This window comes from Myxococcus xanthus (assembly GCF_006402735.1).
GTDB lineage: Bacteria > Myxococcota > Myxococcia > Myxococcales > Myxococcaceae > Myxococcus > Myxococcus xanthus_A.
Genome location: NZ_CP017174.1, coordinates 2,198,385 through 2,254,849 on the forward strand (window position 1 = coordinate 2,198,385; position 56,465 = coordinate 2,254,849).

Annotated in this window: 48 protein-coding genes, 5 tRNA genes and 1 other RNA gene (2 of these 54 cut by a window edge); 20 read left to right on the top strand and 34 right to left on the bottom strand. The window is 69.9% G+C overall.

Features of this window, described 5'->3' with window-relative positions:
* The 10 genes from BHS09_RS09285 to mglB all read right to left on the bottom strand — a co-directional run.
* Positions 1-324 carry the 5' portion of a hypothetical protein gene (locus BHS09_RS09285; protein ID WP_174258702.1) on the bottom strand. The gene continues 240 nt to the left of window position 1, outside the view, so the window shows 324 of its 564 coding nt (coding positions 1-324); the start codon lies at positions 322-324; its stop codon lies off the left edge, out of view.
* Positions 325-411: 87 nt separating this feature from the next.
* Positions 412-858: a cyclic nucleotide-binding domain-containing protein gene (locus BHS09_RS09290; RefSeq protein WP_140789041.1), complete on the bottom strand. Its 447-nt coding sequence runs from the start codon at positions 856-858 to the stop codon at positions 412-414.
* A gap of 42 nt (positions 859-900) precedes the next feature.
* The gene (locus BHS09_RS09295; RefSeq protein ID WP_140797712.1) at positions 901-2,244 is read right to left on the bottom strand and encodes an AgmX/PglI C-terminal domain-containing protein; all 1,344 of its coding nucleotides are present in this window, start codon (positions 2,242-2,244) and stop codon (positions 901-903) included.
* 4 nt (positions 2,245-2,248) lie between these two features.
* Complete coding sequence (locus tag BHS09_RS09300) at positions 2,249-2,524, bottom strand: hypothetical protein (protein ID WP_140797713.1); 276 nt, start codon at positions 2,522-2,524, stop codon at positions 2,249-2,251.
* Between the two features lie 7 nt (positions 2,525-2,531).
* A complete protein-coding gene (locus BHS09_RS09305; protein ID WP_140797714.1) occupies positions 2,532-4,019 on the bottom strand; it encodes a tetratricopeptide repeat protein in 1,488 nt (495 codons plus the stop codon).
* Positions 4,016-7,348 carry a tetratricopeptide repeat protein gene (locus tag BHS09_RS09310; protein ID WP_174260515.1) on the bottom strand — a complete coding sequence of 1,111 codons (3,333 nt, stop codon included), beginning with the start codon at positions 7,346-7,348 and terminating at the stop codon, positions 4,016-4,018. The genes BHS09_RS09305 and BHS09_RS09310 overlap by 4 nt, the downstream gene beginning before the upstream one ends.
* On the bottom strand, positions 7,348-9,777 hold the full coding sequence (locus tag BHS09_RS09315) for a tetratricopeptide repeat protein (protein WP_140797716.1): 2,430 nt from the start codon (positions 9,775-9,777) through the stop codon (positions 7,348-7,350). Before BHS09_RS09315 ends, BHS09_RS09310 begins: the two co-directional genes overlap by 1 nt.
* Positions 9,778-9,788: 11 nt before the next feature.
* Positions 9,789-10,490 (bottom strand): dihydrolipoamide acetyltransferase, encoded by a 702-nt coding sequence (locus BHS09_RS09320; protein ID WP_140797717.1) that lies wholly within the window; start codon positions 10,488-10,490, stop codon positions 9,789-9,791.
* Positions 10,491-10,611: 121 nt separating this feature from the next.
* On the bottom strand, positions 10,612-11,199 hold the full coding sequence (mglA, locus tag BHS09_RS09325) for a gliding-motility regulator Ras-like GTPase MglA (protein ID WP_002637269.1): 588 nt from the start codon (positions 11,197-11,199) through the stop codon (positions 10,612-10,614).
* Between the two features lie 11 nt (positions 11,200-11,210).
* Positions 11,211-11,690, bottom strand: coding sequence for a gliding-motility regulator GTPase-activating protein MglB (gene mglB / locus BHS09_RS09330; protein WP_002637270.1), 480 nt, complete (start codon positions 11,688-11,690; stop codon positions 11,211-11,213).
* 197 nt (positions 11,691-11,887) lie between these two features.
* Between mglB and BHS09_RS40040 the strand changes: the two genes are divergently transcribed.
* From BHS09_RS40040 to BHS09_RS09345, 3 genes are read left to right on the top strand one after another with little or no spacing between them, the layout of a single operon-like run.
* Positions 11,888-13,537: an MSCRAMM family protein gene (locus BHS09_RS40040; protein WP_140797718.1), complete on the top strand. Its 1,650-nt coding sequence runs from the start codon at positions 11,888-11,890 to the stop codon at positions 13,535-13,537.
* Positions 13,534-15,504, top strand: coding sequence for a FecR domain-containing protein (locus BHS09_RS09340; RefSeq protein ID WP_140797719.1), 1,971 nt, complete (start codon positions 13,534-13,536; stop codon positions 15,502-15,504). The genes BHS09_RS40040 and BHS09_RS09340 overlap by 4 nt, the downstream gene beginning before the upstream one ends.
* 2 nt (positions 15,505-15,506) lie before the next feature.
* Complete coding sequence (locus tag BHS09_RS09345) at positions 15,507-17,399, top strand: protein kinase domain-containing protein (protein WP_140789060.1); 1,893 nt, start codon at positions 15,507-15,509, stop codon at positions 17,397-17,399.
* Between the two features lie 36 nt (positions 17,400-17,435).
* Here BHS09_RS09345 and recR read toward each other — a convergent pair whose 3' ends face one another.
* From recR to dnaX, 4 genes are all read right to left on the bottom strand, one after another.
* Positions 17,436-18,029: a recombination mediator RecR gene (recR, locus tag BHS09_RS09350; RefSeq protein WP_140789062.1), complete on the bottom strand. Its 594-nt coding sequence runs from the start codon at positions 18,027-18,029 to the stop codon at positions 17,436-17,438.
* 6 nt (positions 18,030-18,035) lie between these two features.
* Positions 18,036-18,353, bottom strand: coding sequence for a YbaB/EbfC family nucleoid-associated protein (locus tag BHS09_RS09355; protein WP_011552030.1), 318 nt, complete (start codon positions 18,351-18,353; stop codon positions 18,036-18,038).
* A 94-nt stretch (positions 18,354-18,447) separates the two neighbouring features.
* Positions 18,448-19,593, bottom strand: a complete 1,146-nt coding sequence (locus BHS09_RS09360) for a DNA polymerase III subunit gamma/tau (RefSeq protein WP_237080266.1) — start codon at positions 19,591-19,593, stop codon at positions 18,448-18,450.
* A 73-nt stretch (positions 19,594-19,666) separates the two neighbouring features.
* Entirely contained in the window at positions 19,667-20,875 is a 1,209-nt protein-coding gene (gene dnaX / locus BHS09_RS09365; protein WP_140797720.1) for a DNA polymerase III subunit gamma/tau, read from the bottom strand.
* Positions 20,876-20,912: 37 nt separating this feature from the next.
* On the opposite strand from dnaX, the gene BHS09_RS09370 reads away from it, so the two are divergent.
* Positions 20,913-22,490, top strand: a complete 1,578-nt coding sequence (locus BHS09_RS09370) for a glycosyltransferase family protein (RefSeq protein WP_140797721.1) — start codon at positions 20,913-20,915, stop codon at positions 22,488-22,490.
* Positions 22,491-22,555: 65 nt separating this feature from the next.
* Here the strand turns inward: BHS09_RS09370 and ffs are convergent.
* The 9 genes from ffs to BHS09_RS09415 all read right to left on the bottom strand — a co-directional run bounded on the left by ffs (position 22,556) and on the right by BHS09_RS09415 (position 30,001).
* Positions 22,556-22,648: signal recognition particle sRNA small type (ffs, locus tag BHS09_RS09375), an RNA gene on the bottom strand.
* 30 nt (positions 22,649-22,678) lie between these two features.
* A tRNA-Ser gene (locus tag BHS09_RS09380) sits at positions 22,679-22,765 on the bottom strand.
* Positions 22,766-22,777: 12 nt separating this feature from the next.
* A tRNA-Ser gene (locus tag BHS09_RS09385) sits at positions 22,778-22,864 on the bottom strand.
* Positions 22,865-22,869: 5 nt separating this feature from the next.
* A complete protein-coding gene (gene tadA / locus BHS09_RS09390) occupies positions 22,870-23,334 on the bottom strand; it encodes a tRNA adenosine(34) deaminase TadA (protein ID WP_140789068.1) in 465 nt (154 codons plus the stop codon).
* 20 nt (positions 23,335-23,354) lie between these two features.
* Positions 23,355-23,431, bottom strand: a tRNA-Arg gene (locus BHS09_RS09395).
* Positions 23,432-23,460: 29 nt separating this feature from the next.
* Positions 23,461-23,550: transfer RNA gene (locus tag BHS09_RS09400), tRNA-Ser, on the bottom strand.
* Between the two features lie 44 nt (positions 23,551-23,594).
* Positions 23,595-23,681: transfer RNA gene (locus BHS09_RS09405), tRNA-Ser, on the bottom strand.
* 93 nt (positions 23,682-23,774) lie between these two features.
* Positions 23,775-25,055 (bottom strand): serine--tRNA ligase, encoded by a 1,281-nt coding sequence (serS, locus tag BHS09_RS09410; protein ID WP_140796396.1) that lies wholly within the window; start codon positions 25,053-25,055, stop codon positions 23,775-23,777.
* Between the two features lie 146 nt (positions 25,056-25,201).
* The gene (locus BHS09_RS09415) at positions 25,202-30,001 is read right to left on the bottom strand and encodes a tetratricopeptide repeat protein (protein WP_140797722.1); all 4,800 of its coding nucleotides are present in this window, start codon (positions 29,999-30,001) and stop codon (positions 25,202-25,204) included.
* Between the two features lie 206 nt (positions 30,002-30,207).
* On the opposite strand from BHS09_RS09415, the gene BHS09_RS09420 reads away from it, so the two are divergent.
* The 5 genes from BHS09_RS09420 to BHS09_RS09440 all read left to right on the top strand — a co-directional run bounded on the left by BHS09_RS09420 (position 30,208) and on the right by BHS09_RS09440 (position 35,216).
* Positions 30,208-31,521 carry a protoporphyrinogen/coproporphyrinogen oxidase gene (locus BHS09_RS09420; RefSeq protein WP_140797723.1) on the top strand — a complete coding sequence of 438 codons (1,314 nt, stop codon included), beginning with the start codon at positions 30,208-30,210 and terminating at the stop codon, positions 31,519-31,521.
* A gap of 73 nt (positions 31,522-31,594) precedes the next feature.
* Entirely contained in the window at positions 31,595-32,305 is a 711-nt protein-coding gene (locus BHS09_RS09425; RefSeq protein WP_140797724.1) for a glycosyltransferase family 2 protein, read from the top strand.
* A 17-nt stretch (positions 32,306-32,322) separates the two neighbouring features.
* Entirely contained in the window at positions 32,323-33,261 is a 939-nt protein-coding gene (locus tag BHS09_RS09430) for a polysaccharide deacetylase family protein (RefSeq protein WP_140797725.1), read from the top strand.
* A gap of 141 nt (positions 33,262-33,402) precedes the next feature.
* Complete coding sequence (locus BHS09_RS09435; protein WP_140789079.1) at positions 33,403-34,257, top strand: lysophospholipid acyltransferase family protein; 855 nt, start codon at positions 33,403-33,405, stop codon at positions 34,255-34,257.
* Between the two features lie 35 nt (positions 34,258-34,292).
* Entirely contained in the window at positions 34,293-35,216 is a 924-nt protein-coding gene (locus tag BHS09_RS09440) for an SDR family oxidoreductase (RefSeq protein ID WP_011552040.1), read from the top strand.
* 400 nt (positions 35,217-35,616) lie between these two features.
* Here the strand turns inward: BHS09_RS09440 and BHS09_RS39260 are convergent, their stop codons facing one another.
* A complete protein-coding gene (locus BHS09_RS39260) occupies positions 35,617-36,069 on the bottom strand; it encodes a hypothetical protein (RefSeq protein ID WP_237078173.1) in 453 nt (150 codons plus the stop codon).
* A 90-nt stretch (positions 36,070-36,159) separates the two neighbouring features.
* On the opposite strand from BHS09_RS39260, the gene BHS09_RS09445 reads away from it, so the two are divergent.
* Positions 36,160-39,876 (top strand): tetratricopeptide repeat protein, encoded by a 3,717-nt coding sequence (locus tag BHS09_RS09445; protein ID WP_237080270.1) that lies wholly within the window; start codon positions 36,160-36,162, stop codon positions 39,874-39,876.
* 1 nt (position 39,877) lies between these two features.
* Complete coding sequence (locus BHS09_RS09450; RefSeq protein ID WP_140789083.1) at positions 39,878-40,261, top strand: hypothetical protein; 384 nt, start codon at positions 39,878-39,880, stop codon at positions 40,259-40,261.
* 13 nt (positions 40,262-40,274) lie between these two features.
* Here BHS09_RS09450 and BHS09_RS09455 read toward each other — a convergent pair whose 3' ends face one another.
* The 4 genes from BHS09_RS09455 to BHS09_RS09470 all read right to left on the bottom strand — a co-directional run bounded on the left by BHS09_RS09455 (position 40,275) and on the right by BHS09_RS09470 (position 44,046).
* The gene (locus BHS09_RS09455) at positions 40,275-42,362 is read right to left on the bottom strand and encodes a RecQ family ATP-dependent DNA helicase (protein ID WP_140797727.1); all 2,088 of its coding nucleotides are present in this window, start codon (positions 42,360-42,362) and stop codon (positions 40,275-40,277) included.
* 46 nt (positions 42,363-42,408) lie between these two features.
* Positions 42,409-42,660 (bottom strand): DUF3006 family protein, encoded by a 252-nt coding sequence (locus tag BHS09_RS09460; protein WP_140800643.1) that lies wholly within the window; start codon positions 42,658-42,660, stop codon positions 42,409-42,411.
* Positions 42,660-43,430: a RadC family protein gene (gene radC, locus BHS09_RS09465; RefSeq protein WP_140797728.1), complete on the bottom strand. Its 771-nt coding sequence runs from the start codon at positions 43,428-43,430 to the stop codon at positions 42,660-42,662. Before radC ends, BHS09_RS09460 begins: the two co-directional genes overlap by 1 nt.
* Positions 43,431-43,587: 157 nt before the next feature.
* Positions 43,588-44,046, bottom strand: a complete 459-nt coding sequence (locus BHS09_RS09470; RefSeq protein WP_140789089.1) for a Crp/Fnr family transcriptional regulator — start codon at positions 44,044-44,046, stop codon at positions 43,588-43,590.
* Between the two features lie 72 nt (positions 44,047-44,118).
* On the opposite strand from BHS09_RS09470, the gene trxB reads away from it, so the two are divergent.
* From trxB to BHS09_RS09490, 4 genes are all read left to right on the top strand, one after another.
* Positions 44,119-45,081, top strand: a complete 963-nt coding sequence (gene trxB / locus BHS09_RS09475) for a thioredoxin-disulfide reductase (RefSeq protein ID WP_140797729.1) — start codon at positions 44,119-44,121, stop codon at positions 45,079-45,081.
* Between the two features lie 92 nt (positions 45,082-45,173).
* A complete protein-coding gene (locus tag BHS09_RS09480) occupies positions 45,174-46,358 on the top strand; it encodes a trans-sulfuration enzyme family protein (protein WP_140789093.1) in 1,185 nt (394 codons plus the stop codon).
* Complete coding sequence (gene moaC, locus BHS09_RS09485; protein WP_140789095.1) at positions 46,355-46,849, top strand: cyclic pyranopterin monophosphate synthase MoaC; 495 nt, start codon at positions 46,355-46,357, stop codon at positions 46,847-46,849. The genes BHS09_RS09480 and moaC overlap by 4 nt, the downstream gene beginning before the upstream one ends.
* 219 nt (positions 46,850-47,068) lie before the next feature.
* Positions 47,069-47,320, top strand: coding sequence for a hypothetical protein (locus tag BHS09_RS09490; RefSeq protein WP_140797730.1), 252 nt, complete (start codon positions 47,069-47,071; stop codon positions 47,318-47,320).
* A gap of 9 nt (positions 47,321-47,329) precedes the next feature.
* Here the strand turns inward: BHS09_RS09490 and BHS09_RS09495 are convergent, their stop codons facing one another.
* The 4 genes from BHS09_RS09495 to BHS09_RS09510 form a co-directional block, all read right to left on the bottom strand.
* Positions 47,330-47,884 (bottom strand): NUDIX hydrolase, encoded by a 555-nt coding sequence (locus BHS09_RS09495; RefSeq protein ID WP_140789098.1) that lies wholly within the window; start codon positions 47,882-47,884, stop codon positions 47,330-47,332.
* Between the two features lie 16 nt (positions 47,885-47,900).
* Positions 47,901-48,725 carry a SirB1 family protein gene (locus tag BHS09_RS09500; RefSeq protein WP_140789099.1) on the bottom strand — a complete coding sequence of 275 codons (825 nt, stop codon included), beginning with the start codon at positions 48,723-48,725 and terminating at the stop codon, positions 47,901-47,903.
* 84 nt (positions 48,726-48,809) lie between these two features.
* Positions 48,810-49,085: a hypothetical protein gene (locus BHS09_RS09505; protein WP_090491927.1), complete on the bottom strand. Its 276-nt coding sequence runs from the start codon at positions 49,083-49,085 to the stop codon at positions 48,810-48,812.
* A 7-nt stretch (positions 49,086-49,092) separates the two neighbouring features.
* Positions 49,093-50,667, bottom strand: coding sequence for a YiiX/YebB-like N1pC/P60 family cysteine hydrolase (locus BHS09_RS09510; RefSeq protein ID WP_174258704.1), 1,575 nt, complete (start codon positions 50,665-50,667; stop codon positions 49,093-49,095).
* A 203-nt stretch (positions 50,668-50,870) separates the two neighbouring features.
* Between BHS09_RS09510 and BHS09_RS09515 the strand changes: the two genes are divergently transcribed.
* The 3 genes from BHS09_RS09515 (at position 50,871) to BHS09_RS09525 (ending at position 52,615) form a co-directional block, all read left to right on the top strand.
* Positions 50,871-51,191 carry a DUF2795 domain-containing protein gene (locus BHS09_RS09515; RefSeq protein WP_026114192.1) on the top strand — a complete coding sequence of 107 codons (321 nt, stop codon included), beginning with the start codon at positions 50,871-50,873 and terminating at the stop codon, positions 51,189-51,191.
* A gap of 78 nt (positions 51,192-51,269) precedes the next feature.
* Positions 51,270-52,175, top strand: a complete 906-nt coding sequence (locus BHS09_RS09520) for a hypothetical protein (protein WP_140789102.1) — start codon at positions 51,270-51,272, stop codon at positions 52,173-52,175.
* Positions 52,172-52,615, top strand: a complete 444-nt coding sequence (locus tag BHS09_RS09525; RefSeq protein ID WP_140797731.1) for a CoA-binding protein — start codon at positions 52,172-52,174, stop codon at positions 52,613-52,615. The genes BHS09_RS09520 and BHS09_RS09525 overlap by 4 nt, the downstream gene beginning before the upstream one ends.
* A gap of 71 nt (positions 52,616-52,686) precedes the next feature.
* Here BHS09_RS09525 and BHS09_RS09530 read toward each other — a convergent pair whose 3' ends face one another.
* Complete coding sequence (locus BHS09_RS09530) at positions 52,687-54,300, bottom strand: S8 family peptidase (RefSeq protein WP_237080271.1); 1,614 nt, start codon at positions 54,298-54,300, stop codon at positions 52,687-52,689.
* Between the two features lie 293 nt (positions 54,301-54,593).
* Here BHS09_RS09530 and BHS09_RS09535 point away from each other — a divergent pair, with 293 nt between their 5' ends.
* Complete coding sequence (locus BHS09_RS09535) at positions 54,594-55,304, top strand: hypothetical protein (RefSeq protein ID WP_140797733.1); 711 nt, start codon at positions 54,594-54,596, stop codon at positions 55,302-55,304.
* 3 nt (positions 55,305-55,307) lie between these two features.
* On the opposite strand, the gene BHS09_RS09540 is transcribed toward BHS09_RS09535, so the two are convergent.
* On the bottom strand, positions 55,308-56,198 hold the full coding sequence (locus BHS09_RS09540; protein ID WP_140789107.1) for a patatin-like phospholipase family protein: 891 nt from the start codon (positions 56,196-56,198) through the stop codon (positions 55,308-55,310).
* A 96-nt stretch (positions 56,199-56,294) separates the two neighbouring features.
* Here BHS09_RS09540 and BHS09_RS09545 point away from each other — a divergent pair, with 96 nt between their 5' ends.
* Positions 56,295-56,465, top strand: the 5' portion of a protein-coding gene (locus BHS09_RS09545) for an ArsR/SmtB family transcription factor (RefSeq protein ID WP_140789109.1). It continues 726 nt past the right edge of the window; only the first 171 of its 897 coding nucleotides appear in the window; its start codon is at positions 56,295-56,297; its stop codon lies off the right edge, out of view.

Genomic DNA, 56,465 nt, shown 5'->3' on the forward strand with positions numbered 1-56,465 from the left:
CACCGCCTCCTGGAGGGACACGTCCGCCTGCTCGGAGATGCGCAGCAGGCCCTTGATTTGAGTGAGCTTCTCGTTGGCGCAGTTGAGCTTCACCACGTCCTTGGTGCGCCGGGCCTCCTCCACCTTCCCCAACACCGAGCGCAGTACTTCGCGCATGCCACCCAGGGCCTGCGTGCTGCGCACCAGCTTCGCCGAGTCCGGCACGTCGCTGGCCTTCTCCAGCGCCGCGGTGGCGGCGGGAGGGGCTGGCGGCGCGGCGGGGGACGGGCTTTGTGCCGTCGCCATGCCGGCGGCCAGGACGGCAAGCATTCCGACGTTGCGCATGCGGCTCACGATGCCGCAGAGCGTAGAGGCAGGGGTGGGGGGTGTCAAACCAACACGAGGGCGATGAAAGTGGCCAGGACTGACTAGTCAGTCCTTCGTCGCGAGACGAACATTGGCCTCGCGCAGACGGGCAGACAGGCTCCTGGCGATATTCACCACGATGAAGGTGAACCCATCTCCATGCGTCCTCCGGAACTCGCGGAGGTCCTGCGCGCCGAGCTGAAGCAGGTCCACGTCCGTCTTCGCGCGCACGGTGGCGGAGCGGAAGTCCTTGTCGATGAGGCCCATCTCCCCGAAGAACTCGGGTGGGGACAGCACCGCGAGCGGATGCAGGCCGCCCTGGGGCTGACGGCGTGCGACTTCCACCTGGCCGCGGACGACGACGAAGAGGCTGTCGCCCAAATCCCCTTCTTCGAAGATGACGTCCCCGGCCGCGAAGTGCCGCGCCCGCGCCAGCTCGGCGAGGTGGCCGAGCTCCGCGGAGGAGAGCATTTCGAAGAGCGGCGATGCGGCGATGACGGACAGCTTCTCCATGGTCCCCCCGGGGCCCGGGATGGGTGCTCCCCGACCGGGAGCCTAGCCCGCCGGCGCGAAGACGAAGGGGTAGGAAACGGCTGTCTCGTCGTCGGGTTTGAAGGGGAACACCCAGCTGCGGATGGTGGTGCGGATGCAGCTGCCCACCGCCTCGCTGCCCAGGGTGTTCTCCTCGATTTCGATGTCGCCCGCGCGGCCGGACGTCTTGATGGTGAAGCGCACCACCACCTTGCCCTTGAGGTTGGGGTTCCGCTTGAGCTCCTTCTCGTAGCAACTCTGGATGGCGGCCTTGCGCGCGCGCACGTAGCGGGCCAGCGCGTCGCGGTCCACGTCCGAGCTCTCGATTTCGGGCGTGGCGTCCTGCACGCGGCCCTTCACCACCGTCTCCTTCTTGTCGCCCAGGTCCACCTTGCCGCCGCCCTGGGTGCCAATGGCGCCGATGTCCGTCACCGTGCCCGTGCCGCCGCCGCGAGGACCGCCGGGGGCGCCCACGGAGGCCTCGCGGGCCACGCCCACGCCGCCCGCGCCCGCCAGGGCCTCGGCGATGTCACCGCCGCCACTGGCGCCGCCCAGCACGTCCGCGAAGGCACCCTGGCCGCCGCCGCTATTGGAGCCCAGAATCTTCAGCAGGCCCTTGCCGGAGACCTTCTTCACCACCTCCGCGCGGCGCTGCTGGGCGGCGTCACCCGCGGGCTTGTTCTGCGCGGGCGTGTCGTCCTTGGGCGCGGCATCGGGCTTGTCGCTCTTGGGCGCTTCGGCGGCGCCGGTGTCCGCCGGCTTGGGGGCCTCCACCGGGCGCTGGGGGATGATGGCGCGCACGAAGCGGTCATCCAGTTCGTCCAGCTCCAGCTCGGCCACCTGCGGCGTCTCCGAGGTGATGATGAGGGCGGCGCCGGAGAAGTGGACCAGGAGCGAGGCGGCGAGGATGCCGAAGAAGACGCGGTCCATCGTCTTCCACCGGCTGACCATGACGTCCGCGGGCAGCACCGGCTTCGCCTCGTCGGGCGGCGGCGTGACGAACTGGAAGAAGAGGGTGGCGTCACCCAGCTCCACCTTGCCGCGAGCGCTCTCCGGCAGGGGCAGGACGTGCAGGTCGCCGCGGCGGGTGGCCAGGCCCTGCGCGCGCAGGGATTCGAAGTCCACGTCGGACGAGCCCAGGTTGACGCGGCCCTTCATGTCCGGCGCGATGACGAGCTGGAACTGCTGGTTCTGGTTCTCCAGCAGGGCGAAGCGGGCGGGCCGGCCCTCGGTGGCGGGCAGGACGATGGTGTTCTTCGCGTCGTGGCCGATGGTGACCGTTTCGCGGCGGACGTGGTGCTCTTCGACGATGCGGCCGTTCTGGATGACGCCGACGCGGAGCAGCTTGTTCTGCGAGGTGGCGGCCATGGGACTAGAAGGGTTCCTGTTCCACGCTCTTCTCGACCTTGGGCACGAAGCTCTCGGTGCGGCTGAGGTCATCGAAGCTCAGGTTGGAGCGCTGGAGGATGTACATGGCCTGGGGCTTCTGGATGCGTCCTTCGACGGTGATGGCTTCCAGGCGGATGACTTTGCGCGGGGCCTTCTTCGGCGACGCGGCGCCGCTGCTGGACGAGGAGGCCCGACTGGCGTCCTGGGCCAGTACGGGCGCGGCGGCGAGCAGCACGATGAGGGCGAAGGCGGAGCGCATGGCGGATTTACTGGGAGTCGGTGGTGAGTCTACCCGAGCCGGTGGGCACCGGGGCAGCGGACGCGCCGTCCGGTGACGGTGCCGGGCTGCTTGGGGCGGAGGTGGTGGAAGGTGAGGCGCCAGGCGCCGCGACGCGCGTGCCCGGCTCCGGGTTGGACACCGAGGGGGCGGGCGGTGTTCCCTCGGGAGGCCTGGCCTCGGCGGCTTTCTGCGCCTCGGCGGCCTTTCGGAGCTGGTCTTTCTGCTCGCGCTCCAGGCGCCGCTCCTCGCGGTCGATGAGCTTGCGCGCGTCCTTCACGTACTGGGGGATGCGTTCGTCGCGTCCGCCGCGCGCCTGGTAGTTGTCGAAGTGGGTGAGGGCCGTCTTGTAGCGCTTCAGCGGCTCCATCCCCGGCGGCTCCACGTCGAGGTAGAGGATGGCCAGGTTGAAGTACGCGTCCGCGGCGCCCGGCATCAGCAGCAGCACCTGTTCGTATTCGGCGCGGGCTCGCGCGAAGTTCCCCTGGCCCCGGTGAGCGTTGCCCAGGTTGAGGCGGGCCGACGCGAAGTCCGGCGCGGCGCGCACCGCGGCCTCCAGCTCGGTGACGGCGGCCGCGTAGTCCTGTGCCTCGTTGAGCATGGCGCCGAAGTTGTTGCGCGCCTCCGCGAAGTCGGGCCGCAGCTGCGCGGCCGTTTTGAAGGACTCCAGGGCCTGGGGACGCGAGTCGAGCGCCAGGTACACCAGCCCCAGCGCGTTGTGCGTGGCCGCGTCCTTCGGGTCGATGGCGCGGGCGTTCTCCAGCACCATGCGTGCCAGCTCGTGCTTGCCCTCGCGGTAGTAGACCTGCGCCAGCACCTGCATGGCGCGCACGTGCCGCTCGTCCCCCTTCAGCGCCTCCTTGGCCTCGGCCGAGGCCGCGGCGTGGTTCTTCGCCTGGAGCAGGGTGATGGCCAGCGCGGTGCGCAGCGTGACCGAGTCCGGATGGGACGACAGCCGCTCGCGCAGCTCGGCCTCCAGCTTCGCCGTGCGGCCGGTGCGGCCATACAGGCGGGCCAGGCAGTCCCACGCGGACTGCTGCTCGGGGGCCACGTCCAGTGCCTTGCGGTAGGAGCGCTCCGCGTCCGCGGTCTTTCCCAGCCGTTCCTGGACGATGCCCAGGTTCGTCCACGCGTAGTCCAGCTTCGGGTCCAGCTCGACCAGGGTGCGCAGCGCCGCTTCGGCCGCGGTCAGCTCCCCCCGGCGAGCGATCTCCACTGCCTCGACGAAGTCACGCTCAGTGCCGCGCGGCGCTTCCGGGCGGGGCAGGGGCGGCGACGCTGGCGACTGCGCCTCCGCGGTGGCGCCCTCGTCCGGCGGTGGCGCGGCGGTGGTGCTCGCCTCCTCGGCGGCGGAGGTCTCCTCGGGCGTTGGCCGGGTGGCGGCGGGTGTGGTGGCGCACGCGGACAGCCAGAGGCTGGAGGCCAGCACCACGGAGGTCAGCGCGCGGGCGCACGAAAGACGCGGGCCAGGACTCACTTCGTTCCCTCCCCGGACAGGCGCGGGCCTTCTTGCGGCGTCGAGCGCACGGGCCCGGTGATGCTGCCCACCAGCCCATCCGGGTAGGTGGCGTCCGCGGCCAGCGCCTGCTTGGGCTCCTTGAGCACCGGGTACTCCTTGGGCCGGAAGCGGTTGAGGGACTCCAGCGTGCGGCGCGTCCACTCGTTGGAGAGGCGGTTCTTCCGTGCCTCGGCCAGCGTGGCGGCGTAGCTCTCCACGGCGGCCTCTTCCAGCGACGTGGTCTGCTGGACCAGCGCGTCCTGGTAGACGACCACCGCCTCCTCGCCCATCCGCTTCACCTCCACCGGGACGGGCGTCTCGATGATGGTGTTGGCGAAGCGCTCCAGCGCGTAGCCCCGGCGGTAGAGCGCGGCCAGCGTCCACTCCAGCTGCTTGTACGGGTAGACGCGCGCGTACGCGGTGTTGACGGACTTCACGCCGTTGCGCTTCGCCGTGAAGCTGCGCTCCAGCGCCTTGCCCTTGCCGCCAATCTTCAGCTTGTCGAACTTCTGGAACTCCAGCTCGGCCAGCTGGAAGCGGCTGTAGGCGGCGGCATCCGCGGCCAGTGGATGCGTGTCCGGCTGGAGCTTGCGCCGGTCGAACTCCGCGGCGGAGCGCTCCCATGCGTTCTGGGCTTCGCGCGTGCTGCCCAGCTTCTGGTGGGCGTCGCCCATGCGCCGGTGCGCGTCCACCACCAGCTCCGCCTGTCCGGACTGCGAGGCGAACTTGCGCACGAACTCCTGCAGCGCGCGGACCTCGCCACGGGGGTTGCCCTGCTTCTCGTAGATGATGGCGGCGCGGTACTGATTCTTGGGCGCGTCTTCCGCCTTGGGGAACAGGTCCGCGTAGCGCATGAAGGCGGCGGCCGCCTCCGGGTAGCGCTGCTGGCCTTCCAACAGGCGCGCCGCGTTGAAGAGCGCCGCCTCCCGGTCCTTCGAGTCCGGGTAGTCCTTCACCAGCTTCTGGTAGCTGACGACGGCCTTGTCGAAGTCGTAGGAGTTCTCCGCGTTCACCGCCACGCGGAACAGCGCCCCGCCGGCCAGCGGTGACGATGGGTATTCGCGGAAGATGCGCTCGTACAGCTTCAACGCGGAGTCGAAGCGGCGCGTGTTCTCATGCGCCACCGCGGCGTTGTTGAGGGCCTTGTCCGCGAACTCGTGGCGGGGCGACTCGTCCACCAGCTCGATGTACTTCGACGCGGCCTCTTCGTACTTCGACTCGGCCATGAGCTGGTCGGCGAGCTTGAAGCGGCCGGCGAGCTTGAACTTCACCAGTTGCTTGTGCAGGTCGCTGGACGGGTCGATGACCTTGTCGTTGCTGGCCAGCCGCGCGCTGACGGACTCCACGCTCCGCCAGTCCTCGTCGATGAGGAAGGTCTCGATGGTGAGGTTGGTGGCGTAGCGGGCCACCTCGTGGCTCGGGTACGCCTGGATGATGGCCTCGAAGCGGCGGCGCGCCTCGGGAAAGTCGTCGTGCGAGTAGTACAGCTCCGCGGCCTGGTAGGCGATGCCGGGCGCCTTCTCGCCAGCGGGCAGCAGGGCCACGTAGGCGTCCGCGGCGGCCACCAGCTTCTGCTCGGTGGGCGCGAAGGGGCGGGGCTTCACCGCCTGGCCCTGGGGACGCTCCGTCGAGCGCAGCGTCTTGGACTCCGGCACCGTGCCCGCCTGGATGTCCAGCGTGAGCTGCTTCTGCCACGCGAGCATCGCGTTGAGGGCCGCGTCCGGGCGGTGCTTGTTGGCCGCGTCCGTGTCGCGCACCTCTTCATAGGCGCGCGCGGCGGCGGCGAACTGGAAGGCGTTGTAGAGGCACTCCGCGTAATAGAAGCGCATGTCGCCCGCGCTCTTCGTCCGCGGGAAGCGCTCCAGGTACGTGCCATACGCGCGGGCGGCGATGTCGAAGGCGCTCCGGGCCTGCTCGAACTTGCCCTCCTGCTTGAAGACCAGGGCTTGCTGATGGTGGTAGGTGGCGCTGCCGTACAGGCTGCGCTCGGCCAGCGCGTTGGCGCGGGCGATGGCCGCCGTGTCGCCCTTGTTCTTCTCGTACCAGGCGCCGCCGGGCTGGTAGAGGTTGGCCAGGGCCTCGGACTCGGTGAAGGACAGGCCCAGCATGCGGTCCCGCTCGTAGGCCTGGACGATGCGCTGCTGCACCATGGGCGCGTCCGGCGCGTCCGGCGCCTTCTGCAGCACCCGGCGATAGGCCTCGATGGCCGGCGCGTGCTTCGTCTGGTCGAAGTAGACGTTGCCCAATCGCTGGTACACCTCGGCCTCGTAGTGGCGCGGGCCACGCTCCGCGAAGAGCGCTTCTGCCCGGGCGATGCCGCCCCACGTGTCGTCCGCCAGGGAGATGGCGACGTACTGGAGTGCTTCCTCGCGCAGGTCGCCGCCGGCCGTCGCGTCGCCCTTCGCCACGCGCTGGGCATCGTAGAACTCCACCAGCGTCAGGAAGGACGCCACCGCCGGCTCGAAGCGGTCCATGCGGTAGTACGTCCAGCCGAGCTTGTAGAGCGCCTTGTCGTAGAGCGGGTGCGAGGCGTCGCGCGTGGCGGCCTCGTAGGCCTGCGCGGCCTTGGGCAGGGCCTGCGGGTCCTCGTAGTTGTCGAACCAGTACTCGCCGATGCGCACCCAGGACTCGGTGGCGAAGCGGCTCTGCGGGTAGCGGGCGAGAAGCTGCTGGTACGCGTGAAGGCTGTCGTCGTACTGGTCCTGCTTCTCCAGGCAGTAGGCCAGCAGGTACCAGGCGCCGTCGTTGAGGCGGTAGTCCGGAAAGGTGGCCAGCAGCTTGCGGTAGAGCGCGATGGAGGGCGCGTAGTCCACGCGCGGCTCGGTGGGGAACTCCGCGTCCGGGTTCTTGTCGTGCGCCTCCAGCCGCTCCGCGTAGTCCCGCATCGCCAGCAGGTGGTCGTCCGACGAGCGCTCGTAATACAGCTCCGCCAGGCGGAACATCACGTCCGGCGTGAAGCGCGGCTCGGTGGGGTAGCGGCGCAGGAACTCCTCGAACCGGGCGATGGCGTCCAGCCGCTCGCGGCGCTCCTGGGCCTCCAGGTCCTTGATGCGCTTCTCGTAGGAGGCCGCCAGCGCGCCACGCTTCTGCTCGTAGCGCTGCTCCACCAGCTCCTGCACCTCGCGGTGGAACTCGCGCGCCTCGGACTCGTAGAGCTCCAGCGCGCTGCTCACCTCCTGGAACAGCGCCTCCTGTTCGGGCGTGCGACCCATGCCCTGGAGGTAGGGGGACGCGGGCGCGGCGGGAGCCTCCGCGGCGGAGGCGGGGCCACCCAGGGCGAGCAGCGCGGCGAGGAGACGGGAGCGCATCACTCCTTCACCTCGGACAGGACGTCCTGGAACTCGGCGTCCAGCTCGCGCAGGGCCTCGTCCTTCTGCGTGGAGAGCGTCTGGATGGCCGTCGTCTTGTCCTGCTTCTCGTTGAAGGCCACGTCCACCACGCCCACGTCCGCCTTGAGCACCAGGTCGTAGAACTGCTGCCGCACGCGGCGGATGCTGTCGTAGGCGATGCGGCCCACCAACTGTTTGGCGTCACCGGAGACGGTGGCGACTTCGGCCTCGTAGCGCTCCAGGAGCTGCTGCTCGGCCACGACCTTCTCGCGGATGACGCGGCCCCGGCTCTCCAACCGCTCGCGCACCACGTTCCGGGCCGTCGTCACGCGTCCACGCAGGCCGTCCAGCCGGCCGCGCACGCCCTGGGTGCGCCGCAGCGTGGCCAGGACCTCCGCGTCCGCCCGGGGCTCCGCTTCGCGCAGGATGGCGTGCTCGCGCCGCAGGGAATCTGCATAGGCGATGCGGATGGCGCGCTCGCCGGCCAGGGTGGTGTCCACGGCGTTGCGCTCGTCCGCCAGCCGCGCGCGCGTGGCGGTCAGCTCCGCCTTGAGGTCCTTCAGCGTCTGGACCTCGGCCTGCAACTGCAGCAGGAACTCGCGCTCCTCGTCCGGAGGCGTCTGCCGGTGAGTCCGCGAGTCATCCACCCACTTGCGTATCGAGGCGGCGATGGCATTGAGCGACTGAAGCTCGAAGTCGAGCCGGTGGGCCTCGCGGTCCAACACATCCACGCGCCGCTGCATGCGCTCGCGGCGGTCCTCCAGCGTCTTCAGCGAGGTGGGCAGCGCGGAGAAGCGGCGCTCCAGGGCTTCACGCGCGTGCTGCGCCTCCGTCAGCCGCGCCAGCTCGGCGGGCGTGAGCACGGCCTGCATCGCGAGCGTCTCTACCCGCACCAACTCCGCCTCCGCCTGGGTGAGGGCGGTGTCGACCGCGTCCGCGCGCGTGTTGGCTTCCTGCAGCTCCGGGAAGGTCTCCAGGCCGCGCGTGTCCAGGGCGTGGAGGATGCGCTGGGCAATGGCCGCGGCCTCGCTCCGGCCCCGGCGACCGCTGTCGATGTCCTCCACCAGCCGCACCGCGTCCGCCACCTCGCGCTGCGTGGTGGCGTACTTCAGCACCAGATGCGGCAGCACCGTGCGCATGTCCAGCGGGCCGTCCGCGCGCACCAGCAGCCGGTCGAAGTACGCCACCGGGTCGCTGTGTGAGCTCAGCAGCGCGTCCACCTGCTCCCTGGGGGGCCGGAAGGTGTCGATGACCTGGGTATAGGTGTCGGTCGCCTCGTCATACCGGCGCAGCTTCTGGAGCAGGTTGCCCTGGAGGATGCGGCCTTCGGCCGCGAGCTGCGAGTCGGGCGCCACCAGCAGGAGGATGTCGATGGCGTTCTTTGCCTGCTGGTAGTGGCCCCGGCGCACGTGGACCCAGGCGGATTCGTAGAGGGAGTCGGGGAAGGACTCGCTGTCACGCGGCACCTGGCCGTAGCGGTCCAGCGCGTCGTCGAAGCGGCCCGTCTCGTACAGCAGCCGCCCCAATGACATCAGCGCCAGCTCGCGCACGCGGCGGGCTTCCTCCTCGGGCGTGGGCGCGGAGCGGCGAGGACCCGTTCTGCCCGGAGCGGCCTGTGCGGCCTGGGCGGAGGGCGGGGTGGCCAGCTGCTGGAAGCGGGTGATGGCCGCGGGCAGGTCACCTTCCTGCACGGACAACACGCCCAGGTGGTAGGCGGCCTGGAGCCGGAAGGCGCCGCTGGGCGACTGCGCCAGAGGCGTGAAGGCGGCGCGGGCCTGGGCGATGCGGTCCGCCGGAGACAGGTCCGTGCGCCGGAACAGCCACTTCGCGTGGACGTAGGCAATCTCCGGGGGCAGCTGCCCACCGGACAGCGCGCGGGCCTGCGCCACGTAGGCCTCGACACCCTCGAAGTAATTGAGGCGGCCGGCCACCGTCAGGTAGCGCGACAGGGCCTCGCGGTAGTGCCCGGAAGTCGGGGGCAGGGCCAGCAGCTCGCGCAGATACAGGCGCGCGCCAATGTCGTTGCGCTGCTCCAGGAGCGAGTCCGCCAGGTAGAACAGCGCGTCCGGATAGCGCGGATGCGGGCGGAAGCGCGGGTCGCTCACCAGGTCATAGAAGAGGACGGAGGCCGCCGGCCAGTCGCCCAGCAGGTAGTGGATTTCGCCGTCGGAGAAGCGGCGCGCGAGGGCGTCGTCGTCACTGGGTTCGGCGCGCTGGGTGAACTGCGTCTCCACGAAGTGGAGGTTCTCCTCGACGCCGAGCAGTCCCGTCTCCACCGCGTCGAGCCGCGGCGACAAGTCGCGCGCGGTCGGCGGGGGCGCGGGCACCTGCGCGGGCTCGGCGGAACGGACAGCCGCCGGCCCCAGCAGGGCCGCCGCGAGAGCGAGGGCACGGAGTGACGCGTTCACCGTCTGGCCCTCTACTGCCCGGGAGTGGAGCGGGTGACGGGCGGCGGGGCGGGCGCGGCCTTGCGGCCCGACTCACGAGCGACGGAGACGTCGTAGCGCACCGCGGGCCGGTCCTTCAGGTCCGTGGTGATGCCGCCTTGCTCGTAGCCCACCACGTGCACGGTGGATGTCTTCCCCGGCTCCGCGCTGAAGGTGTAGCTGGACTGCACCTTGAACTTGTAGCCCTCCAGGTAGCTGAACACTCCGTAGCCATTGCCCCGGTACACGAGGCGCACGGCGAGCTGGTGCTGCCCGGGGACGATGCGGCCGTTGAAGACCTCGAAGAGCTCTCGCTTGCCCAGGTCCGTCTGGCCCTCTTCATCCACCTGCGTGTAGACGGGCGCGCCGTCGAGCGCGTAGGCCACCGACTCCAGTTCGAAGGAGCCGCCCATCTCGTTCTTGTGGATGATGACGGCGCGAGCGCCAGTGGAGACGTCACCGCCCAGCACCGTCTCCTGCAGCAGCAGCAGGCGCGCCTTGGAGCGGTAGATTTTCTCCTTCAGGTCGACGACGTTCTCCTCCAGCGTCTTCACGCGGGTGTCGAACGCCTCGTCCGCGGTCGTCGCGGCCTGTGCCGAGGGAGGAGCGGATGCGGCGGGCTCCTGCGCGAGCGCCGGCCCACAGAGGGCGGCGCCCAGCAGGGCGAGGAGCGGGAAGGTGGCGGCGACACGCACGGTACGACCTCAGTGGGCAGACGGTCCGACCTGACGGCAAGGGAGGACATAGCACCCTTGCCTGTAGGACGTCTTGCCACGCCGTGGGCGGGGACCGGGGTCGCCCGCCTGGGCGCTTGCTTCAACCACCCTTCTTGAGCTCGGTGAGGACGAGCTTGGCCACGGCCTTGAGCGTGTCGAAGACGCCCACGCCCGTGGGAGCCACGGCCTGGTACTCCGGGATGTTGCGGGGGTTGAGCGCCTTGCGCATCTCCTCCACCGTCACCGCGTTGGGCAGGTCGCGCTTGTTGTACTGGATGACGTACGGAATCTTGTTCAGGTCGTAGCCCTGCTCCGCAAGGTTGATGCGGAGGTTCTCGAGCGACTCCATGTTCGCTTCCATACGCTCGATCTGGCTGTCTGCCACGAACACGACACCGTCCACGCCCTTGAGGATGAGCTTGCGGCTGGCGTCGTAGAAGACCTGACCGGGCACCGTGTACAGGTGGAAGCGCGTCTTGAAGCCGCGAATCTCACCGAGCGACAGCGGCAGGAAGTCGAAGAAGAGCGTGCGGTCCGTCTCCGTGGAGAGGGAGATGAGCTTGCCCTTCGTCTCCGCGGCGGTCTTGTTGTAGATGTACTGAAGGTTGGTCGTCTTCCCGCAGAGCCCGGGCCCGTAATAGACAATCTTGCAGTTGATTTCGCGGGATGAGTAATTGATGAAGGACATGGCTTCCCGGGTTACTCGCTGAAGAGGTTGTCGATATCGTCGTCGGAGATCTCGGCGAAGGGCGACCCAGCTCCAGGACTGTCCGTCTTCTTCACCAGGCTCTCGAAGATCTTCGTGAGCTCGTCGCTGGCCTTCTTGATGCGAAGGCGGACGAGGCCAAGGCTGGTGCGGTTGTCAAAGATGACGACCAGCACGACCCGGCTGCCGACGATGGTCATGTACAGCGAGTCCTTGGCCCCTTCGTGGAACTGGTTGGGGAACTCGTTCTCCCCAATCAGCTTGGCCAGGCCACCCATCGCCGCCACGTTACCGGCCGTCAGCGAGGCCAGTGACGTGGTGTCGATGTTCTGCGTCTGACCCGCGGAGGAGATGAGCTGCCCGTTCTTGTCGACGAGGAAGACCACCTTCGCGTTCGCGTCCTTGGTAAGCCGGTCGCAAACGGCGTTGATCTTGGTGAACTCCTCTTCGTACATCACCAGTTGCGTGCCCATGGGCGTATGCGCTCCTCAGCGTTCGCTCGTCCCGCTCATGGCGACGCTCCGATGTTTCTAGAGTGAATCCACGAGGTTAGACGAGGCGCTACCGACCATCAGGATGCTTAGCAAAGCGTATCCACTCCAGCAAGAAGCCTTCCGCTTCCTGGAGGAGGTTCCGTGTCCGTTCCCATGCCCTCCGGACGCTCTGTGGGGTGGAGGCCACGGATCCGCACCCTGAGAGCGTGGAGCCTGAGCGGGCCCGTCCCACGGGGTTGGGGGCCTTCCCGGCTTTCTCTATACTCCGCTGCGTTTTGCCGCCCCCGCTTCTCCCGCGTTGCTCCGTGGCGCGCCTGGCGCTGGTGCTCCTCGTCCTGCTTGCCACTCCCTCCGCCCACGCGGACGCAGTGGCCGAGCACGCCTCGTTGCGCCTTCGCTACGGGCTGTCCCTCCGTGACGGCCGTCAGGCGGATGTAGGGCCCGGGCTCACCTATGAGGGCTTCACGCCGAACGACATGGCGGCCGTAGGCACTGCGTGGCTGGGCACGTCCTGGCTGGGCGCGTGGGCCGGGTTGCAGCGGGAGGCCTTCGACCTGCGGGAGGGCGCGCTGCGGATCACCGGTGGCAGCCTGTGGCGGGCCTCGGTGGGCTCCCGGGCGCGCGCCTTCCTGGGCCCGGTGCGCGCGGAGCTGGGCGCGGGCTATGGCTTCTCGCAGCTTCCCCACTTCAGTGACTCGGCCGAGCCCGTGCTCCTTCGGGGTGTGCGGCATGCGGTGGTGGTGGGCGGCCTGGTGCGCTTCCCACTGATGCTGGGGCTGCAGTTGGAAGCGCGCGGTGAGCTGCCGGTCTCGCTGTCGGTGCGCGACGCCACGGGCGCCCGAGCGGAGGCGACGGGGTTCTCCGCCGGTGGCGCGCTGCTGGTGCCGCTGCGGCGAGCGGAGCGCTGGACGGGCACGCTGGTGCTGGACTTCCAGCACGTGCAGGACACGGTGACGCTGGAGGATGGGACGCAGTCCCGGCAGCGGCTGCGGCGGATGGGCGCGGCGCTGGAGCTGGCGTGGCATGACGGTGTCCGGACGACGCGGCAGGTGCCCGTGCCGGTGGTGGTGGTGCCCGGAAGCGTGCGGTTTCACGTGCTGGACGCGCGGACGGGCGCGCCGCTGCCCGGAGCGCGGGTCATGGTGGAGGGCGAGGCGCACGTGGCGGACGCACAAGGCCTCGTCGAAGTGGCGTCCCTGTCGCCCGGGCCGGTGTCCGCGCAGGTGACGGCGGAGGGATACGCGTCCGCGGAGGCGGCGGTCACGGTGGAGGAGGGCGTGCGCGCGGAGTTGGAGGTCCGAGCCGCGCCACTGCCGCCACCGACGGGCGCGCTGCGGGTGACGGTGGTGGATGCGCGGACGGGCGCGCCGCTGCCGGACGTTCGCGTGTCGGTGGGCACAGCCCAGGTGCGCACGGACCTGACAGGGCAGGTGGTGGTGAGGGACCTGGCTTCGGGGCCCGTGGCTGTCGCGGTGGCGTCTTCCGGCTTCCGGTCCGTGGATGAAGCCGCGGTGGTCATCGCCGGGCAGGAGTCCACGCTGTCGGTACCCCTGGCGTCGGAAAAGAAGGGGACGCGGGCCACGCTGGTGGGGCAGGTTCGCAGTGTGCGAGGGGGCAAGCCATTGGCGGCGACCCTCCTCATGACGAAGGCCCGAGTGCGCGCGCGCACGGATGCGAAGGGGGCTTTCAATGTCCAGGTGCGGGGTGGCACCTACCGCATCACCATCTCCGCGCGAGGGCATCTGTCCCAGACGAAGGTCATCACCCTGCGCGAGGGTGAGCGGACCATCCTCAATGTCGACCTCTTCCCGAGGGGGAAACGGTGAGTGCCCCGCGTCGTTGGTTCCTGGTCCTGCTGCTCCTCGTCGCGGGGTGTGATGATGACGCCGTGGCGCCGCCTCCCGGGCCCTCGGCGGTGGTCGATGCGGGCGCTGGCGAGGTGCTGGGCCGCCTGGAGGGCTTGAGCGGCGACGTGCGCCTGGAGCGAGGTGGCAAGCAGGCGCCCGCCGAAGAGGGGCCCTTGTACGGGGGCGACGCGGTGGAGACGGCCGCGGGTGGTGCGGCCACGGTGCGTTTCCCGGACGGCCGTTCCGTGGAGGTGGGGCCGGACGCACGCTTCGCGCTGGGCTCGGACTCGGGGGGCATCGTGCTTCAAGTGGAGCGCGGCATCCTGTTGTCGCGCGTGCCCGCTGATGCGAACCGCACGGGCCAGGGCTCGAAGGTGGCGCTGACCATCCGTACGCCCTTCGGCCTCACGCGCGTGGGGGCGGATGAACCCAGCGAGGTGCGCGTGCAGGTGGCCGAGGACGCGGGCCGCGTCGAGGTGCGGCTGGGCGCCATCGAGTTCGTGGGCCGTGATGGCAAGACGCTGCGCGCGTCCGAAGGCGACGCGGTGGAGGCGACGTCCGGCCGGACGGAGCTGGTGGCTCGCGGGGCGCGTGTCCTGGAGCTGGCGCCGATTCCGGTGGCGGTACGGCTGACGGCAGGGCGCGCGGAGGTGCGAGCCAAGGGGGCGTCGGACTGGCGTCCGGTGGCGAAGCAGGGCGAGGAGCTGTCGCCGGGAGGCAGCGTGCGCACCCGGCGCGGAGGCTCCGCGGTGCTGGCGCTGGAGGGCTCGGCCACGGTGGCGTCACTGGGCTCGGACGCGGAGCTGGTGCTGACGTCAGCGGAGCAGGGTGGCGCCACGGACGAGGCGCGCTTCGACTTGTTGAGGGGCTGGCTGAACCTGCAGCTCGCGCGAGGGCGTACCAGCCGGCTGGTGCTGCCGGGGCTGCAGGTGGAGGGCGGCGGTGAAGCGCGGCTGGCGGTGCGCCGCACGGCCGCGGGCTATCTGGTGGATGCCCTCACCGGACAGGTGACGCTGGTCCGCGGAGCCGCCCGGCAGGCGCTGCGCGCGGGTGAGCGCGCCACGGTGGATGCGTCCTCCGCGCAGGCGCCACGCGTCGAGCCGCTCGCGCCCGCGCCACTGGCCCTGGGCGTCGTCGACGGCGCGGAGGTGTTCCATCCAGGGCTGCAGGATGTGGCCATCACCTGGGAAGGGGAGGGCGAGGCCACGGTGGAGGTCGCGGAGGACGCGGCCTTCACGCGGCCGGTGCTGTCAGGCACGGTGTACCGTCCCTTCATCAACGTGCCGGCGCCGGTGCGCGGCGTGCTCCACTGGCGGGTGCGCCGCAAGGATGGGACGCAGGTGTCGGGCAGCGCGTCGTTCGCGCCGGAGCGCGCGGTGCGCTCGCTGGCGCGGGTGCGCAACGTGGTGCCCGAGGGGCCGGAGAAGACGACCATCTTCTACCAGGACAAGCCCCCGGCGGTGACCTTCACCTATGCCGCGGAGACCTCCGCGGCGCGCTACCGTGTGGCCGTGTACCGCGCGGGGACATTGGATACGCCGGTGGCCGAACGCACCGTGACGGAGACTCGCGCCGCGCTGGACGCCGGTGCGCTGAGCGAGGGCAACTACCTCTGGTCCGTCACGCCGCTTTCCGCCACGGGTGCACAGCTCAAGGGGGGACGGATGAACAAGCTGGAACTGGTCTACGACAACTCGGTGCCGGTGCTCATGGTGTCCACACCGCGCAACGGGCAGGCCGCGGGCGCGAAGGTGCGCGCGGCCGGTGTCGCCCCCGTGGACGCCCGCCTGTCCATCAATGGACGCCCGGTGGCGCTGGATGGCAAGCACCGGTTCAACACCTGGGTGGAGCCGGTGGGCTCGCCGCCCGTATTGGTGTTTAAGATGACGCGTCCTGGTGCCCCGGCGGTCCATACGGTGCGCACTCTGAAACAGCGAGGGCCGTGAGGATGTCCCCCCCCCAGACGACCCTGCCTGTGACGGAAGCGAGCCTTGTGCCCCTGCTTCAGCCTTATGGCCCGTACGTGCTCGTGCGAAAGCTGGCCGAAGGCGGCATGGCGGAAATCTTCCTCGCCAAGCTGCTGGGCGCCGACGGCTTCGAGCGCAACGTCGTCATCAAGCGGATGCTGCCGCACCTGACGAACAACCCCGACTTCGTGGAGATGTTCCGGGACGAGGCGCGGCTGGCGGCGAAGCTGGCCCATCCGAACATCGTGCAGATTCAGGAGCTGGGCTTCGCGGAGGGCTGCTACTACATCTGCATGGAGTACCTCGCGGGCGAGGACTTCTCCACGACGCTGCGGCTGGCCGGACGCAAGCGCCACTACGTGCCGCTCCCCATCGTGTTGCGCGTCCTCATCGACGCGGCGCGCGGGCTGCACTTCGCGCACGAGTTCACCAACGAGGCCGGGCAGCCGCTGAACGTCGTCCACCGCGACATCTCTCCGTCGAACCTGTATCTGACGTACCAGGGGCAGGTGAAGGTGCTGGACTTCGGCATCGCCAAGGCCGAGTCGCGGCTCGTCAACACGCGCACTGGCGTGGTGAAGGGCAAGTACATGTACATGGCGCCGGAGCAGGCTCGCGGCAAGGAGGTGGACCGCCGCGCGGACGTCTTCGCGCTGGGCGTGAGCCTGTATGAGGCCCTCACCCATGTGCGGCCCTTCTCCCGGGAGAACGACCTGGCGGTGCTCAACGCGCTGCTGCAGGGCGAGCTCAAGCCGCCGCGCGAGCTGCGGCCGGACTTGCCCGAGGAACTGGAGGCCATCCTCCTGAAGGCCATGGCCTTCAAGCCGGAGGACCGCTACCCCACCGCGGAGGCGTTCGCGGACGCGCTGGAGACGTTCCTCTCGGAGCATCTCAGTGGCTCGGGCGCGATGCCGCTCGGCGCCTTCTTGAAGGGGCACTTTGGTGAGGAGCGCTTCACCGAGCGCTCACGCATTCCCACGCTGGCCACGCTCACCGCGACGTACGGAGGCGCCGCGGCAGGGGCGCAGGGGCAGGCGCCGGGTGCGGAGACGCACGGGACGAACCTGTATGGCGTGCTTGCCCGGGAGGGGGACGCCACGTCCGCCCAGCGCCCCGGCATGTCCATGCGGCCTTCCTCGCCGGGCGTGCCTGCCCATGGCTCGGCTTCACGTGGGCCGACGTCGCCGGAGCCCGCCACCACGGCCGGAGGCCGACGCTGGCGTACGCTGGCGGTGGGATTGGCGGGCGGCCTGATGCTGGCGGCGGCGGGCATCGTTGGATATCGGCAGTGGGTGACGACGCCCGCTTCGGTGTCGCTGGTGCCGGCCACGGCGCCCGTCGTGGAGGCCGTGGCACCGGAGGATGCTGCCGCTCAGGCCGGTTCTCTGCCGGAAGCCGTGGCCAATGGGGCGGGTGGCGACGTGGCCGTGACGGATTCGGCGCCGCCACCCGTGGATGCCGCTGACGCGACGGAGACGGACGAAGCCGGACTTGCTGGCACTGCGTCCGATGTCGAGCCGGATGCGGATGAAGAAGTGGCGGACGCGGCACCTGTGCGGTCGAAGAAGGCCTCGTCGCAGAAGCGGGTGACGCTGGGCATCGACGATGTGCAGCGTGTCGTCTCGCGTGGACGGGCGCGCATCACCACGTGCTTCGAGCGCTACAAGGCGGACCTGCCTTCGAGCCAGGGCGAGGTGCAGGTGCAGCTCACCATCGTCTCGTCGGGCAAGGTGCGGGCGGGGACGCGGGGACCGTTGGCTTCGTCGGGCGTGGGCCGCTGCCTGGAGGCCCAGGCGGAGCGCCTTCGCTTCCCGCCTCACCGGGACCAGGAGGTCACGGTGGTGATGCCCTTCTCGTGGCGGGTGACGCAGTAGCGGCGCGAGGAGGCTCGCGCCGCCACCGCGAGTGGCCTACAGGTCGCGGCGGGCGGAGAGTGCCTTGGCGAGCGTGGCCTGGTCGGCGAACTCCAGGTCGCCGCCCATGGGCAGGCCCTGGGCGATGCGGGTGACGCGCAGGCCCATGGGCTTGAGCAGGCGCGTCAGGTAGAGCGCGGTGGCTTCGCCCTCGATGTCCGGGTTGGTGGCGAGGATGAGTTCCTCCACCCGGCTGTCGTTGAGGCGCTCCAGCAGCTCGCGGATGCGGAGCTGCTCGGGGCCCACGCCCTCCAGGGGAGACAGCACGCCGTGCAGGACGTGGTAGCGGCCCTTGAACTCACGGGTGCGCTCCAGCGCCATCAGGTCGGCGAACGTCTCCACGACGCACAGCACGCGCTCGTCGCGCCGTGCGTCCCGGCAGAAGTTGCAGGTCTCCGCGTCGGTGAGGGAGAAGCAGCGCACGCACAGGTGCACCTTCTCCTTCACCTCGCGAATGGCCTGCGACAGCTCCGCGGCATACTCACCCGGCGCCCGCAGGATGTGGAACGCGAGGCGCTGCGCGGTCTTCTCGCCGATGCCCGGCAGCTTCGCCAACTGGGCGACGAGTCGATTCAGCGGATCGGGGGTCATCCGGTATCAGGTAATGCCGGGGATTTTGACGCCGCCGGAGATTTTCGCGAGCTCGCGCTGCATGTGCTGACGGCTGCTCGCCAGGGCGGCGTTCACCGCGGCGGTGATGAGGTCCTCGAGCATCGACGTGTCGTTGGGGTCGATGGCTTCCTTGTCGATCTTGATGCTGCGGATCTCCTGGATGCCGTTGGCGACGACGGTGACCCGGCCGTCACCGGCCTTGGCTTCCACGCTCTCTTCCGCCAGCTGCTGCTTCCGCTCTTCAATCTTCTCCGTCAGCTTGTTCGCCTGCCGGATGAAGTAGTTCAGGTCGACGCCAGGCATATGCTTCCTCGGTGCTCGTGGGAGCGGGCGCCACGGACATGGCCCCGCCCCGGCGTGGAATGGGGCGCCACCCTACCGTTGCGCGAGGCGGTTGTCAGGCGCTGTCGTCGGAGGTGTCGTCCGCTGGCACGGCCCCGGGGCGCTCGGGCTCGTAGACCTGGATGTGTTCGATTTCGCCTCCCAGGAACTTGAGCACCGCCCGGACGGCGGGGTGGCTGCGGACCTTGCTGTCCGTGCTCTTCTCGTGGGCAGCGCGCGTCTGTGCGTCCTGATCGGCCAGACTGGGACCCAGACGAGGGTCGTCCGGAGACGCATCCTGGATGGTGAGCTTCACCGGGCGGCCGAAGTGCTCGGCCAGGGCCTTGTCCACGGCGGCCTTGCCCGCGGTGGAGTTGACGGCCATGCGGTGGAAGCCGGCCACGGGCAGGAAGCCGAGGACGATTTCGCCGTTCTTCATGGACATCAATCGCCCGTTGGAGAGCGCCGCGCCCTGCCGGGGATGGGAGGCCTTCACCGTCTCCACGGCGGCCCGCCAACGCTCGGTGAGGGGCAGGTTGGGGTTGTCCCGGGAGCGGGTGACAGGGGCCGGCGGGGGCGGCTCGGGCTCGGGCTCGTGGTGGATGACGGGCTCGGGCGCCGGCGGGGGGGGCGGCGCGGCGGCGACTTCGGGGAGGCACTCGCCGGAGGCACAGCCTTCGGGGGAGTTCTCCTCGGGGTAGTAGCGCGCGTCCTCTTCCTCCGCGTAGGGCGGCGGCTCCGGCGGCGCGATGGGCTCGGGCCGGCGGATGTTGGTGACGCGGACCGATGGCGCGGGCTCGGTGGTGCGCGACAGTGGGGTGGCGCCCGCGGGAGGCACGGAGGGCGGGGGTGTCGGGGCCGTGGGCGCCTGGACCGAGCCACCATTGCGGAGGAACGAGAGCGGGCGCGCGGCGGAAGGTGAAAGTCCCTCCATCACCGGGCCGGAGGGGACCATCTGCGTGGCCTGGTAGCCCTGCGGGGACGGTGTGGCGCCGCTGCCGTTGCGGAGGAACGACAGGGGACGGGCCGCTGACGGTGACAGGCCGTCCATGTGGGGCCCGGGCCGTGACGGTTCGTCCGGACGCATGGCGTCGGGAGGTGCAAAACGAGGAGGCTCGTCCTGGCGCATGGCGCCAGCGTGGCCCATGCGCGGCGGCTCTTCCTCGCGCACGGCCGCCGTCGGCGCTGGCGGCTCGCTGACGCGAACAGGCGCCTGCCCCACGGGCGCACCCCTCGCATCCCACGGACGTGGAGCCGGGGCAGCCGCCTGCATCACGGAAGCGTCGTGTCGTGCCTCAGGCGCGAAAGTTCGCGGGACTGGAGCGACCTCCCGGCGCTCCAGCGTTCGACTTCGCGGAACCTTCACCCATCCCCGCCGCGAGCTTGTCCACTCGGGCCAGCAGCTCGGGAATCGAACCACCCGGCGACAACTGGATGGCCTTGAGCAGCGCCATCTCCAGGGCCAGCCGAGGCTGGGCCGCACGCGACACGTCCCAGATGCAGCCGTGCACCACGTCGAACAAGCGCGTGAGCTGCGCGGCCTCCGCGTCCTGGGCCAGCGCCATCAGCGCCTTCTGCTCGGACTCGGCCAGCTCGTCGGGCGCCTTGCCCAGCGTCTTGGTGACGAAGAGATGCCGCAGTTGGAAGGCCAGCTCCTCGGCCAGGCGCTTCAAGTCCAGGCCACGGTTGAAGACCTCCTCCACCCGCTCCAGCACCCGCTTCGCGTCCTTGTGGACGAGCGCATCGGCGAAGTCCTGCACGAACGTCCGGTCGATGGCGCCCAGCGCGTCGGCCACTTCCTCGTCGGAGGGGTTGGCGCCGCACGAGGCGAGCACCTGGTCCAGGAGGCTCAGCGCATCGCGCATGCCGCCTTCAGACTGGCGCACGACCAGCGACAGCGAGCGGTCGGAGATACCAGCGCCCTCCGCCTTGCAGATCTCCTGGAGACGCTGAAGCATCCGCGCCGCCGGAATCCGCCGGAAGTTGTGGCGCTGGCACCGCGACAGGATGGTGTCCGGGAGCTTGTGCGCCTCGGTGGTCGCGAAGATGAACTTCACGTGCCCGGGCGGCTCCTCCAGCGTCTTGAGCAGCGCGTTGAACGCCGCTCCCGACAGCATGTGGACCTCGTCGATGATGTAGATTTTGTGCCGGTCCCGCTGGGGCAGGTACTTCGCGTTCTCGCGAATCTCGCGGACGTTCTCGACGCCGTTGTTGGAGGCACCGTCGATTTCCGCGACGTCCACGCTGGTGCCGGCGGCAATCTCCGTGCAGGCACGGCACTCGCCACAGGGCTGGGCGGTGGGGCCCTTCTCACAGTTGAGCGCCTTGGCGAGCAGTCGCGCGGCCGTCGTCTTGCCCACGCCACGAGGTCCACAGAACAGGTACGCGTGCGCGACCCGGTCCATCTTGATGGCGTTCGCGACCGTCCGGACGACGTGCTCCTGTCCGGTCATGTCGTCGAACTTCTGTGGGCGCCATTTGCGGGCGAGAACGAGGTAGCTCATGGGGGGCGTCATCTAAACACGGCGGCGTGAATGATCCATGTCGTTGCCCTCCCACGAGGTGGGATTCCACTCCCCGTCGGGCTCGGCCCCAGGGCGGGCAGACGAACGCTTCACACCTTGCGTCCGGGAACGTGGGCGGGAAGAGTCGGCCGCGCCCGTGTCCGCCCCCCTTCTCGCCGCGCCCACTGATTCCATCCCGACACCCGAGCCCACCTCCCTGGCGCCCGGGGGCACGCCCCAAGTGGCGCCGGTCCGGAACTGGATGCGCTGGGTGCTGGGGGCAGTGGCGCTGCTGCCTGGCCTCATCGCGGTGGTGCAGTTGGGCCGCATCCACCCGGATGAGGTGTACCAGTCGCTGGAGCCCGCCTGGTGGCGCGTCCACGGCTACGGCGTCCTGGCCTGGGAGTGGCGTGACGGCCTCCGCAACTGGGCCGTGCCCGGCGTCCTGGCTGGCTTCCTCAAGCTGGCGGACCTGCTGGGCATCACCCACCCCCGGGCCTACCGCGTCGTGGTGGCCATTCCGCAGGTGGCCTTGCACGCCTGGAGTCTCTGGGCCGCGTACCGCTTCGCCCAGCGCCGAGCGGGGACCGCGGGTGGCCTGCTGTCGACGTTGCTCGTGGGGCTCTATGGACCACTGCTCGTCTTCGCGGGGCGCACCATGGCCGAGTCGATTTCCGCCTCGCTGCTCGTCGTCGCCGTGGAGGCGCTGGACCGGAGAGAGCGGCTCGCGAGGGCAGGGCTCGTGGGTGGCATGGCCCTGGGGCTGGCGGTGGTGGCCCGTTACCCGTCGGCCATCTTCGTCCTGGCGGCGCTGGTGTGGCTGGCGGCGGCGCGGCGGTGGCGACTGCTTGCCTTCACGTGCGCTGGAGGATTGGGCGTGGCGGTGGCGCTCGGCGCGCTGGACTGGGCGACGTGGGGCTCGCCGTTCCACTCCTTCTTCGCCTATGCCCGCTTCAACGTCTTCTCGGGCAAGGCCGCGGCTCAGTTCGGAGCGGACGCACCCAGCTTCTACGTGAAGCCGCTGCTCACCGCCGTGCCGCTCTGGGCCTGGGCCGCCGTGCCCGTGGGAATCGCCGCGCTTCGCCAGCACCGCGCCCTGTCCCTGCCGCTGTGGTGCGCCGCCGTGTACACCGGCGTGCTCCTGACCACCGCGCACAAGGAGGAGCGCTTCCTCTATCCTGGCCTGGTGCTGGGCGTGCTGGCCGCAGCGCCACCCGTGGCGGCGGGCCTCGTCCAGCTTGCTCGGCCAGCCGGGCGGTGGGGCCTGGCCGGACTCGCGCTGGTCGCAAGCATGACCGCGGCCGCCTTCTTCCCCTCCGGGGACCTGCGGGCAGACCAGTTCCGCGCGATTGTCGCCGCCACCCGGGGCAATGCGCGGGGGCTGCTCATCGTCAATGAGGGCCTGTGGGGCTCGGGCGGCTTCTTCTACCTGGGGAAGCAGATTCCCTGGCTGACCTGTGACTGGCCCCACGACGGCGCGTTCCAACGCGCGCTGCGGGACAGGACGTTCAACCGCGCCGTCACCTTCGAGGACCGCGCGCTCGCCGAGCTCCAGGCCGGCGGCTTCCAAATCGTCCGGAAGGTGGGCCGCGAGACGATTCTCTCCCGCGAGTAGGGGAGGGGAGCGGCCAGCCCGCAAAGGCGAAGAGCCGGTGCCCTTGACAGGACACCGGCTCTTCAAAAAGGACGGCCGGGACACACGCGGAAGTACGCTACCGTTGCTTCCTTCCGGACCTGGCGGGGTTCACGCCCCCACGTTGTCCCGACCATAAAGAATGTAACCACGTACTGCAGAAACAACAACGGAGAGGGTGGGATTCGAACCCACGATACCCTTTCAGATATACACGCGTTCCAGGCGTGCGCCTTCAACCGCTCGGCCACCTCTCCAAAAATCTGGAGCGGAGAGCGTAGGATTCGAACCTACGATACCGTTACCGGTATGCCTGATTTCGAGTCAGGTGCCTTCGACCACTCGGCCAGCTCTCCAGTATTCAATTGTCACGTTTCTTCGCGCGCAAGCGCCCGAAAAACGTCTTCAAAAGCAGGCGACTCTCGTCCGCCAGGATACCACTCGTGACTTGGAGCCGGTGATTGTGTCGAGGCTCTTCGACCAGGTTGTACAGCGAACCCACCGCACCCGCTTTCGGATCGAAGGCACCGAAAACGAGTCGTGTCACGCGAGACTGCACCAGACCTCCGGCGCACATGGCACATGGCTCAAGCGTCACATACAGGGTGACACCCGAGAGCCGCCAGGCACCGATTTTCCGGGCTGCGGCATCCATTGCCAACATTTCTGCGTGAGCGAGCGGATTGCGGTCCACTTCGCGGCGATTGAAACCAGCGCCAACGACTTCACCGTTGAACACCGCCACCGCACCTACGGGGACCTCTCCGAGTTCCGCTGCTTCCCGCGCGAGCGATAGCGCCTGCTGCATGAAAGCTTCGTCACTCATGGAGAACTGCTCGAAAGAAGTGGCGCTCCCTGGAGGATTCGAACCTCCGGCCTTCGGATTCGTAGTCCGACGCTCTATCCAGCTGAGCTAAGGGAGCATTTCTTCCGGCGCTGCTACAACAACAAGTGGCGGAGAGAGAGGGATTCGAACCCTCGATACCCTTTCGAGTATGCAGGTTTAGCAAACCTGTGCCTTCAGCCTCTCGGCCATCTCTCCAACTCTTCTCTGTCAAAGAGCCAACAAATTCAAGAACAAAAACTCGGAGGCGGTAGGATTCGAACCTACGGAGAGCTTTCACCCTCTGCGGTTTTCAAGACCGCTGCCTTCAACCGCTCGGCCACGCCTCCATACCACCGGGGCCGACTTGGCACCCCCCGGACCGACGTCCGTGGGGCCGCCCTTCTACCTGATTCTTCGCGCGTTGCAAGCCGGATTCAGACTCAAATCGGTTTCAGTTCCTTCAAGCCGCCCATGTACGGCACCAACGCCTCCGGAATGGCCACGCTTCCGTCCTCGCGCTGGTAGTTCTCCAGGATGGCGATGGTCGTCCGGCCTACCGCCAGGCCGCTGCCGTTGAGCGTGTGGGCGAGCTGGGGCTTGTCCCCTCTCTGGGCCCGGTAGCGAATCTTCGCCCGGCGGGCCTGGAAGTCGCCGCAGTCGGAGCAGGACGAAATCTCCCGGTAGCTGTTCTGTCCGGGGAGCCAGACCTCGATGTCGTACGTCTTCCGGGCGCTGAAGCCCATGTCTCCGGTGCACAGGAGCATGACGCGGTGGTGGAGGCCCAGGCGGCGGAGGATGTCGCAGGCGTCGTCCGTCATGGCCTCGAGTTCGTCCAGGCTCTTCTCCTGGTGGGCGAACTTCACCAGCTCCACCTTGTGGAACTGGTGCTGACGGATGAGGCCGCGGGTGTCCTTGCCGGCGGCGCCCGCCTCGGCCCGGAAGCTGGGGCTGAAGGCGCAGTAGCGGATGGGCAGGGACTCGCCCTCGAGGATTTCGTCCGCGTGGTAGTTGGTGACGGGCACTTCCGCGGTGGGGATGAGGAAGCGCTCCGGCTCGCCCAGCGTCTTGAAGGCGTCGTCCTCGAACTTGGGGAGCTGACCGGTGCCCATCATCGTCTCGCGCAGCACCAGGTAGGGCGGGAGCAGCTCCGTGTAGCCCTTGCTGGTGTGCACGTCGATCATGAAGGTGACGAGCGCCCGCTCCAGCCGGGCCAGCGCGCCCTTGTAGAAGGTGAAGCGGCTGCCAGACACCTTGGCGGCGCGCTCGAAGTCGAGCATGCCCAGCTTCTCACCCAGCTCGAAGTGCTGCTTGGGCGCGAAGAGCAGGTCGGGCTTCTGTCCCCAGATGCTCACCTGGACGTTGTCCTCGGCGCCGCCGCCCTCGGGGACGGATTCATGGGGCACGTTGGGGATGAGCAGGAGGATGCGGTTGAGCTCCTCCTCCACGTCCTTGAGGCGCGCTTCCTTCTCCTTGATTTCCTGGGAGACGGCGCGGAGGTCGCCGCGGAGCGCGTCGAGCGCCTTCGGGTCCTCCTTCGCCTTGCGCTTCATCTCCTCGTTGGCGGCGTTGCGGCGCGCGGCCAGCGACTCCACGGAGACATACAGCTCGCGGCGCTCGGCGAAGAGCCGCTGGAAGGGGCCCAAATCCAGGTTGCCGCCCCGCGTCTTGAGCCGGGCGACCACCGCATCAAAGTTCTGCGCAACGTTCCGGAGGTCCAGCATGGAGCACGCCTTGTAGTCACCCCGGGTGAGGCCAGCAAGGTTCCTCGCGTCTGGGGTGCTCAAGGCCGGACGCCGAGCGCCCCTCCGCCCTGACTCCGTGGGGGAGGGGAGGCGCCGGGCGCAGAGACGTCCGGCGGACGACGACCTCAGTTCTGCAGGTCGTAGATTTCGTCCTCGATGTCCTTCTTGTCGGTCGCGTCCGGTTTGCGGGAGAGGTAGTCCTTGAAGGCCTGCACGGCCTCCCGGCGCTTGTTGCGCTCCTTATAGGCGAAGCCCAGGTAGTAGTAGGCCATGGGATTCTCCGAATCGAGGCTGGTGGCCTTGCGGTACCAGTCGATGGCCTTGGCGTGCTGGGCCTGCTCGGTGAAGGCGCGGGCCACCTTGTAATAGACGTAGGTGAGCTTGGGGTCCGCCTTCAGGGCCGACTGGTACCGCTTGATGGCGTCGTTCCAGCGCGCGGCGGCGAAGTACGCATCACCAATGGAGCCCAGCACCCGCGTGCGGCGGGGGTCTGCCTTGAGGCTGGCCTCGAACGAGGTGATGGCCTCGTCGAACTGGCTGCCCTCCAGCAGCGCATGACCGAGCGCCTCGTGGGCGTCTGCGTGGGTGCCATCCAGTTCCACCGTCTTGCGCCACGCGCTCATGGCGTCCGGCAGGTTCTTCGCGTCCCGCAGGATGACGCCGTAGGCGTAGTGGTAGTCGGGGCGGTTGGGGGCCCGCTCCACGGCCTTGCGCATGTTGTCCAGCGCCTGGGTGAACTCCAGCCGCTTCGCCTTCACCAGCGCCAGGTAGTAGAGCGCCTCGTGGTTGGAGGGCTCGTTGCTCAGCGCGAGGCCCAGGTTGCTCTCCGCGCCCGGCAAATCGCCCCGCTCCAGCAGCACGGCGCCCAGCGTAATCGGGATGGTGGTGGAGCGCGGGTCCTCCGTCTTGGCCTTCTCCAGCTCCGCCACGGCCTCTTCCAACTGCCCCAGGCGCCACAGCACGAGCCCGCGCTGCAGCCGGCCGTCCTTCAACAGGTGCGGGTCCAACTCCAGGGCGCGGTTGGCCTCCGCCTTCGCCGTCTCCAGGTCGTCCGTCAGCAGGGCCACGCGGGACAGGCCCAGGTGGGCGTCCGCCAGGATGGGGTCGAGCTTCACGGAGCGCTCGAACTCCTGCTGGGCCAGCAGCGTGTTGTTTTCCGCCAGGGCCAGCTCGCCGAGGCCCGCGCGCACGCCCGCGTTCTCCGGTGCCTTCTTCGCCGCCTCCTCGAGCTGAGGCCGCGCCTCCGCGTTGCGGCGCTGGGCCAGGTAGAAGCGGCCCAGGTAGAGGCGGGCCTCCACCAGGTTGTCGTCCGCGGCGATGGCGCGCTTGTAGTGGCCCTCCGCGTCGGAGAGGTTGTCGAGCGCGTCCTCGATGCGCCCGTAGAGGTAGGCGATGCGCGCCTCGTTGGGGAACACGCCGTTGGCCTTCTTCACGGCCTCCAGCGCGTCCTGCATCTTCCCGGTCATCACCAGCGCGGTGATGTGGCCGTCCGCGAACTCCAGGTTGTTGGGCTCCTCGGTCGCCAGCGCCTTGTAGATGGGCAGGGCGCCCTCGAAGTTGCGCTGAGCGCGCAGCACCCGCGCCAGCTGGCCCCGGAGGAAGGTGGACTTCGCGTCCATCTCCAGGGCGGCCTTGAGCTCGGCCTCGGCCTCCTTCGGCTGGTGCTTCTGGAACATCGCCACGCCCTTGAGGCCGCGGGCGCGCGCCAGCTCCGCGGGGCCCAGCGCGGACTGGACGTCCTCGGCCAGCGCCCGCTCAACGGCCTCCGTGCCCTTTGCCACGTCCTTGCGGACCAGCAACTCCACCGCGGCCAGCTCCACCGCGGAGGCCACGTGCTTCGGGTCTGCTTCCAGGGCCGCGGCATAGGCGGCGGCGGCTTCGTCGGCGCGGTCGGCGGCCTGGTGCAGGTTGCCCACGGCGTGGTGGGCCTTGGCGGACTTGGGGTTCTTCGCCAGCACCTTGTTCAGCGTGTCCAGGGCGCGCTTCTCGTCGCGCTTCTGCGAGTAGGCCTCGGCCAGCAGGAAGGCCAACTCCAGGTCGCCCTGGGTATCCTCGCGGCCGTAGGCGCCGCTCAGGGGGGGGATGACCGAGTCCGCCTGCCGGGAGGTGAGCGCGATCGCCGCGGACGCCTTGATGACGTCCACGTCCTTCTCTCCCAGGAACTCGATGTCCGCCATGTCCTGACGGCAGCGGCTCATCTCGTTCGGATTGCCCGCGGCGTAGCGGCGCTGGAGGTAGTAGACGGACTGGCACCACAGCGAGCGCACCTCCGGGTACTCCTTCTGCGCGAGCACCTTGGCGCTGAGCTCGCGGGCCTGCTTGTAGCTGGCGAAGGTGTCCGTGAGCAGCGCCTGCTTCGCGTCCGCCACCTGCTTCGCCTCGGCTGAGCCGTCGGAGAGGCGGGTGGGGAAGAGGGCGCGGCGGCCGAAGGCACCGTAGCGCGTGCCGAACTCAGTGCCCGCGCCGATGCCCGCCACCACCACCGCGACACCCGCGGCAATCATCAGCGGGACGCGCTTCTTCCACTTCTCCGTGTTGCCGCTGCGGTCCACCACGGACACCGCGGCCATGCGGCCTTCATAGAGCTGCTCCAGCCGCTTCATGTTGGCCTGCGGGCTGGCGCCGTCCACGCGGGGCGCGTCGATGACGGCCGCCGCGGGCGCCGCGGTGGGCGTCACCAGCTTGGCGGGGCCTTCCATCAGCCGCTGGATGGCGGCGGCGAAGGTGGGCACCGTGCCGATGGCGGACCAGGTCTCCGAGTCCAGCGACACGTCCTCGTTCCCGAGGAGCTGCCCGTCCTCGAGCATCTTGACGATGACGCCCTCGTCGAACGGGCCGAACACCTTGCCCGAGCGCCGGCGGACGTGGAAACGGCGCACCTTGGTGCCCGCCTGGGCGCCGCCGTCCTTACCCGCGGCGTCGTCGATGAAGGACAGCATCTCCAGGCCGTCCGCGGGGCCCGCGTTGGGCGGCGGCGGCAGCGGGTCGGAGAGGTCCGCTTCCAGGTCGTCATCCGGCCGGGCGGTCGGGTCGAACTCGAGCGAGTCCGGGATGCCGGGCGAAGAAGGCGCGCCGAAGTCCACGTCACCGAAGTCCACGGCCGGGTTGACGGCGACGGCTGGCGCGGGGGCCGGAGGCTCCGAGAAGTCGATGGCGAACGGGTCCGCACCAGGCGCTGGCGCGGAGCCGAAATCGGCAGCGAACGGATCCGCCGCGGGGGCCGGTGGGGTGCTGAAGTCGACGGCGAACGGGTCCGCACCGGGCGCGGGCGGCTCGTTGAAGTCGAACGACAGGTCCGGTGCGGCGGGGGCCGGCAGGTCCGCGAACTCGAGGGTCTGGGGCGCGGCGGGCGCGGGCAGGTCGGAGAAGTCCGCTCCCGGAGGGGGCAGTGCGAACGGATCGGCGTTCGCGGGGACGGGCAGTTCGCCGAAGTCGAAGGACGGCGCTCCCGCTGCGGGCGGAGGCATCGCGTAGGGCGAGGCCTCGGGCGCGGACGGCATCTCGTACGCGTCCGGCGCGAAGGCGTCCGTCTGGGGCGCCATGTCCGGCGGAGGCAGGGCGAACGGGTCGTCCACCGGGGCGGCCGGCTGCGCGTAGGCCGCAGGGGGCGGCAGGGCGAAGGGGTCTTCCTGGGGCGGCTGGGCCTGGGCGGCACCGCTGGAGGATTCGATGTCGAAGGCGAACGCGTCCTCGGCGGGCGGAGCCTCGACGGGAACGGGCAGGGCGTCATCGGCGAAATCGAAGTCCCTGGCGGTGCTTGCGGGCGCGTTCACGCCGTAGCCCTGTGCGGCGTCCTCGACGGGGGCTTCGACGGTCTCGAAGTCGAAGTCGCGCGCCGTTCCCGCGGGTTCATTCACGCCGTAGCCCGACGCCGGAGCGGCGGGCGGCTCGCGGTAGGCGTCGCTCGGCAGCGGAATGGAGACGACGCGCGTCACCTCGCGGGTGTCCCGGACCGGCTCGCCAAAGTCGTCGCCGAACGCGTCCATGTCGGACGGGCCACCTGCCTGCGGCATGGCCGCGGCGGCCTCCGCGGGCGAGCTCATGTCGAAGGCGAAGGCGTCCTCTTCGGGCGCGGCGCCCGGGAGGGGCATGGCGGCCTGTTCGGGCTCGCTCATGTCGAAGCCGAACGGGTCGGCCTCGGGAGCGCTTCCCGGCAGCGGGACGCTGGCGGCCTGTTCGGGCTCGCTCATGTCGAAGGCGAACGGGTCGGCCTCCGGGGCACCTCCCGGCAACGGGATGGCGGCGGCCTGTTCGGGCTCGCCCATGTCGAAGGCGAACGGGTCGGCCTCCGGGGCACCTCCCGGCAGGGGAATGGCGGTGGGCTGAGGCGCGCCCGCGCCGGGCAGGGGAATGGCGGCGGCGTGGGGCGCGGCGCTGAACGCCTCGGGAGCGCCCGGCAGCGGAATGGCTGCGGACGGTGCGGACGCGGCACCGGGCAACGGGATGGCGGCGGCTTGCGCGGACGCGGCACCGGGCAGCGGGATGGCGCCCGTGGACGCGGGAGCGCCAGGGAGCGGAATCGCGGCGGAGTGGGTCGGCGCGGCGCCCGGCAGCGGGATGGCACCCGCGGACGCGGGGGCGCCAGGGAGCGGAATGGCTGCGGACGCGGGGGCGCCAGGGAGCGGAATGGCTGCGGACTGCGCGGATGCGGCACCGGGCAACGGGATGGCGGCGGCTTGCGCGGACGCGGCACCGGGCAGCGGGATGGCGGCGGTCAGGGGCGCGGCGGACGTGGCACCCGGCAGCGGGATGGCGGTGGCCTGTGCGGGCTCGGCGGGAGCAGGCGCCGAGGGCGCGCTCACTGCTTCGAGCTTGATGGGGAAGGTGGTCTGGCACCGGGCGCACTTGAGCTTCGCGCCGCCCGGCGGGATCCGCTTGTCATCGATGTTGTAGTTCGTCTGGCAAGACGGGCAGGAGACTTTCATGGGATTCCGAGCTCGCGAGAGGGGGACCGAGCGCCTTCGCGGTGCTCGCAGGCTACCAGAGGCGTTTCCAGCCCGGAAAGAACGCGCACGAGGAGGTTGAAGCGCACCCTCCCGGGCAAGCGGGCGAGGGCTCTCGCCTTCCACCGGTGCGCACGCCGCGTTCGATTCGCCGTTCCCGGAGTGGAAGGTGGTAGACCCGCCCCTCAATGGAACCCATTGTCATCCTGGGCGCGGGCCTCGCGGGCCTCTCCACCGCCCACTTCCTGAACAAGCCCTGGCGCCTCATCGAGAAGTCCGACCGTGTCGGCGGCCTCATCAAGACCGAGGTCATCCAGGGGTGTTATTTTGACCCCACCGGTCACTGGCTCCACCTGCGGGACCCGGAAATCCAGGCCCTGGTGAACACGCTGTGGCTGCCGGAGCAGATGGTCCGCATCCAGCGCAAGGCCGGCATCTTCACGCGCGGAGTCTTCACCCGCTTCCCGTACCAGGTGAACACCCACGGTCTGCCGCCGGAGGTGGTGGCGGAGAACCTCACCGGCTACGTGGAGGCCGTCTACGGTGAGAAGGGCCGCGAGCTGCGCGAGCGCGAGCCGCGCAACTTCGAGGAGTTCATCCTCCGCTACATGGGCGAGGGCTTCGCGAAGAACTTCATGGTGCCCTACAACCAGAAGCTGTGGACGGTGCACCCGCGTGAGATGTCCGCCGCCTGGGTGGGCCGCTTCGTGCCCCGTCCCAACCTCAAGGAAGTGGTGGACGGCGCGCTGGGCGCTGGCAGCGATGCGGTCGGCTACAACGCGTCGTTCCTCTACCCGCGTGAGGGCGGCATCGAGAGCCTCGCCCGCGCCATGCTGAGCCACCTGAAGGGCGGCCAGCTCAGCATCCACACCGAGCCCACCGCCATTGACTGGAAGGCCCGGAAGGTGACGCTGTCCGACGGGAGCGTGCAGCCCTATGCGGGGCTGGTGTCCAGCATCTCCCTGCCTGGGTTGGTGAAGCTGCTGGCGAAGGGCGAGGCCGGCGTGCCCGACACGGTGCAGGACGCGGCGAAGCAGCTGCGCGCCACCACCGTCACCTACGTGGCCGTGGGCGCCAAGGGAGCCAACCGCCAGCCCTGGCATTGGATCTACCTGCCGGAGCCGGAGTTCCACACGTACCGCATCGGCTCGCCCTCCGCGGTGTACGCGCCGCTGGCGCCGCCGGACACGTCCACCTTCTACGTGGAGTACAGCCACCACGGCGAGCTGTCCCCGGCCGCGGCGGAGAAGTACGCGGTGGAGGACCTGGTGCGCTCGCAGATGATTCACGCCGCGGACGACGTCCTCTTCGCCCAGGCGCGCGAGATTCCCCACGCCTACGTGCTCTACGACGACGCCTACGGACCGGCGAAGTCTGAGATTCTGCGCTTCCTGGAGCATGCCGGAATCCAGATTGCCGGCCGCTATGGACAGTGGGAGTACTCCTCGATGGAGGACGCCATCCTCGCCGGGCGTGCGTGCGCGAGGACACTCAACGGTTGACATCCCCTTCGCCCACCCGTCGCATTGTGTCGACGGGTGGCTTGGGGCGTGTTAGCCATCTCTGTTCGAGTTCATGGCCCCGCACCTCACCGTCGTCATCCCTGTCTACAACGAGGAGTCCATCATCGCCTCGGCGGCGGAGGAGTTGCGCCAGGGGCTGGATGCGCGCGGGCTCGACTACGAAATCATCTTCGCGGAGAACGGCTCGCGCGACGCCACGCCGGCCATCCTCGAAGAGCTGTGCGCGAACAATTCGCGCCTGCGCTGGTTCCACTCGGAGACGCCCAACTACGGCGTGGCGCTCAAGGCCGGCATCCTCAAGGCCCGGGGCACCTACGTCATCTGCGATGAAATCGACCTGTGCGACCTGACCTTCTACGACGCGGCGCTGCCGCGGCTGGAGCGGGGCGAGGCGGACATGGTGGTGGGCTCCAAGGCGGCCAAGGGCGCCAGTGACCAGCGCCCGCTGATTCGCCGGGCGGCCACGCGGGTGCACAACAAGCTGCTGAAGGTGGCGCTGGGCTTCCAGGGCACGGACACGCACGGCCTGAAGGCGTTCCGCCGCGAGGCGCTGCTGCCCGTCATCCAGAAGTGCGTGGTGGACATGGACGTGTTCGCCAGCGAGTTCGTCATCCGCGCGTGGCGCGAGGGCCTGCGGGTGATGGAGATTCCCATCCAGCTCCACGAGAAGCGCCAGCCCTCCATCCACCTGTTCAAGCGCGTGCCCAACGTGCTCAAGAACGTGGGCAAGCTGTTCTACGTCATCCGCGTCCGCGGGACCTGAGCCGGGGAGGGCGCACCGTGCGGCTGGCGTCCATCTCCGTCGACCTCGACTCGCTGCCCCACTACTGCCGCATCCACGGCCTGCCGGAGTCGCTGCTGGACGCCCGCGCCCGCTCGCTGGTGCACGCGGTGGCGGTGCCTCGCTTCCGGGAGTTGCTGGACGGGCTGGGCATTCCGGGGACCTTCTTCGTCATCGGTGAGGACCTGGAGTCCGACCCGGTCGCCGTGGCGGGCATGCGCGCCTCCCACGAGGCGCGCATCGAGGTGGCCAGCCACAGCCACGCCCATGACTACGCGCTGACGCGCCGGGGTCCCGAGGCCATCCATGCGGACCTGGCCCGCGCGGATGCCGCCATCCTCGCGGCCACGGGTGCGCGGCCGGAGGGTTTCCGCGCGCCGGGCTACACGCTGAACGCGGACCTGTACGCGGCCACGGCGGCGCTGGGCTACCGGTATGGCTCCTCGGCCTTCCCCGCCGTGCCGTACTACCTGGCGAAGGCGGCGGTGATGGGGGCCCTGTCGGTGTTGGGGCGTCCGTCCCGCTCCGTGCTGGACACGCCCCGCGTGCTGCTGGCGCCTCGGGTGCCGTACCGGCCCGACCCGGCGCAGCCCTACCGGCGGGGCTCGGGCACCGTGCTGGAGCTGCCCATGACGGTGACGCCCGCGCTGCGTTTCCCCCTCATCGGCACCTTCGCCACCACGCTGCCCCGCGCGTCCCTGCATGCGCTGTGGCGCACGTGCCGCCGGGATACCTTCTTCAACTTCGAACTGCACGGCGTGGACGTGCTGGACGCGTCGGACGGGATTCCCCCGGAGCTGGTGCGGCAGCAGCGGGATTTGCGCGTCAGCGCCACCCAGAAGATGGCGCGCCTGCGCGAGGTGTTCGGCTGGCTGAAGTCGGAGCGCGAGGTCCTCACGCTGCGCGACGTCGCCGGGCGCCTGTCGGCCTCGGTGTAAGGCATTCCCACGAGGGCACCTGTCCAACAGCGCACGTCCCTGCCGTGCCTGGGTGTCCGTGGGGCACGCTTGCTACGCCAGGGGGAGGGCTTCCGCCGACGGACCCTCCCGGCGGCGGGGCCGGTGGTGTAAAGAGCCCCCATGCTGGAGAACGTCACCGACCGAGTGAAGAAGGGCCTGCGCGAGTGGACGGACCGGCTGGCCAACAACGAGCAGAAGCAGCGGCTCGATGGCCTGGCGCGCCCGGGTAACGAGTACGGGGTGGACCCGTTTGGGTTCGATTTGGACTACAGCCTGTCCGCGGTGGCCCCGCTCCTGTGGCTCTACCGGAACTACTTCCGTGTGGAGACGTTCGGCATCGAGCACGTGCCCGCCGGCCGGGTGCTGCTGGTGTCCAACCACTCCGGCCAACTGCCCATGGACGGCGCGATGATTGGCGTGGCGATGATGCTGGATGCCAGCCCGCCCCGCGTCATCCGCAGCATGGTGGAGAAGTGGGTGTCGTCGCTCCCGTACGTGTCCACCTTCATGGCCCGCGTGGGGCAGATTGTTGGCACGCCGGAGAACTGCCGGCGACTGCTGGAGTCGGAGGAGGCCATCCTCGTCTTCCCCGAGGGCACGCGCGGCATCAACAAGCTGTGGCCCCAGCGTTACCAGCTCCAGGAGTTCGGCTTGGGCTTCATGCGCCTGGCGCTGGAGACGAACACGCCCATCGTCCCCGTGGCCGTCATTGGCGCGGAGGAGCAGGCTCCGGCGCTGATGGACCTGAAGCCGGTGGCGAAGCTCCTGGGCTTCCCGTCCTTCCCCATCACCCCCACGGGCCTGCCCATTCCCCTGCCCACGAAGTACCGCATCTACTTCGGGGAGCCGCTGCACTTCTCCGGGCGCCCGGACGACGAGGACAGTGAGCTGGACAAGAAGGTTCGCACCGTGAAGGCGTCCATCCAATCCATGCTCCATCAGGGCCTCAAGGAGCGTCAGGGCGTGTTCTGGTGAGCGCTAAACGCGGCGGTGCTAAAGAGGGGAGTTCCATGAAACCGGCCGTCGTCGTCACGGGTATCAGCGGCAACCTCGGCCGCACCCTCGCGAAGCTGCTGCACAAGCACGAGCGCATCATCGGCATCGACCGGCGGCCCTTCGCGGGACGGCCGAAGGACGTCGAGATGTACGAGCTCGACCTCCGCAAGAAGAAGGCGGAGGACGTCTTCCGGAAGAACGAAATCCGCGCCGTCATCCACATGGGCATCATGCATGACCCCCGGATGAGTGAAGAGGAGCACCACTCCTTCAACGTCGTGGGTACCACGCGCCTGCTGGAGTACTGCGCGAAGTACGGCGTGAAGAAGGTCGTCGTCCTGTCCTCGGCCAACGTCTACGGGCCCAGCCCGGACAACTCGAACTTCCTCACGGAAGACGCGCCGCTCATGGCCGCCAGTCGCTTCTCCGGCGTGCGCGACCTCATCGAAGTGGACATGCTGGCGCACAGCTTCTTCTGGAAGCACCCGCACATCGAGACGGTCATCCTCCGGCCAGTCCACATCGTCGGGCCCACCATCAAGAACGCGCCGTCCAACTACCTGCGCATGCGCAGGCCCTGGATGATGGCGGGCTTCGACCCCATGGTGCAGCTCATCCATGTGGAGGACGTCGCTCGCGCCATGGTGGAGGCGCTCCGCCCGGAGCCCAAGGGCGTCTACAACGTCGTGGGCCCCGGCGAGGTCCCCCTGTCCGCGGTGATGCGCGAGCTGGGCAATACCCCCATCCCCGTGCCGCACCCCGTGGCCCGGCCGCTGCTGGGTATGCTGTTCAAGTACCGGCTGGCCAACTTCCCGCCGCCGGAGTTGGACCACATCCAGTTCCTATGTGCGGTGGACGGCAGCCGCTGGGTGAAGGACGTGGCCTGGAAGCCGCGCCACTCCATGCGCGACACCATCCGCTCCGTCCAGGGCGACTAGCTGCTGGAAAGTCCGAGGCCCCCTGACACTGTTGTCAGGCCCAGCGCGACGTCCGGCCCAGGGGCCCCTGACAGACATGTCAGAGGCCTGCCCCGGGGGTAGGGCGGCGTCAGGCCGATAGTCGTTGCAACCCCTTGAATCTCCAGCCATCCGCCAGCGCCCGCTCCTGGCGCGGTGCTTGGCACTCTCATTGCTCTAGTGGCTGCCCATCACGGCGCGGCGACATGGGCCCGGCAACGGTGTCGCCCCGTCAAACTGTAGGGCACTCCATGGGGGAGTTCCCGACGCCCTCCGTCTCGGCCGGCCCCGAGACGGCGGGCGGATTCTTGTAGGGCGCTCCATAGGGGAGCTCCCGACGCCCACCGCCTCGGCCGGCCCCGAGACGGTGGGCGGTTTCTTTTCAGGGGGATGGGGGCTGCTCGGGGCTGGTGCTCGGGCTCGGCAGCTCACCCTCGAAGGGGCCATCGTCCTGGCTCTCCAGGAGCCACGCCCCGTCCCGGAAGACGAACTCCGAGGTGACGATGGCGGTGCGCTCGGAGGCCGAGGGCAGCCGCATCCACTGGATGCGGCTCTGCACCGTGGCCCGGTGCCCATCGTCGGACAGCTTCACGTCCTCGATTTCGTAGTCGGTGATGGACAGGTCCTTGTCGTCGTTGAGCTCCAGGCGCGCCTTCTGGAAGTCCTTGCGCCGCTCGGGGACGAGGATGCGGGTGGCGCTCCGGAAGTCCTTCCACCGGAGGGCCTGGTGGAAGCGCTCCACGGTGGGCTTGAGTGCTTCCAGGTTGGATTTCTTGGACGTGGTTGCGCACGCCCCGAGGACGAGCGCGAGGAGCAGGGCAGGCAGGCGATTCACGGTGGGGAGGGTACCACCCGGCAGCATCCTCGGACGAGAGAGCGGTGGTATGGTCCGGCTCCCCGCCCGAGCACCGGAGTCGCGAGCGCAATGGCCAAGTCGATGGTGGAGCGTTACGAGCAGCTCCTCCGGCAGGACCCCACCTCTTCCGTTTTCGTCGAACTCGCCAAGGCCCTGCTGGAAAAGGGGGACGCCGCGCGTGCCATCGAGGTCTGCGGGCAAGGCATCTCCCACCACCCAGCATCCGTTGTCGGGCGCGTGCTGTGGGGCAAGGCCCTCATTCAGCAGGGCCGGCCCGCCGAGGCGATGGACCAGTTCGAGCAGGCCATCTCCATCGAGAAGGACAACCCCTACGCCTACAACTTGATTGGCGAGGTGCTGCTCCAGCACCGGTTGTACCGGTCCGCGCTTCCCATTCTTCGCAAGGCCCTGGCGCTGCAGCCGAACGATGGCCGCGTGAAGCAGTGGCTGGAGCAGACGGAGCAGGCGTTCGCGGGTGGACCGGCTCCCGTGTTCGCGAACCTGATGGGGCTGGAGAAGCCCTCGTCGGACGAGGACGCGCCGTCGGAGGAGGCGTCGAAGGACGAGGCTCCGAGTCCCACGGTGGCGCCCATGGCCGCTGCCCGGCTGCGCGCCGCCGCGCTGGGGGATGCGGCGAAGCTGAAGCCCGCGAGCGCCGGTGCGGTGCCGGCGGGTGACGCCCCGGCGGCCGCTCGCGCGGATGTGGCATCCGAAGCCTCCGCGAAGGACGCGGAGCAGGGGCGCACGAACGCGGACGCGGAAGGGAACGCTCAGGCGGGCTCGGACGTTGGCGCGGCGGAGCAGGGCGGAGCGGCAGTCCCTTCGGATGACGCGGCTCCGCGGGACGGTGGCCGTGACGCGAGCGCCTCGCTGGGCCTGTTGAACCGGCCGGTGCCGGTGTCGTCAGTCCTGGGCGCGGAGCTTCCGAGCCTGGACCTGGGGCTGGGTGATGACGACGACGCCCCTCCGCGTGGCGTGGATGAAGCGGCTTCCGTGACCCAAGCGCCCTCGGAGGACTCCGCGTTCGAGCAACGCGCTGACGCCGAGCAGGACTCCGGCGCTGTCGCGGACCCGCCGACGCAACAGGTGTCCGTCGCGGAGGAGACTGCCGCGGCCTCGGAGCCCGAGGCGAGCGGTGACGTGGATGAACAGCAGGCCGGGGCCGCTCCGGCCGAGGACGCCGGGGCCTCTGTCGCGGGTGGTCTCCTGGGCGACCTTCCTCCTCCCGAGCCGACGGCGTCGAGGCCCGTCGTGGCGAGCACGCCCGCGACGCCGCGAGGCTCTGGGGGCAAGCGCTCCTTGCTGGAGGAGATCCCGGACGCTGCGCCCGCACCCGCGGCCACCGCCGCGAAGGCCAAGGCGCGCAAGCCGGACACCGAAGCGCTCACCGCCGAGTACGAGAAGGAACTGCGGGCGAAGCTGGCGCGTGAGGCGGCGAAGACGTCGTTCATCGCCCGGCATGGCGTGAAGGTCGCTGGGGCCGTGGTGGGCGTGGTGGTGCTGGCCATCGTCGTCTTCAGCTTCGTCAACATCCGCGCGAGCCAGGGCGGACAGACGCTGAGCGAGACGCTGGCCCGGGCCGAGGACCTCATCATCCAGGACACTGGGGCCTCGCTGGATGCCGCGCTGGCGCAGCTCGAGAAGGCGCGGGACATGGACGAAAGCAGCAGCCGGGCCTGGGCGCTGACGGCCTGGGCGCACGCGCTGCGCTACGCGGACCATGGGCAGGCCTCCGAGGACCGACGCCAGGCACTGGAAGCGCTGGAGCGGCCGGGCGTGAAGGACGCGGCCCCCGCGCAGGTGCTGGTTACCAACGTGCTGGTGGCGGACGAGCGCGGACGTGCCCTGGCGCGGAGCGCGCTGCTGGGCTCGCAGCAGGACAGCACCGAGGTCCACGCGCTCGCTGGCAGCCTGCTGCTGGAGGCGAAGGACGAGAAGCAGGCGCTCGAGCGCTTTGACCGCGCGCTTCGTGCCTCTGGCGCCAACGTCCGCGCGCTGGTGGCCCTGGGTGATTACTACAAGGCTTCCGAGGACTTTCCGCAGGCCATCGAGATGTACGAGCGTGCGCGCAAGAAATCCCCCGAGCACCCCTCGGCCCGCATCGGCCAGGCGGAGGCTCGGCTCGCGCTGTACCAGGACCTGGATGCCGCGCTGGCGGACGTGGCGCGGCTCGCGGAGGACCCGAAGCTTCCTGCGGCGTTGAAGGCGCGCCAGCAGCTGGTGCATGGCGAGCTGCTGTCCGCTCAGGGCAAGCATGCCGAGGCCCGCGCGCTGCTCTCCAAGGGCACCCAGGGCCCCCTGGCCTTCGAGTTCCAGCTCGCGCTCGGCGCCGCCAGTCGTGCGGCCGGGACGCTGGACGCGGCGCAGGCCGCCTACGAGGCCGCGCTCAAGCTGCGGCCCAAGAGCGAAGAGGCCCGCGAGGGGCTGGGCCGCACGCTGCTGGACCGCGACCGGGAGCGCGAAGTCCTCACCCGTCTGGAGGCCGACGGGGGCCGCAAGGTGGCCCTGGTGCGCGGCGCCGCGTATGCGCGCCTGGGAGACTGGAAGAAGGCCCGCGCGGAGCTGGCGCGCACGCGTGTGAATGACCGGTATCCCCCGGAGGCCGTCTCCTGGCTGGCCCTGGCGGACGCAGCCGAGGGCAACGGCGCCCAGGCGCGGGAGCTGCTGGAGAAGGCCCTGCACGCGGCGAAGCGGCCCCGCAACGACATGCGGCTGGCGCTGGGGCAGCTCTACTGGCGCGAGCGGGCCTACGACAAGGCGCAGGTCTTGTTCGAGGAGGCCCAGAAGGACCCGCGTGACTATGAGGCCGCGTGCTCGTTGGGGCGGTTGATGTTGTCGCGTGGGCTGCCCGACATGGCCCTCAAGCCGCTGACGCAGGCGGTGGAGCGCAACGGCGCGCACGGCGAGGCCCGGGACGCGCTGGGGCGCACGCTACTGGCCCTGGGGCGGACGCCGGACGCGCTCAAGCAGTTCGAGGCGTGGCAGCTGGAGAACCCGGGGAGCGCGGCCGCGCACAAGGGCTTCGCGCTGGCGCTGTTCCACTCTGGCCGCCGCAAGGACGCGGAGGGCGCGGTGCAGCGCTCGGTGAAGCTGGTGTCGGATGACGCCGAGGCGCACAAGCTTCGCGCGGCCATCCTCTTCGGCGCGGGAGACGCGCGGGGCGGCTTCTCCGCGCTGGAGCGCGCCAACAAGCTGGACCCGAAGGACGCGGGCACGTTCTGTGAGATTGCCCTCGCCTTCATGCGCCAGGGCAACAGTGGCAACGCGGAGGCGGCCTTCGCCGCGGCCCGGCGAGAAGGGCCCGACGCCACCTGTGGCCGGGTGGGAGAGCTGTACGCGCAGTTGCCGGGCGGTGGGCGTGGCGCCGCTCGGACGCTCGAGGACCTGGCGGCCAGGGCGCCGACTGTCTGGGACAAGGCCTTCGCACAGGCCACCATGGCGCGCGCGCTGCTGGGGGCGGGGGCCGTGAAGGATGCCCGTACCGCAGCGGATGAGGCCGTGCGCCTGGCGCCTTTCGATGGGCGCGCCCAGCTTGCACTGGGAATGGTGGCGCTCAAGCAGAAGCAGGAGGACGTGGCCCGGGCCGCGCTGGAGAAGGCCGTGGAGCTGGAGCCCGCGGATGGCCTGGCGCGCCTGGCGCTCGCGGATGCGTTGGTGCGCGAGCCCAGCGCCCTGCCTCGGGCCGTGGAGTCCTACGAGGCGTTCCTGAAGCTGGCCGGTGGCTCGAATGAGGCCGCGCGGGTGAAGAAGGCCCTGCCCAGCCTCAAGAAGAAGGCGGCGAGGTAGCGTGAGGTATTTCTCCTCCCGGACGGATTCCCCACTGCTGCACATCATGTGGGGCAATGCGTTCCTGCTGTCGCTCATCTACCTGCTGCTGGGGCTGGGGGTGGAGATTGCCCTGCGCTACTTCCCCTCGCGCTTCCTCCAGCGGCTGTCGCTGTCGCTGGACTCGTTGCCGGCACGGGCCCTGGAGCTGACGGGGGCCATGGAGCCCTTGCGAGCGGCCTACTTCTCCGGCCGCATCTCCGAGGTGGGCGTGCGCGTCGTGTTCGGCATCACCACCATGGTGGTCATCTTCCTGCTCGCGATGGTGGTGGGCACGGTGATGGGCGGCGTCCGGACGCTGCTGGCGCGCCGGGCCCTGCGCGAGGGCGGACGCCGGCACCCCTGAGGAGGCCGCGGCTTCAGCTCCGGCGACGAATGGTGGGCTTGCGCGCGCGCACCGCGGCGTCCGGCACGGCCTGGGGCTCGTGGCCCGCGGCGCGCGCCATCAGGCAGATTTCCACCACCTTGGGGCCAAAGCGCTCCCAGCGGCTCTCCCCGGTGCCCTTCACCGAGAGGAATCCCTCCCGGTCCACCGGCAGCGCCGCGGACAGGCCCAGCAGCGTGGCGTCGTTGAAGATGATGAAGGGGGCGACGCCCAGGTCCTTCGACAGTTCCTTGCGCCAGCGCCGCAGCTCCGTGGAGGCCAGCTCGCTGTAGTTCGTCACCACCGGCGCCGCCGCGGAGCCCGTGCCACGCGAGCGCGACGCTGCCGGCCCGTGGGCCAGCAGTGTGGGCATCTTTTCCGGCGTGCACACGTCGCAGTTGCCACACGACGTGTTGGTGTCGCGCTGGCCGAAGTAGCGGAGGATGGCCGAGCGTCGGCACTTCTTGTCCCGGTCCGTATAGGCGTACTCGGTCATCCGCCGCAGCAGCGACAGGTTCTGCCGCTCCTGCTCCCGCACGCGGCTCAGGTCGAGCCCCAGCTCGCGGAAGGGCACCCGCTCCAACGCGCGGATGGAGCGCCCGGCGAAGGGGCGCCGGACCTTGACTACGTGGGCCTTCTCCAACAGGCCCAGCGCGTGGCGGACCTCGTCCACCGACAGCCCGATGCGGCGCGCGAGGATGGGCAGCTCCGTGGTGACCTGCCGGCCCACGGGGAACGTCTCCAGCAAGGACTTGAGCAGCCGCTGCGCGTCCGGCGAGTGCGGCTGCGCCGAGGTGGCCTTCTCCAGCAGGGTGATGCCGTGCTCGCCCTCGCCTCGGCCACCACGCTCCACCTTGCCCTCGCGTTCGAGGATGCGCAGCGCGGCGGAGACCTCGAACTCGCTGGCGTTCACCGTGCCCGCGAGCGCGTGCACGCCTCGCTCGAACTCCTCCACTGACTGGAGCACGTTCCACACGTCCCCGAAGATGGCCTCGGCCGGGTGGCTGCTCTGGATGAGCCGCTCCTGGGTGAAGACGTCCGAGTGGTTGAAGAGCAGCACCGCGCGCGCGGCCTGTCCGTCGCGGCCCGCGCGGCCAATCTCCTGGTAGTACGCCTCCACCGCCCGCGGGATGTTGGCGTGGCCGACAAAGCGGATGTCCGGCTTGTCGATGCCCATGCCGAAGGCGTTGGTGGCCACCGCCACGGCTTCCTTCGCGGACATGAAGGTGTCCTGGGCGCGGCGCCGGGCGTCATCGTCCATGCCCGCGTGGTACAGCACCGCCTTCACCCCGCGCCCATGCAGTTCGGAGAAGATGTCTTCTGCCGCGCGCCGCGTGGAGCAGTACACGATGCCGCTCCCGCCCGTGGACGCCAGCCGTGCGCAGGCCTCGTGCCGGTCCGCGTCGCCGCCCACCTCCTGCTTGCCCAGGAAGAGGTTGGGGCGGTCAAAGCCCATGGCGAACTCCTGCGGGTCCTTCATCAGCAGGACCCGCACGATGTCCGCGCGGACCTCCGGCGTGGCCGTGGCGGTGAGCGCCACCGTGCGCGGCGGACGCAGCCGCTTTCTTACCTGTCCGAGCAGCGCGTAGTCCGGCCTGAAGTCGTGCCCCCACTGGGAGATGCAGTGCGCCTCGTCCACGGCGAGCAGGTCCACGCCCAGCGCGGACACCGTCTCCAGGAAGCTCTGGCTGCGGAAGCGCTCGGGCGCCACGTAGAGCAGCTTGTACTCACGCGCGCGCAGCTTGCGCATCCGCTCCGCGCGCTCCAGGTCGGACAGCGATGAGTTGATGAAGGTCGCCGGGATGCCCCGCGCGGTGAGCTGCTCCACCTGGTCCTTCATCAGGGCAATCAGCGGCGACACCACCAGCGTCAGCCCCGGCAGCAGCGTGGCGGGCAGCTGGTAACACAGGCTCTTGCCCGCGCCGGTGGGCATCACCACCACCGTGTTGCGGCCGCTCAAGACGGAGGAGATGACCTGGTCCTGCCCCGGCCGGAACTGGGACAGGCCGAAGTGGCGGACCAGCCCCTGCTGTGCTTCCTCGAGGTAGGGCAGGTCCACCGGCATCGCGCGCATGTTCATCATCCTGGTCCAGCCGTCAACGGAAACGAGGCCGGCGCGCGGCCTCCACTCACAGGTCGAACCCTGGTGGAACCGGAACAGCCAGCCGCGCTCGTATCCGCGCGACGTCCTGCCGCCGCGCCTCCGTTTGCCCTGGCTCCAGCCGGCCATCCACCACGACGTCACCCTCGCGCACGCCCGTGGGCAGCGACGCGCGCTCCACCGTGCATGCCTGTCCGGTGTCCAGCCGCACCACTTGCGCCCGGACGTCCTCCAGCAGCTCCACCTGCACCGCTCCCCACAGCCCCACCATGCTCACCATCATCCGCCGCCTCCATTCGCGCTCCACGCCCGCCGCTTCTCCTGTGCTTCGTCCGGCATCAGCCCGCGCTCCAGCATCGACACGTAGCCGCCGTCTCCCATCACCACGTGGTCCAGCACCTTGATGTTGAGCAACTGCGCCCCCGCGACCAGATGCCGCGTCAGGCCCAGGTCCTGGACGCTGGGCTCCGGGTCTCCCGAAGGGTGGTTGTGCGCCAGCACGATGGACGTGGCGCGCGAGGTGAGCGCCGCGGCGAACACCTCCCGCGGGTCCACCGGGCAGGTGTTCATGGTGCCCTCCGCCACGCGCGCGTCATGCACCAACACGTTGCGCGCGTTGAAGCACAGGACGTGGAACACCTCGCGCCGCAGCGCCCCCAGCACCGGCGCCAGGTACGCGGCAATCTCCTTCGGCGTGCGCAGCCTGGGCCTGCGCTCCCGGGCACGCTGCGAGCGGCGGCCCAGCTCCAGCGCGGCCAGTGCCTGCGCCGCCCGGACAGGCCCCACGCCGGGCCGCAGACTCAGCGCCAGGGGCTCCTGCTGCACCAGCCCCTTCAGCCCACCGCCCTCCGACAGCAGTGCCCCCGCCACCGCCCACGCTCCAGGCGCGCGAGGCCCGGAGCTCCACACCAAGCACAACAGCTCCGGGTCGGTGAGTGCCGCCGCCCCCAACCGGAAGAGGCGCTCCCGTGACGCCTCCGCGCCTCCCACCCCTCGCGCCCTCACCGACCCTTCGCCCGCCCACGCCGCTCCCGCCGCCGCCTGCTCCATCCCGCCGCCCTCCACGGGGCGGGGACAAAGCAACCCGTGTGCCTGCTTGTGCTACCTGGGGAGTGGGGTGCGTACCCGTCCCGACACGTGGGAAGGGGCTCGGATGCCGGACGGACATCCCTGCACCAGCTGGCTTCTCGGGGGCTGAGACGGACTGTCAGAAGCGGGAGAGGGCGAAGAAGCCCTTGATCTTCTCGTTCGTCTCGCGGAGCCGTTCGCTCAGCGTGCGGACGAACGTCCAGAGCAGCACGTACGCCAGGTCCTTGTCGGTGAACATCAGCTGGTCCAACCGGGAGCGCTCGATGACCCAGACGGCGCAACTCACGTGGGCGATGGCGTCCGCCGAGCGCGGCGAATCCTCGATGACCGCCATCTCACCGAAATACTGGCCGGGCTCCAGGATGGCGAGCGCCTCCTCGCCGATGCCGGGCACCGACTTGGAGATGCGGACCTTGCCCTCGGCGATTACGAACATCTCCTGGCCGGTTTCCCCCTCACGGAACAGAAAGGCGCCCGCCGGGTAGGTCCGGGAGTGGCCAATCTGGGCGACCTTGGCGAGCTGTCCCTGGGTCAAACCCTCGAACAGCGCAACCTTCTTGAGGACGGCGGCATCCATGAGGCCAGCTTCGTATCACGCGCCCGAGGCGCTCTGGTACCTTGGGGCCATCAACGAGATTTGGGAGGAGTCGTGGTGGAGGAGAAGATCAACAAGGTGACCATCATCGGCTCGGGGCCCGCGGGCTACACCGCGGCCATCTACGCCGCGCGCGCCAACCTGCAGCCGGTGGTGTTCGCCGGGGGCCCCACCCTGGAGCACCCGCAGCGTGTGCCGGGTGGCCAGCTCATGGTGACCACCGACGTGGAGAACTACCCGGGCTTTCCGGAGGCCATCACCGGCCCGGAGTTGATGGAGCGTTTCCAGAAGCAGGCGGAGCGGTTTGGCACCACCATCCACATGGAGAACGTGGTGAAGGTGGACTTCTCCCAGCGCCCCTTCCTCATCCAGGGGGAGAGCGTCAGCTGCCGCTCGGAGACGGTCATCATCTCCACCGGCGCCACCGCCAAGTGGCTGGGCGTCAAGGGCGAGGACACCTACAAGAACCGCGGCGTCTCCGCGTGCGCCACCTGCGACGGTGCCTTCTTCAAGAAGCAGGACGTGCTGGTGGTGGGCGGCGGTGACACGGCGATGGAAGAGGCGACGTACCTGGCGAAAATCGTCAACCACGTCACCCTCATCCACCGCCGCGACACGCTGCGCGCCTCCAAGGTGATGCAGGAGCGCGCCCGCCAGAATCCGAAAATCTCCTTCATGTGGGACTCCGCGGTGGAGGAGGTCCTCGGCGACGCGAAGGGGATGAATGGCGCGGTGGTGCGCAACCTGAAGACGGGTGACAGCCATCAGGTGAAGGCGACCGGCTTGTTCGTGGCCATTGGCCACACGCCCAACACGGAGCTGTTCCAGGGCGTGCTGGAGACGCACCAGGGCGGCTACCTCAAGACGGTGCCGGGCTCCACGCGCACCAACATCGAGGGCGTGTTCGCCTGTGGTGACGTGCAGGACCACTACTACCGCCAGGCCATCACCGCGGCGGGCACGGGCTGCATGGCCGCCATCGACGCAGAGCGCTGGCTCATCGAGCACGGCGAGTAGTCCACCCGCCCGCGCGGCTCCGCTGAGCATTCCCAGGCCGGCCCCTTCCCGGGGCCGGCTTTTCCATTCCCGCGAAGGACGCAGCAATCCCCATGAGCTCGAAGCAGAAGACGGTGGCGGTGCACGCCGGGACGCGGCTGGCTGGAAGCAAGGCGGTGCCGGTGTCGCCGCCCATCTACCCGGCGGCGGTGAACTGGTTCGACAGCAGCGATGACCTGGACAGCGCCCTGGACGGGAAGGACTACGCGTACGCCCGCATCAGCGCGCCCAACACGACGCTTCTGGAGGAGGCGGTGGCCGCGCTGGAAGGCGCCGAGGCCTGCGTGGCCTATGCCAGCGGCATGGCCGCGCTGCGCTCCGTCTTCGAGGCCCAGGGCTTCCGGGCGGGGGACACGCTGGTGATGCCGGCGGATGGCTACGGCGTCACGCGCGCGCTGTACAAGAGTCTGTGCGCCACGCTGGGCGTGGAGCTGCACGCGTTCCTGATGACGGACCCCGAGGTGCCCGGGCGCATCCGTGAGCTGAAGCCGCGCATGGTGCTGGCGGAGAGCATCTCCAACCCGCTGCTGCGCGTGCCCGACCTGCGCGTGCTGGCGCGGGCCTGCCAGGACGTGGGCGCGACGTTCGTGGTGGATGGCACCTTCCCGTCGCCCGTGGGACAGCGCGCGTTGGCGCTGGGCGCGGACTACGCGGTGCAGTCCACCAGCAAGTGGCTCAACGGGCACAGCGACGCGCTGGGCGGAACGGTGAGCGCCTCACGTGAGCGGATGGCGCCGCTGCGCGCCGCGCGGGTGCTGGCGGGTGACGTGCTGGGGCCCTTCGAGGCGTGGCTCACCTTGCGCGGACTGCGGACGCTGCCGGTCCGCATGAAGGCGCATGTCGAGCACGCGGCGCACGTGGCGCGGCGCCTCGCGGAGTCGCCTTTGCTGGAGCGGGTCATCTACCCGGGGTTGGCTTCGCACCCGGACCACGCCACCGCGCAGGAACTGCTGCTGGGCGGCGGCCCCATGGTGGCCTTTGAAATCAAGGGCGCGGGGCGGCCGGAGTGCATGCGCTTCCTGGAGGCGCTGAAGGTGGGACGGCCCGGTCCTTCACTGGGGGACGTGTGCACGCTGGTGATGCACGCGGCCAGCGCCAGCGCGCGCCGGTTCACACCGGAGGAGCGGGAGGCCGCGGGCATCCGGGAGAATCTCATCCGCGTCTCCGTGGGGTTGGAGGACCCGGACGATATCGTGGATGACCTGCTCGCCGCGGTGGCCCAGGGGGTGCGCCGATGAAGATGGTGGACGTGGGGGGGAAGCCGAAGACGGGCCGCGTGGCCGTGGCCACCGCGCTGCTGCGGATGTTGCCCGACACGCGCGAGCGCATCCTGGCGGGGAAGGTGGAGAAGGGGGACGTGCTGGCCGCGGCGAGGCTCGCCGGCATCATGGCCGCCAAGCGCACGCCGGACTTCGTTCCGCTCTGTCACCCCATCGCGCTCTCGGGCGTGGAGGTGACGCTGGCGCCGGAGGACGCGGGGCTCCGGGTCCGCGTGCAGGTGAAGACGGTGGACCGCACCGGCGTGGAGATGGAGGCGCTCACCGCGGCCTGCGCGGCGGCGCTGACCGTCTATGACATGTGCAAGAGCGTGGACCGCGGCATGGTGCTGGACGCGGTGCAATTGGAGCACAAGTCCGGTGGGCGCTCCGGCACGTGGCGGCGGGAGGAGGCCACGCCGGCTGAGGCGGCTGCGCCGCGACGTCGGACGCGCGCGAAGAAGGCCCGCTGAAGGGGGGGCCTCCCCCGAAGCCGAAGTGCCCGTGCGTTGGCGGACACAGGCGGGCTCAAGCCCCGCCTTCTGTCCGTCTCCACACGCCGCGAATGTGACGCCGTCCACGCCCAGGGCACGCTTGTCCCCGAGGGGGCTCCCGGTGCGCGGGGAAGGCCCCCACGTTGCACTTCAGGCCATGCGGGCGCGAAGGACATGCGCCGGTTCGAGAGGTGACGGGTGTTCGACTTGCGGGGCGTTCTGACGCTGCTGACGGCCCTGGGGGCCGCGGGCTGCGGTGCGCTCACGGAAGAGGGCGACGCGGCCGACGTGTCGCAACCCGTGGCGGACCGAGCCGCCTGCGACGCACAGGCGGCCCAGCGCCGCTACGTGTCCGAGGACAGGAAGGAGTGCCAGGTCGTCTTCTTCGTCTGCGCCCGGGGCGAGTCGCCCTTCTTCGACGCATGCGGCTGCGGCTGCTCGCGTCCCTGATGCACGGGCCTACTTCGACTCGCTGAGCAGGCGCTCCTGGAAGAAGGCCGCCACCACCAGCGAGTGGGAGATGTGTCCTTCCAAGATGAGGCGCGGCAGGTCGGCGCGCGGGTGCAGCTCCACGGCGATGTCCTCGCCCGCGTCCTGCCGCCCCTCGTGCCGCTTCACGCAGTCGAGCGCGAGGAAGTTGAAGCACACGTTGCCCTGGAACGCGGGGTTGGGGTGCACCTGGCCCACCGGCACCATTCGGCCCGGCACGTAGCCCGTCTCCTCTTCCAGCTCGCGCGCCGCGGCCCGCTCCGGCGCTTCACCCGGCTCCACGATTCCACCGGGGAGCTCCAGTGTGGATGCCTCGACGCCAAAGCGGAACTGCCGCACCAGCACGAGCTGCGCGTCCGGCGTCACCGCGATGACGTTCACCCAGTCCGCGCAGTCGACGCGCACGCGTGGGTGTTCGTGGCCCGTGCGTGGGTCCGCCCACCAGTCCTCGCGCACCCGGGCGACGCTGAAGTCATGCTCCAGCCCTCGCCGCAGCCGGCGCCAGGGCTTCACCTCTCGAGCCACGTGAAAGTCCTTCCCGTCAGTTGAGCAGCGCGGCGCGCTCCCGCAGCTCGCGAGCCGTCATCTCCAGCCGGTCGCGGTCGGGGGCCTCGGGCGAAAGCTCCAGGCAGCGCTCCACGTCCTTCAGCGCCGCGCGGTAGGCACCCAGGCTGCTGAGCAGCGCGGCACGGGTGCGCAGCTCGCCCGGGTGGTCCGGCGCCAGGAGCAGCAGCAGGTCCACCACCGCCAGCCCGCGCTCACAGTCCTCTCGGCCCAGGTACACGCGCCGCAGGTTGGACAGCATCCGGTACGTAATGAGCTCCACCGGCGCGGGCGCCAGCATGTTGCGGTCGAACTTGAGCTGCGGCGCCACGCGCTTGAGCAGCTCCTCGCAGCCGTGCTCGGTGAGGATGTCCCCTTGATGGAACGGGTCCATGAGCAGCTTGTGGTCCCCCGCGTCGTGCGCCACCAGGAAGTGGCCGGGGAAGGGGACGCCGTACAGGGGGATGCCCGCGCGACGCGCCACCTCCAGGTAGACGACGGACAACGTAATTGGCAGCCCCAGCTTCCGCTCCAGCACCTGGTCCAGGAAGCTGTTCTCCGGGGAGTGGTAGTCGTCCTCGTTGCCGCGGAAGCCCTCGATGTCCGCCAGCACGTGGCGCAAGGCGCGCAGCGGCGCCAGGACTTCGCCCTTCTCGCTCAGCCGCTCCGCTTCCACCTGGACCCGGCACGCGAGCACGTCCAGCATGTGCAGGCACCCCGGGGCGTCCAGCAGGGGCTTGTCCAGCGTGGCGATGGCCAGCGCCGCTAGGTCCAGCCGCGGGGGCTCCGCGGCCAGGGCCGACACCAGACGCTCTCGCGCCAACGGTGGGCTGAATCCAGAGGGAATGCTCACGGCGAGAACCAGTAACCCACGAGGGCCCGGACGGCAAAGGCAGGCGGCCGAGCGTCAGAATGCTGGAGGTTCAAGCGGCAGCCGTCCCTTGATTTCCGCCCGCAGGGCAATCTGGGCCGCAATCAGCCCGGACAGGATTCCATCCTCGAACTCAAATGTAGGATGTTCCTTGAGTTCCGGGAAATCGTGGGAATTGCGCACCTCCTCCGGGGAGATGTTGGGCACGGCCTCGCGGGCCAGGCGCAGCACCTTGGCCTGCTGCTGGGAAATCATCTTCTCGAAGAGCTGGGTGGACAGCTGCAGCATCTCTTCGGCCATCTGCTCCGTCATCGTGTGTCTACTCCTGGGCGATGTCCCACTTGGCACGGCGGTAGCTGTAACGGAAAGCGGTGGCGTCCGCCTCCCTGGCGTTGCCTTCCGCCTCCCGGCCGTCCAGGAAGGCCACGAAGTCCAGCTGCCGGTCCTCGCGTCCGTATTCCGCGTCGAAGAGGCGGACCAGCTCGTTGGCGGGCAGGGTGCGGCGGCCAGCCACGCTGACCAGGGGGATGCGCAGGCCCGCCATGTCGCCCGCGGGAGCGTAGGACTTCCACACCAGCTCCGTGCACACGAGCGTCTGGTCGGAGAAGAAGTCGAAGTCGAAGTCATACGGGCGGCCCTGGAAGGTGAAGGCGCGCACGATGGCGCGAGCCTTCTCCAGGCGGGACAGGCGCGGGCGCATGACGCCCAGGTAGTCCACTCGCATGCCGTGCTCCAGGCCGGTGAAGGACACGCCTTCGCTGATGGATTCGATGATGCGCAGGGGGTCGCCGTGCGCGTCGTTGCCGCTGTACTCGGCCCACTTGGCGGGGAAGGCGCGCGCCAGGTGCTGGGTGAGCGAGCCCGGTGCGCCGGGAAGGGTGGCCACCCAGGCCTTCACGTCCGAGTCCTCGTCGAAGTACGCGCCAAGCTGGGCGGGCGTGCCGATGAAGAGCTCCGCGTGTGGCCAGAATCCCGGCAGGCCGATGTTGGAGAGGTACCAGTTCTGCCGGGCCACCACGATGTCGCCGGGCTCCATCTTCTCCAGCAGGGACAGGGCCTGCTCGCGGGAGATGAGCGGCTGGCCCACGCGGCGCACGCGGGTGTCGCCCATCCATTCGGCCACCGCGCGCTGCACGGGGAAGAAGGCGCGCTGCGCGGTGTCCGCCGTCAGGTCCACCGTGGCCTTGGCGAAGAGCGTGGCGCCGCGCCGGGTGAGCAGTCCCTTCGCCACCTTGCTGTTGTGCTTCATCTCCTGCAGCAGCCAGGGCACGCGCGGGGCGTCCAGCGCGCCGGCCTTCACCAGCAGCGGGCGGAGCTGTTCCTTGTACCCATCCCCCGTGAGCAGCTGCGTGCTGGTGGAGACGTGGATGGCCTTGTCCTTGAACCGGGCGAAGGCGCGCGAGGGCAGGCCGTACTCGGGCGCGGGCTCGTCCAGCAGCACCTCGAGCTGCTTCTTGCCCAGGGTGAGCTCCGCGTAGGTGAGGCCGTGGGCCAGCTCCGTGGTGAGCGCGCCGTGGGTGAGGAGGAAGCCCCAGGCGTGCTTCTTCGGATGCGCGTGGGCGGGCACCTTCACGAAGTCCCAGTAGCGCTGGCGGATGACCTCCACGGACACGAAGTAGTCGAAGAAGGCCGCCCAGGTGCTGAGCAGCAGCTGCTTCTGGTCCGGCGTGTACGGCACGCTCTGCTTCTGCAGGTACACGGCGCGCGACTGCTTCACGGCCTCCTGCAGCCCGCGCAGGCCCCGGACGTGGCGCTCCAACAGCGCGAGGTCGGTCTGGGCCTGGGCGACGAAGGCCGCTTCGTCCAGGGCGAAGACGTCATGGACGGGCGGCGGGGCGGCGGCGGGCGTACTGGCGAGCGTGAGCCAGGCAAGCAGCAGGGGCGCGGCGGACATTGGGTGTGGGACTCCTGCGAGGAAGGCGTCGCGGGCCGACACCTTAGCCGGGAAGGGGCCAGGGCGGCTGTCCCCCTGGCTGGACAGGGGCTGGGACGGGGGCGCCCCGGGTGGTCCCGCGCCCCGGCCATCCCCACGTTGTCATTGCACACGAACGCACCGGTGCCGGGGCCAGCGCGCCCCGGCAGAAAGGCAGACAGACGATGGCTTATGGACTCGCGGAGGATCCAGCGCTCTCCATCACCCCGCACCTCGACGCGGTGGAGTACCCCGTCGAACGGGAGCAACTGGCGGCGGCTGCCGCTGACGCAGGCGCCCCCCCCGACGTCATCAACCTCTTCAAGTGCCTGCCGCGCCGCGAGTACGCCACCCGCGAGGCCGTGCAGCGGGACCTCTCCGAGGCGTCCCGTCGCTCCGCCCTGGGGGGCTCGAGGGACGACGATGACGGGGTGAACCGGGACCGCCGCAACATCGGGCGGGACGCGGTGGAGGATGCACCGGACGGCCAGACGCGTCATCCGTGAACCGGTGGGCGTTGGGGAGGGGAGGCCTGGTGGAAGCGCTCGCGGGCGCGGGCGCTTTCTGCCAGCGTGCGACCGCGCATGCGTCCCGGCCCCTTGACGTCCAGTCTTCTCCTGTCACTGACCGCCACTGCCTGCAGCCACAAGGCGCCGCTTTCCGTGTCGCCTTCGGAGCCGCGGCCGGCGTCGGTGCGACTGGACTTCCAGCCCCCCGTGGACCGCGTGCTCACGGAGACGCAGCGCAGCGTGCGTTCGGTGGAGCGGCGGGGTGACACCCTTCGAGAGGAAGTGGAGCTGACCACGCAGACGCGCTTCACGCCCTCCGAAGGGGGCTGGCTGCTGGCGCAGGCGGTGCCGCGCTCGCGCCTGACGCGCAATGGTCAGGAGGTACCCACCGGCGTGGCGGACGTGCTGGCGCGCTTCACGCTGCAGGCGTGGCTGGCAGCGGATGGCACCTTCGTGAAGCTGGTGGCCCCCGAAGCCGCGCAGGAGGCGCTCCGCCAGGTGGCGCCCGCGGGCACGGAGGCGGGCGTGCTGGAGCGCTTCTTCGAGCCCGAGGCCCTGGAGACGCGGGCGCGGCGTGAGTGGGAGGTGAAGTTCGCCGGCCTCTTCCAGCGCAACCTCGTGGAGGGCCAGCAGAGCTGGGTGGTGGACCTGGTGCCCGTGGGGGACAGCCAGGTGGCCTACGTGCTGGAGCGCACGGTCCAGGGCACGCGGGACACGCCGCTGGGAGACGCGGTGGTGCTGGGCCTGCGCTGCCTGGACGCGGTGCCGGAGGATGCGCCGGACGCGCTGTCGGAGGCGTGGGTGATGGCGGGCCGGCCGGAGCTGACGCCGGGCGTGTCTTGCGAGGGAGAACAGCTGGTGGGCCGGGGGCGCTTCATGCCCGTGAGCCGCCAACTCACGGTGCGGGCGACGGTGGCGGGCGAAGCGTGGACTGTCACGATGGAGTCCCGGGCAGAGGGGCTCCAGGAGGAGGCGCGATGAGCTGGGAGCAGAACCTCATCGAGGACGAAGCGGGTGTGGAGCGCGTGGTGAAGAGTGCCCGGCGGGTGGCGGTGCTGGGCATCAAGACGGAGCAGCAGTCAGGGCAGCCGGCCTACTACGTGCCGGACTACCTGGCGCGCTCGGGCGTGGAGGTGGTGCCCGTGCCCGTCTACTACCCGGACGTGACGCACATCCTGGGCAAGCCGGTGTTCCGGCGGCTGACGGACGTGCCCGGCGGCCTGGACCTGGTGGACGTCTTCCGCAGGCCGCAGGACATCGACGGGCACGTGGACGAGCTCATCGCCAAGAAGCCGAAGGCGGTGTGGTTCCAGTCCGGCATCCGCAACGACGCCGCCGCGGAGAAGCTGGCGAAGGCGGGCATCCAGGTGGTCCAGGACCGCTGCCTGATGGTGGACCACCGCCGCTACGGCGGGCGGTAGTCACTTCGCCGCCAGGAAACGCACCCCCATCCGTCCTGACGCGGAGGGTGGGGGCGTGCCGAGCATCCGGCTCAGTAGTCGCCCGCGATGACCTTGGGCAGGACCTTGGCCAGGTCCGGTAGCGGGCCAATCTGGCGCGTGTTCGCGGGTTGCGGAGTGCCGTTGGCGCGCAGCAGCGAACGCATCTGCGTGCTGGTCAGGCGTCGCCCGTTGGCCAGGGCCACGCCCTGCGCGCTGGCGGCGGCGCCCACCACGATGGGGGACGCGCTGGAGGTGCCGCTGAAGCTGGACGTGTAGAACTGGTCCTCGCCATGGCTGGCGCCGAACACGTTGCCGTAGCCCATGCTGTAGACGCGCTCACCCCAGCCGTGCACGTCCACGCGGTTGCCGAAGTTCGTCCAGCACATGGGCAAGCGCGTGGTGGCCGTACTACCACCCACGAAGATGGCCCCCGAGTCCCGGGTGTTGCGGTTGAACACGCTCCCGTATGCGGGCGCATCCAGGTCGGCGCTGCCGTTGCCCGCCGCTTCCACGACGATGACGCCGTTGGCGGTGGCCGTCTTGATGGCGTCGTAGTTGGCCTGCCAGTACTCCATCGCGATGTAGTCGCACTGGGAGGTGTTGCACGAGCACGCCGTGCCGTCCGAGGGGCCGCGGGCGTGCAGCTCGATGAGGACGATGCCACCCAGACCCGCGGCCGTGGCCGCCTTGGTGATGGCGCTCGCCGTGCTCTGGGCCCCGATGGACTCGTAGCCCGCCTTGGCCTGGTGCGCGATGCCCGTCACGCCATAGGCGTTGCTCGCGCCCACGATTTCACCCAGCACCGCCGTGCCGTGGTCGCGCCAGCTCCGGTCGGTGTACTGGGTGCCGCCCATGTGGAAGAGGTCGGGCATGTCCTCGTGCGTGGTGCGCCACCCGCCCTCGATGTCCACCACCTTCACGTTCTGCCCCTGGCCGCCACGGACCGTCCACGCGTACTTCGCGTCGATGCCGTCAGGCGCGGCGTTGAGGTATCCCTGGTTGCTCTCGTAGAGCGGTGTGACGGGTGGGAGGTCCGCCGCGGCCAGCAGGCTGCGCACCGCCGCGTCCATGCCGAAGTTCACCATGGCCGGCTCGGGGGGCGGCTCGGCGTAGGCCACCTCGACGCCGTCCAGCGCGTTGAGCGCGGCGACCAGGTCGGCCACGCGCTCGGACGTGGTGCCCGGCATCAAGGGGACTTCGAAGTACAGGTTCAGGTCCGCCAGTTGCTCACCGCTCTGCCGCTCCCCGGAGGCCTTGCGCGCCTCCAGCGTGGACTCGGCGTCGTCGAACAGGCGGGCCATGGCGCCAATGCGGGGCGCGCGCTCCAGCAGTGACATCACATGGCCCAGGTCAGCCTCCATGCGCGCGTCGCCCAGCCCTCGTCTGGCCAGCAGCGAGCGCTCCGCGGCGTCCCGGTCCGACGTCAGGGCCACCAGTTGCTGGTCGCGCAGGCGCACCCGGCTGCCTTCGTGGAACTTCACCACGATGCGCTCCACATAGGTGTCCGCGGCCAGTTCGCGGCCGGTGGGCTTGGCGACAAGCGCGCGTGGCTTCAGTGACTTCGCGGGCGGAGCGGCCACCGCCGTGGGGGCGAAGGCGAGCACCGACAGGGACAGCATCGCGTACCGCAGGGGGCGCATCGACAGGAGCGACGACATCGTCATGGACAGCCTCCACATCGGAAGAGAGGACGGCTGTGTCCCGGGTCCACTTGCACAGTGGACTGGTTCACACGGACATCTTGCATTTCGGGTCTGTCTTGAAATGAGGAGCCGGCGTCCGCAACCGTCCGGAAGCCGACATCGGCGCGCCCTGTTGGAGGAGACGCGCGCCCGCGTCGACGGGGTGCGTCACTGGCGCGGGGGCATCTCTCGTGGAATTGTGGCTCCACCCTGGAACCGGGCTTGTCGCCGCGGCGGGGGACAAGGGCGGTCTTCCGTCCTGGGAGCATCGGTCGATGCGGGTCGCAGGCGCGTTGGGGCAGGGGCTGCTGGTCGCCTTCCGGTTGATGGGCGTGGGGCTTTGGGGCGCGCTGAAGGGCGGAGCGCTCTTCGGTCTGGTGGGGTTGGCGGTGGGCGCGGCCACCTACGCGTTGCCCCGGTGGCTGGGGATTCCGCCCGCGCCCACGTGGCTCGTCATTCTGAGCGCGGTGTTGCCGCCGCTGGCCCTGTCGGTGGCGGGCGGCTACGCGTTCATGTTGCAGGCGGTGTCGGGGCGGCTGGCCGAGGAGGCCAAGGCGCGGGGCGTGGTGGCCCGCGTCTATGCCGTGCTCAAGCCCGTCACGGTGCAGGTGGCGCGGCGGCTCCAAGGCTCGGGCTCACTGTCGCGCGAGGAGTTGTCGCGCGTCGTGGACGAATCGATGAGTGAGCACCTGCGGCAGGCCGAGCAGTCCCGGAGCGAAACGCCGTCCTCACGCATGGCGGAGGTGGAGCGCTTCCTCATGGAGCAATCCCGCCGCGTCCTGGGCGTGCTGGCGCTGCGCGCCGTCGTCTCCGCGCCAGACACCGCCACCGCGGTGCGGAACCTGGAGACGCTGGGCATCGAGCGCGTGGAGATGACGCTGGTGGAGACGCTGGAGGACCTCTTCTTCCTCCAGGTGCTACTGGCCTTCGGGGCGGGCGTGCTCGTGGCGGCCACGCCCGCGCTGCTCATGGTGTGGCTGCGCTGAGGCTCACCACTCCGCCTGCGCGAAGGGCACCGGAGGCCGTGCCAGGGCGCGCTCGGCGGCCAGCTTCGCCTGGTCCAGCGCGTCGAAGCCGCGCTCCATGGTGGTGGGGGACACGGGCGGCAGGTTGGAGACGACGACGTAGACGGGCACCTGCTTCTGCTCCAGCACGGTGAGCTGGAGGCGGAAGTGGTCCTGCCGCAGCGCCGCCGAGCCCGCGGCCAGGCCCTGCGCGTACGCCATGGGGCCGCCCACCACCTTGCGCGTCTTGCTGGGCAGGTAGTGCACGAGGATGGCGTCCAGCTCCGCGCCCACCGCGCTCTCGTGCAGCGACAGCGCGGGCGCCTTGTCCACCAGGCCACCGTCCCAGTACAGGCTGCCCTCCAGGGGCACCGCGCGGAACAGGCCGGGGTAGGCACACGTCGCGTGGACGCGCGGGGCCAGCTCTCCCGAGGTGAACACGTCGTGGCTGCCCAGCGTGAGGTTGGCGCCCACCAGCAGCAGCGGGTGCGGCAGCTCCTCGAAGGTGCGCACCGGCAGCGTGGCGTCCAGCAGCTTGCGGAAGCGCTCGCCCTTGAGCAGGCCCGTCAGGCCGTGCCCCGCCGCGTCCGCGTTGAGCACCGCGCCAATGGGGTCCGGGTCCCAGAAGTTGGCGCGCGTCTGGCGCAGCACCAGCTCCTCCACGTCACGCACTGGCGTGCCCGCCGCGGCGTAGGCCGCCACCATGCCGCCCGCGGACGTGCCCGCGTACGCATGAGGACTGAGGCCCGCGGCGGCCAGCCCCTTGAGGAAGCCAGCGTGACCGTAGAAGCCGAAATATCCAGCGGAGAGGACGAGTCCGAAGCGCTTGCCGGCGAGCAGCTCGTGAAGGGTCGGGGTGTGGGTGGGAGTCGCCATGCTTCGCCTGTACGCGACTGTCGGGGCACAGGCAACGCGTCGCGTCTAGAGAATGCTGGCCTCGGGCCCGGCATCGACATATGTTGATGCGGCGATATGGAAGAGCTCTCCCAGTCATTCCGGGTGCTCGGAGACCCGACACGGCTGCGCATCCTCCGGTTGGTGGCAGAGGCCCCGTTGAATGTGACGGAGCTGGTGTCCCTGGTGGGCGTGGCGCAGTCCTCCGTGTCCCATCACCTGGGCAAGCTGAAGGGACTGGGCCTGCTG

What these genes read in the sequence shown, in the direction of transcription:
- BHS09_RS09525 (WP_140797731.1), top strand. Translation starts at nt 52,172, where the DNA reads ATGAGCTGGGAGCAGAACCTCATCGAGGACGAAGCGGGTGTGGAGCGC.
- BHS09_RS09480 (WP_140789093.1), top strand. Translation starts at nt 45,174, where the DNA reads ATGAGCTCGAAGCAGAAGACGGTGGCGGTGCACGCCGGGACGCGGCTG.
- BHS09_RS09420 (WP_140797723.1), top strand. Translation starts at nt 30,208, where the DNA reads ATGGAACCCATTGTCATCCTGGGCGCGGGCCTCGCGGGCCTCTCCACC.
- mglA (WP_002637269.1), bottom strand. Translation starts at nt 11,199, where the DNA reads ATGTCCTTCATCAATTACTCATCCCGCGAAATCAACTGCAAGATTGTC.
- BHS09_RS09515 (WP_026114192.1), top strand. Translation starts at nt 50,871, where the DNA reads ATGGCTTATGGACTCGCGGAGGATCCAGCGCTCTCCATCACCCCGCAC.
- BHS09_RS09520 (WP_140789102.1), top strand. Translation starts at nt 51,270, where the DNA reads ATGCGTCCCGGCCCCTTGACGTCCAGTCTTCTCCTGTCACTGACCGCC.
- BHS09_RS09455 (WP_140797727.1), bottom strand. Translation starts at nt 42,362, where the DNA reads ATGATGAACATGCGCGCGATGCCGGTGGACCTGCCCTACCTCGAGGAA.
- BHS09_RS09440 (WP_011552040.1), top strand. Translation starts at nt 34,293, where the DNA reads ATGAAACCGGCCGTCGTCGTCACGGGTATCAGCGGCAACCTCGGCCGC.
- tadA (WP_140789068.1), bottom strand. Translation starts at nt 23,334, where the DNA reads ATGAGTGACGAAGCTTTCATGCAGCAGGCGCTATCGCTCGCGCGGGAA.
- BHS09_RS09300 (WP_140797713.1), bottom strand. Translation starts at nt 2,524, where the DNA reads ATGCGCTCCGCCTTCGCCCTCATCGTGCTGCTCGCCGCCGCGCCCGTA.
- serS (WP_140796396.1), bottom strand. Translation starts at nt 25,055, where the DNA reads ATGCTGGACCTCCGGAACGTTGCGCAGAACTTTGATGCGGTGGTCGCC.
- BHS09_RS09415 (WP_140797722.1), bottom strand. Translation starts at nt 30,001, where the DNA reads ATGAAAGTCTCCTGCCCGTCTTGCCAGACGAACTACAACATCGATGAC.
- BHS09_RS09530 (WP_237080271.1), bottom strand. Translation starts at nt 54,300, where the DNA reads ATGACGATGTCGTCGCTCCTGTCGATGCGCCCCCTGCGGTACGCGATG.
- BHS09_RS09310 (WP_174260515.1), bottom strand. Translation starts at nt 7,348, where the DNA reads ATGCGCTCCCGTCTCCTCGCCGCGCTGCTCGCCCTGGGTGGCCCCGCC.
- BHS09_RS09470 (WP_140789089.1), bottom strand. Translation starts at nt 44,046, where the DNA reads ATGGATGCCGCCGTCCTCAAGAAGGTTGCGCTGTTCGAGGGTTTGACC.
- recR (WP_140789062.1), bottom strand. Translation starts at nt 18,029, where the DNA reads ATGACCCCCGATCCGCTGAATCGACTCGTCGCCCAGTTGGCGAAGCTG.
- moaC (WP_140789095.1), top strand. Translation starts at nt 46,355, where the DNA reads ATGAAGATGGTGGACGTGGGGGGGAAGCCGAAGACGGGCCGCGTGGCC.
- mglB (WP_002637270.1), bottom strand. Translation starts at nt 11,690, where the DNA reads ATGGGCACGCAACTGGTGATGTACGAAGAGGAGTTCACCAAGATCAAC.
- BHS09_RS09355 (WP_011552030.1), bottom strand. Translation starts at nt 18,353, where the DNA reads ATGCCTGGCGTCGACCTGAACTACTTCATCCGGCAGGCGAACAAGCTG.
- BHS09_RS09345 (WP_140789060.1), top strand. Translation starts at nt 15,507, where the DNA reads ATGTCCCCCCCCCAGACGACCCTGCCTGTGACGGAAGCGAGCCTTGTG.
- BHS09_RS09290 (WP_140789041.1), bottom strand. Translation starts at nt 858, where the DNA reads ATGGAGAAGCTGTCCGTCATCGCCGCATCGCCGCTCTTCGAAATGCTC.
- BHS09_RS09295 (WP_140797712.1), bottom strand. Translation starts at nt 2,244, where the DNA reads ATGGCCGCCACCTCGCAGAACAAGCTGCTCCGCGTCGGCGTCATCCAG.
- BHS09_RS09445 (WP_237080270.1), top strand. Translation starts at nt 36,160, where the DNA reads ATGGCCAAGTCGATGGTGGAGCGTTACGAGCAGCTCCTCCGGCAGGAC.
- BHS09_RS09435 (WP_140789079.1), top strand. Translation starts at nt 33,403, where the DNA reads ATGCTGGAGAACGTCACCGACCGAGTGAAGAAGGGCCTGCGCGAGTGG.
- BHS09_RS09505 (WP_090491927.1), bottom strand. Translation starts at nt 49,085, where the DNA reads ATGACGGAGCAGATGGCCGAAGAGATGCTGCAGCTGTCCACCCAGCTC.
- BHS09_RS09510 (WP_174258704.1), bottom strand. Translation starts at nt 50,667, where the DNA reads ATGTCCGCCGCGCCCCTGCTGCTTGCCTGGCTCACGCTCGCCAGTACG.
- BHS09_RS09370 (WP_140797721.1), top strand. Translation starts at nt 20,913, where the DNA reads ATGTCGTTGCCCTCCCACGAGGTGGGATTCCACTCCCCGTCGGGCTCG.
- radC (WP_140797728.1), bottom strand. Translation starts at nt 43,430, where the DNA reads ATGGAGCAGGCGGCGGCGGGAGCGGCGTGGGCGGGCGAAGGGTCGGTG.
- dnaX (WP_140797720.1), bottom strand. Translation starts at nt 20,875, where the DNA reads ATGAGCTACCTCGTTCTCGCCCGCAAATGGCGCCCACAGAAGTTCGAC.
- BHS09_RS09425 (WP_140797724.1), top strand. Translation starts at nt 31,595, where the DNA reads ATGGCCCCGCACCTCACCGTCGTCATCCCTGTCTACAACGAGGAGTCC.
- BHS09_RS09535 (WP_140797733.1), top strand. Translation starts at nt 54,594, where the DNA reads ATGCGGGTCGCAGGCGCGTTGGGGCAGGGGCTGCTGGTCGCCTTCCGG.
- BHS09_RS09540 (WP_140789107.1), bottom strand. Translation starts at nt 56,198, where the DNA reads ATGGCGACTCCCACCCACACCCCGACCCTTCACGAGCTGCTCGCCGGC.
- BHS09_RS09460 (WP_140800643.1), bottom strand. Translation starts at nt 42,660, where the DNA reads ATGGTGAGCATGGTGGGGCTGTGGGGAGCGGTGCAGGTGGAGCTGCTG.